The sequence below is a fragment of the Paenibacillus sp. GCM10027628 genome, assembly GCF_042676385.1.
GTDB lineage: Bacteria > Bacillota > Bacilli > Paenibacillales > NBRC-103111 > Paenibacillus_E.
This window is the reverse complement of sequence record NZ_JBHTHA010000014.1, coordinates 1-57,671: the sequence shown is the minus strand read 5'-3', so window position 1 is coordinate 57,671 and position 57,671 is coordinate 1. Positions and strand designations below refer to the sequence as shown.

44 protein-coding genes and 2 pseudogenes (1 of these 46 running past the window's edge) are annotated in these 57,671 nt (G+C 46.2%); 16 read left to right on the top strand and 30 right to left on the bottom strand.

From position 1 onward, the window contains the following. From ACFQZT_RS14200 to ACFQZT_RS14175, 6 genes are all read right to left on the bottom strand, one after another. Window positions 1-80, bottom strand: the beginning of a protein-coding gene (locus tag ACFQZT_RS14200) for a glycoside hydrolase family protein (protein ID WP_379300870.1). It extends 2,194 nt beyond the left edge of the window; only the first 80 of its 2,274 coding nucleotides appear in the window; the start codon lies at window positions 78-80; its stop codon lies off the left edge, out of view. Window positions 81-328: 248 nt separating this feature from the next. Then, window positions 329-5,233 (bottom strand): OmpL47-type beta-barrel domain-containing protein, encoded by a 4,905-nt coding sequence (locus ACFQZT_RS14195; RefSeq protein ID WP_379300868.1) that lies wholly within the window; start codon window positions 5,231-5,233, stop codon window positions 329-331. Between the two features lie 187 nt (window positions 5,234-5,420). After that, window positions 5,421-7,004, bottom strand: a complete 1,584-nt coding sequence (locus ACFQZT_RS14190) for an ABC transporter substrate-binding protein (protein WP_379300866.1) — start codon at window positions 7,002-7,004, stop codon at window positions 5,421-5,423. 59 nt (window positions 7,005-7,063) lie between these two features. Further along, window positions 7,064-7,933 (bottom strand): carbohydrate ABC transporter permease, encoded by an 870-nt coding sequence (locus ACFQZT_RS14185; protein WP_379300864.1) that lies wholly within the window; start codon window positions 7,931-7,933, stop codon window positions 7,064-7,066. Window positions 7,934-7,974: 41 nt separating this feature from the next. Then, window positions 7,975-8,970: an ABC transporter permease gene (locus ACFQZT_RS14180; protein WP_379300862.1), complete on the bottom strand. Its 996-nt coding sequence runs from the start codon at window positions 8,968-8,970 to the stop codon at window positions 7,975-7,977. A gap of 183 nt (window positions 8,971-9,153) precedes the next feature. Then, complete coding sequence (locus tag ACFQZT_RS14175) at window positions 9,154-10,707, bottom strand: ABC transporter substrate-binding protein (protein WP_379300860.1); 1,554 nt, start codon at window positions 10,705-10,707, stop codon at window positions 9,154-9,156. A gap of 227 nt (window positions 10,708-10,934) precedes the next feature. On the opposite strand from ACFQZT_RS14175, the gene ACFQZT_RS14170 reads away from it, so the two are divergent. Next, window positions 10,935-13,289: an AraC family transcriptional regulator gene (locus ACFQZT_RS14170; protein ID WP_379300858.1), complete on the top strand. Its 2,355-nt coding sequence runs from the start codon at window positions 10,935-10,937 to the stop codon at window positions 13,287-13,289. 172 nt (window positions 13,290-13,461) lie between these two features. Further along, entirely contained in the window at window positions 13,462-13,527 is a 66-nt protein-coding gene (locus ACFQZT_RS14165; protein ID WP_379301059.1) for a putative holin-like toxin, read from the top strand. 28 nt (window positions 13,528-13,555) lie between these two features. Here the strand turns inward: ACFQZT_RS14165 and ACFQZT_RS14160 are convergent. The 4 genes and pseudogenes from ACFQZT_RS14160 to ACFQZT_RS14145 form a co-directional block, all read right to left on the bottom strand. Beyond that, window positions 13,556-13,753: pseudogene (locus ACFQZT_RS14160) on the bottom strand (sigma factor); the annotation flags it as partial. Between the two features lie 369 nt (window positions 13,754-14,122). Beyond that, a complete protein-coding gene (gene moaA / locus ACFQZT_RS14155; protein WP_379300856.1) occupies window positions 14,123-15,133 on the bottom strand; it encodes a GTP 3',8-cyclase MoaA in 1,011 nt (336 codons plus the stop codon). Window positions 15,134-15,160: 27 nt separating this feature from the next. After that, complete coding sequence (gene fdhD, locus ACFQZT_RS14150) at window positions 15,161-15,967, bottom strand: formate dehydrogenase accessory sulfurtransferase FdhD (protein ID WP_379300854.1); 807 nt, start codon at window positions 15,965-15,967, stop codon at window positions 15,161-15,163. Window positions 15,968-16,301: 334 nt separating this feature from the next. Beyond that, window positions 16,302-16,646, bottom strand: a complete 345-nt coding sequence (locus tag ACFQZT_RS14145) for a Na-translocating system protein MpsC family protein (protein ID WP_379300852.1) — start codon at window positions 16,644-16,646, stop codon at window positions 16,302-16,304. Window positions 16,647-16,985: 339 nt separating this feature from the next. Here ACFQZT_RS14145 and fdhF (ACFQZT_RS14140) point away from each other — a divergent pair, with 339 nt between their 5' ends. Genes fdhF (ACFQZT_RS14140) through ACFQZT_RS14125 form a run of 4 tightly spaced genes read left to right on the top strand, consistent with a single transcriptional unit; the run spans window position 16,986 to window position 21,593 of the window. Beyond that, the gene (fdhF, locus tag ACFQZT_RS14140) at window positions 16,986-19,928 is read left to right on the top strand and encodes a formate dehydrogenase subunit alpha (protein ID WP_379300850.1); all 2,943 of its coding nucleotides are present in this window, start codon (window positions 16,986-16,988) and stop codon (window positions 19,926-19,928) included. Window positions 19,929-19,941: 13 nt separating this feature from the next. Next, window positions 19,942-20,421 carry a helical membrane plugin domain-containing protein gene (locus ACFQZT_RS14135; protein WP_379300848.1) on the top strand — a complete coding sequence of 160 codons (480 nt, stop codon included), beginning with the start codon at window positions 19,942-19,944 and terminating at the stop codon, window positions 20,419-20,421. Between the two features lie 20 nt (window positions 20,422-20,441). After that, window positions 20,442-20,837, top strand: coding sequence for a phosphate-starvation-inducible protein PsiE (locus tag ACFQZT_RS14130; protein ID WP_379300846.1), 396 nt, complete (start codon window positions 20,442-20,444; stop codon window positions 20,835-20,837). Window positions 20,838-20,885: 48 nt separating this feature from the next. After that, a complete protein-coding gene (locus tag ACFQZT_RS14125; protein WP_379300844.1) occupies window positions 20,886-21,593 on the top strand; it encodes a response regulator transcription factor in 708 nt (235 codons plus the stop codon). Window positions 21,594-22,044: 451 nt separating this feature from the next. Here the strand turns inward: ACFQZT_RS14125 and ACFQZT_RS14120 are convergent, their stop codons facing one another. Together ACFQZT_RS14120 and fdhF (ACFQZT_RS14115) are read right to left on the bottom strand one after the other, a co-directional pair. After that, window positions 22,045-22,524 (bottom strand): helical membrane plugin domain-containing protein, encoded by a 480-nt coding sequence (locus ACFQZT_RS14120; protein ID WP_379300842.1) that lies wholly within the window; start codon window positions 22,522-22,524, stop codon window positions 22,045-22,047. Then, entirely contained in the window at window positions 22,499-25,489 is a 2,991-nt protein-coding gene (gene fdhF / locus ACFQZT_RS14115) for a formate dehydrogenase subunit alpha (RefSeq protein ID WP_379300840.1), read from the bottom strand. The genes ACFQZT_RS14120 and fdhF (ACFQZT_RS14115) overlap by 26 nt, the downstream gene beginning before the upstream one ends. Before the next feature lie 572 nt (window positions 25,490-26,061). Between fdhF (ACFQZT_RS14115) and ACFQZT_RS14110 the strand changes: the two genes are divergently transcribed. The 5 genes from ACFQZT_RS14110 (at window position 26,062) to cydS (ending at window position 31,038) form a co-directional block, all read left to right on the top strand. Continuing rightward, window positions 26,062-26,271 carry a DUF3311 domain-containing protein gene (locus ACFQZT_RS14110; RefSeq protein WP_379300838.1) on the top strand — a complete coding sequence of 70 codons (210 nt, stop codon included), beginning with the start codon at window positions 26,062-26,064 and terminating at the stop codon, window positions 26,269-26,271. An 18-nt stretch (window positions 26,272-26,289) separates the two neighbouring features. Beyond that, window positions 26,290-27,804 carry a monocarboxylate uptake permease MctP gene (mctP, locus tag ACFQZT_RS14105; protein WP_379300836.1) on the top strand — a complete coding sequence of 505 codons (1,515 nt, stop codon included), beginning with the start codon at window positions 26,290-26,292 and terminating at the stop codon, window positions 27,802-27,804. Between the two features lie 744 nt (window positions 27,805-28,548). After that, complete coding sequence (locus tag ACFQZT_RS14100) at window positions 28,549-29,898, top strand: cytochrome ubiquinol oxidase subunit I (protein WP_379300834.1); 1,350 nt, start codon at window positions 28,549-28,551, stop codon at window positions 29,896-29,898. Beyond that, window positions 29,895-30,920 (top strand): cytochrome d ubiquinol oxidase subunit II, encoded by a 1,026-nt coding sequence (locus tag ACFQZT_RS14095; protein WP_379300832.1) that lies wholly within the window; start codon window positions 29,895-29,897, stop codon window positions 30,918-30,920. The genes ACFQZT_RS14100 and ACFQZT_RS14095 overlap by 4 nt, the downstream gene beginning before the upstream one ends. 7 nt (window positions 30,921-30,927) lie before the next feature. Then, complete coding sequence (gene cydS, locus ACFQZT_RS14090; protein WP_379300830.1) at window positions 30,928-31,038, top strand: cytochrome bd oxidase small subunit CydS family protein; 111 nt, start codon at window positions 30,928-30,930, stop codon at window positions 31,036-31,038. Between the two features lie 79 nt (window positions 31,039-31,117). On the opposite strand, the gene ACFQZT_RS14085 is transcribed toward cydS, so the two are convergent. Then, window positions 31,118-32,200 (bottom strand): Gfo/Idh/MocA family protein, encoded by a 1,083-nt coding sequence (locus ACFQZT_RS14085; protein ID WP_379300828.1) that lies wholly within the window; start codon window positions 32,198-32,200, stop codon window positions 31,118-31,120. Window positions 32,201-32,369: 169 nt separating this feature from the next. On the opposite strand from ACFQZT_RS14085, the gene ACFQZT_RS14080 reads away from it, so the two are divergent. Next, window positions 32,370-33,443: a MerR family transcriptional regulator gene (locus ACFQZT_RS14080; protein WP_379300826.1), complete on the top strand. Its 1,074-nt coding sequence runs from the start codon at window positions 32,370-32,372 to the stop codon at window positions 33,441-33,443. Between the two features lie 37 nt (window positions 33,444-33,480). Here the strand turns inward: ACFQZT_RS14080 and ACFQZT_RS14075 are convergent, their stop codons facing one another. From ACFQZT_RS14075 to ACFQZT_RS14065, 3 genes are all read right to left on the bottom strand, one after another. After that, the gene (locus ACFQZT_RS14075) at window positions 33,481-34,197 is read right to left on the bottom strand and encodes a response regulator transcription factor (protein ID WP_379300824.1); all 717 of its coding nucleotides are present in this window, start codon (window positions 34,195-34,197) and stop codon (window positions 33,481-33,483) included. Between the two features lie 96 nt (window positions 34,198-34,293). Continuing rightward, window positions 34,294-36,087: a two-component system histidine kinase PnpS gene (gene pnpS / locus ACFQZT_RS14070; RefSeq protein ID WP_379300822.1), complete on the bottom strand. Its 1,794-nt coding sequence runs from the start codon at window positions 36,085-36,087 to the stop codon at window positions 34,294-34,296. Between the two features lie 110 nt (window positions 36,088-36,197). Further along, window positions 36,198-37,745 (bottom strand): fumarate hydratase, encoded by a 1,548-nt coding sequence (locus ACFQZT_RS14065; RefSeq protein ID WP_379300820.1) that lies wholly within the window; start codon window positions 37,743-37,745, stop codon window positions 36,198-36,200. 36 nt (window positions 37,746-37,781) lie between these two features. Between ACFQZT_RS14065 and ACFQZT_RS14060 the strand changes: the two genes are divergently transcribed. After that, complete coding sequence (locus ACFQZT_RS14060) at window positions 37,782-39,059, top strand: polysaccharide deacetylase family protein (RefSeq protein WP_379300818.1); 1,278 nt, start codon at window positions 37,782-37,784, stop codon at window positions 39,057-39,059. Window positions 39,060-39,109: 50 nt separating this feature from the next. After that, the gene (gene yfbR / locus ACFQZT_RS14055; RefSeq protein WP_379300816.1) at window positions 39,110-39,691 is read left to right on the top strand and encodes a 5'-deoxynucleotidase; all 582 of its coding nucleotides are present in this window, start codon (window positions 39,110-39,112) and stop codon (window positions 39,689-39,691) included. A gap of 76 nt (window positions 39,692-39,767) precedes the next feature. On the opposite strand, the gene ACFQZT_RS14050 is transcribed toward yfbR, so the two are convergent. The 5 genes from ACFQZT_RS14050 to citZ all read right to left on the bottom strand — a co-directional run bounded on the left by ACFQZT_RS14050 (window position 39,768) and on the right by citZ (window position 46,239). Then, window positions 39,768-40,196, bottom strand: coding sequence for a hypothetical protein (locus ACFQZT_RS14050; RefSeq protein ID WP_379300814.1), 429 nt, complete (start codon window positions 40,194-40,196; stop codon window positions 39,768-39,770). A gap of 175 nt (window positions 40,197-40,371) precedes the next feature. Next, the gene (locus ACFQZT_RS14045; RefSeq protein WP_379300812.1) at window positions 40,372-41,946 is read right to left on the bottom strand and encodes a DNA-binding protein; all 1,575 of its coding nucleotides are present in this window, start codon (window positions 41,944-41,946) and stop codon (window positions 40,372-40,374) included. A gap of 559 nt (window positions 41,947-42,505) precedes the next feature. Beyond that, a complete protein-coding gene (gene mdh / locus ACFQZT_RS14040) occupies window positions 42,506-43,447 on the bottom strand; it encodes a malate dehydrogenase (protein WP_379300810.1) in 942 nt (313 codons plus the stop codon). A 52-nt stretch (window positions 43,448-43,499) separates the two neighbouring features. Continuing rightward, window positions 43,500-44,798 carry an NADP-dependent isocitrate dehydrogenase gene (gene icd / locus ACFQZT_RS14035; protein WP_379300807.1) on the bottom strand — a complete coding sequence of 433 codons (1,299 nt, stop codon included), beginning with the start codon at window positions 44,796-44,798 and terminating at the stop codon, window positions 43,500-43,502. Window positions 44,799-45,126: 328 nt separating this feature from the next. Further along, a complete protein-coding gene (gene citZ, locus ACFQZT_RS14030) occupies window positions 45,127-46,239 on the bottom strand; it encodes a citrate synthase (protein WP_379300805.1) in 1,113 nt (370 codons plus the stop codon). Window positions 46,240-46,596: 357 nt separating this feature from the next. Between citZ and ACFQZT_RS14025 the strand changes: the two genes are divergently transcribed. Beyond that, window positions 46,597-48,132 carry a Ppx/GppA phosphatase family protein gene (locus tag ACFQZT_RS14025; RefSeq protein WP_379300803.1) on the top strand — a complete coding sequence of 512 codons (1,536 nt, stop codon included), beginning with the start codon at window positions 46,597-46,599 and terminating at the stop codon, window positions 48,130-48,132. Here ACFQZT_RS14025 and ACFQZT_RS14020 read toward each other — a convergent pair. Then, on the bottom strand, window positions 48,098-50,221 hold the full coding sequence (locus tag ACFQZT_RS14020; RefSeq protein WP_379300801.1) for an RNA degradosome polyphosphate kinase: 2,124 nt from the start codon (window positions 50,219-50,221) through the stop codon (window positions 48,098-48,100). The two genes, ACFQZT_RS14025 and ACFQZT_RS14020, sit on opposite strands and share 35 nt — an antisense overlap. Window positions 50,222-50,425: 204 nt before the next feature. On the opposite strand from ACFQZT_RS14020, the gene ytvI reads away from it, so the two are divergent. Continuing rightward, on the top strand, window positions 50,426-51,562 hold the full coding sequence (gene ytvI / locus ACFQZT_RS14015) for a sporulation integral membrane protein YtvI (protein WP_379300799.1): 1,137 nt from the start codon (window positions 50,426-50,428) through the stop codon (window positions 51,560-51,562). Between the two features lie 248 nt (window positions 51,563-51,810). Here ytvI and ACFQZT_RS14010 read toward each other — a convergent pair whose 3' ends face one another. The 8 genes and pseudogenes from ACFQZT_RS14010 to ACFQZT_RS13975 all read right to left on the bottom strand — a co-directional run. Further along, window positions 51,811-52,191: an FxsA family protein gene (locus ACFQZT_RS14010; RefSeq protein ID WP_379300797.1), complete on the bottom strand. Its 381-nt coding sequence runs from the start codon at window positions 52,189-52,191 to the stop codon at window positions 51,811-51,813. Window positions 52,192-52,195: 4 nt separating this feature from the next. Further along, window positions 52,196-52,648, bottom strand: a complete 453-nt coding sequence (locus ACFQZT_RS14005) for an acyl-CoA thioesterase (RefSeq protein ID WP_379300795.1) — start codon at window positions 52,646-52,648, stop codon at window positions 52,196-52,198. Between the two features lie 94 nt (window positions 52,649-52,742). Continuing rightward, window positions 52,743-54,497 carry a pyruvate kinase gene (pyk, locus tag ACFQZT_RS14000; RefSeq protein WP_379300793.1) on the bottom strand — a complete coding sequence of 585 codons (1,755 nt, stop codon included), beginning with the start codon at window positions 54,495-54,497 and terminating at the stop codon, window positions 52,743-52,745. Next, window positions 54,490-55,464, bottom strand: a complete 975-nt coding sequence (gene accA, locus ACFQZT_RS13995) for an acetyl-CoA carboxylase carboxyl transferase subunit alpha (protein ID WP_379300791.1) — start codon at window positions 55,462-55,464, stop codon at window positions 54,490-54,492. The genes pyk and accA overlap by 8 nt, the downstream gene beginning before the upstream one ends. Beyond that, a complete protein-coding gene (gene accD / locus ACFQZT_RS13990; RefSeq protein WP_379300789.1) occupies window positions 55,454-56,320 on the bottom strand; it encodes an acetyl-CoA carboxylase, carboxyltransferase subunit beta in 867 nt (288 codons plus the stop codon). Before accD ends, accA begins: the two co-directional genes overlap by 11 nt. Window positions 56,321-56,387: 67 nt before the next feature. Continuing rightward, on the bottom strand, window positions 56,388-56,576 hold the full coding sequence (locus tag ACFQZT_RS13985) for a glutamate decarboxylase (protein WP_379300787.1): 189 nt from the start codon (window positions 56,574-56,576) through the stop codon (window positions 56,388-56,390). Window positions 56,577-56,728: 152 nt separating this feature from the next. After that, complete coding sequence (locus ACFQZT_RS13980) at window positions 56,729-57,229, bottom strand: phosphatidylglycerophosphatase A family protein (RefSeq protein WP_379300785.1); 501 nt, start codon at window positions 57,227-57,229, stop codon at window positions 56,729-56,731. Window positions 57,230-57,301: 72 nt separating this feature from the next. After that, a pseudogene (locus ACFQZT_RS13975) lies at window positions 57,302-57,671 on the bottom strand (hypothetical protein); the annotation flags it as partial.

The window sequence follows — 57,671 nt, the reverse complement described above, 5'->3', positions numbered from 1 at the left end:
TGTGAACCGTCGTAAGTAGTCAGCTTTAGTTCTAAACTGCAATCATTTAATTCCATAAATTGAGTAATGCTCGTTCTCACCGTTTACACCTCGGCTTTTGTTGGTTTCTATTTAACAATCTCATTCGCTCCTTCACGCAGACCATCTTCACCTTACTAAACCAAAAAAAATATGAAAACAGAAAAAAACATATCTTCCTTCGACAATTTACAAAAGTGGTTCTCTAAAAAATATACATTCCATCAAAATTGTGTGTTTTTCAAAAACTTCAACAGAAAAAAAGCACTATACTGTACTTATTAGATAAATACAGCATAGTGCTTGATCTTTATTTTTGAGACAATAAATATTGAGCATCCCGCAGGATATAGTTTGCGGCTTGGCTTGAAATATGTTTGCCGGTCTGTGCCTTCACTTCGCTCACAAAATCAGCCAAATTGTTTGTCATTAATTTACTCTTCAAGCTATTCGCGATACCCGCGTTATCGATCCACCCGGCATTCGCAAAGCGTATTATTAATGCCTTTAAGGAATCTACGCTTGTCGTAGTCTGAAATACTACCGTTTGGCTGCCTGTGTTCCCCGCCAGATCGATCGCCGTTACGATAAATGTATGAGAACCGAGCGGAAGCGTATACAGCGGAATGCTTGCTCCTTGTTGTACGGGTTGCTGTGACCCACTCGTAATGATCGTCACCTTCGTCTTGCTGATATCAACCCCAGACAAGTTATCGTTATCGCTTAGCGTAAAGATCGGCGTAATTTCCTCGGAATCGCTGTAAGTACCGTATACGATGCCGGAAACCGTAATCGCAGGTGCTGTCGCATCCAGTTGGAAACCGATCGTTTGGGAAGCCTCCACGTTGCCGGCTTTGTCCGTCGAGCGGTATTTGACCGTATGTTTGCCGTCTTGATTCAGGGTTACCGGCCCGGCATAGTTTTGCCATGTGCTGCCGCCATCCACGCTGATCTCCGTCTTGGCCACACCCGAGAGATTGTCGGACGCGCTTAATGTAATCGTAACCGGATGGACATACCAACCGTTTTGACCGTCAGGAGCGGCAGGAGAAGCTGCAACCGCCGTGACCGGAGCGGTCGAATCGAGATTTGGTGCTGGTAGTACGATCACTTTTTGCAAAATATCACCCGCATATTGGTCAACATTTGCAACTGCAATGATTGTTCCTTCCTTTACATACATCGCGGGATCCAAGTCCGCGAAACTTAACGATAAATCTTTAGCCCCGTTTGTGAATTGGGCGCTGATCGTCTTTGCCAGAATCGGCGCCGTACCTGCATTAGTGGAGACACTTTCAAGTCCACCTATAGAAACGAGCCCCTCAACTGTTACAGTCGCACTTACGATTTTATTAAGTCCGGCCAGTTGTCCACTCACCTTAAACGTGCCAATATTTTTATACTTTAATGGATCTATAGAGTCCCAAATAATATCTACTAATTGATTGGTGCCATCCCTAAAAGTAACATTGGTTTGTAATGGCAACACTGGAGCAGTTCCAATCTCAGTCGTAAGAGGAGCGATTGTTCCAATCGAAGAGATTGTATATGGTTTGTCAATGTAAATCGTATAGTTCTTGCTGCCTGCCGACGTGATTTCAGATAAAACCAGCGTGTTTCTGCCATTTTTTAAGTTTAAAAGCTCTGTCGGAGTTGTATAGTCGGCAAAATTAGCAGTAATATCCACTCCATTGAGCAACACCGCAGTGTTCGCGCCAGCCAACACAGGTTTCGGTTTGATAAGCGTAACCGGTTTCGATTTATCGACGATAGATGCTCCGTAAAGGTAATAGGATGGATTGAAAGTTCCGGATAATGCAACATTGCCCAGATTGAAATTAGTTCCATAATCTACGTACGTAGGGTTAGAGGTTATTTTGATGTTGTCTATCAAAACGGTTGAATTGATCCCCCCAAAAGCCACACCTCCAGAGGTGTATGAACCATCGGCAGCAGACATCAATTGAGTTCCGTCTAGGACAAACCCGACTTTACCGCCATACGTTTGAATCTGGAAATCATGCCAGTCGGTTGCAACAAATCCGCTAGGTACCGAAGCCTTTCCAAGTGAGGTGTCACTTGAAGAAGTATGCTTAGAAATTTCAAAATACGCAGTACCTGCTGGAAAGCCGGTGGTTCCATTTTTATTTCTTCTATAGATAACTTGATAGCTGGCCGGATTACCTTGCGTTGTTCCATTGATTGCCGCTGTCATGACAAAGATTGTAAAATTATCATAGGCTTGATTTAGTACATTATTGGAACCCCAACCCACAAATTTCCACTTCATATTGACAATATAGTTGTTCCATGCGGCGCCTGTTTGATAAAAATTCTTTCCATCGGTAACCACGTTTTGCAGTACTTTATTACTCGTATTGGTCGGATCGGTAATAACGCTCATTGCCGATGTGCCACTAAGTGTAAAGTTAGGCACGATGCCGTCTTCAAAATCTTTGTCCAACTGTATTTTATTATCATTGGAGGAATCATAGATCGGTGCAGCAGGTACGGATACCGGACCGGGTTCTGGCGCAGTTGTTCCGCCATAGATGTACAACTGGTCATAATAGCTCACTCCCTTGCCATCATCAGACCCCAATGCGACAGAACTAAAATTGGTAGACGTATTCAAGGTGGAGACCAGAACGCCATCAATGTACAGCTTCACATCGGTACCACTAGTATAATCCCATTTCAATTCATGCCAGCCATAGGTCCGAGGAACTGAGGTTGCCGTTTCTGTTGAGCCATTCAATAAGACGTAATAGCTGCTGTTTACCGCAGTATCCAGCCCCAACCCTACAGCATTATTTCCATCGTCGACTCTTGCCAGCGATTTGACCGTCGATGAAATGTTTGTTCCGGAATCGTAAGGAGCAAGATTACCGCTTTGTCTGTCAAACAATTTCACAGAAACAATTTTGTTGAGATTATTGGAAAAATTCCTGTACAACACAGGCTTAACGCCAATTCCTGCGCTGTCACTATCGACCTTTAAGGATTGCTTTCCGCCCCGTGCACCCTCAGACATCCATTCGCTTGTAACAACGGGAGCCGTTCCTCTGTATGACCATTTCGAAAAATCCAATCCGTTTTCAAAATTGTCCTTGAAATAGATGTTATCGGGTTCCTGTAATACATTTCTGGACGGTAAATAGACACTTGGGAAGTCAGCACTCACACCTATGTGTGCATAATCCATTAAGGAATCGTCGAATGTATTTAGCTGATTGGTATGCGAACCGAAATCAATATTTGTATTGGTATAAGATATGGTGTCGCCATATTGAGTGGTGGTGTTCACCTCCGCATTAAAATGCTGAGGATTGACAATTTTCAGATTACTTATTACAAACCCGGAAGCTCCCATATCAAGATTCATTCCGTTAGGCGCTATATCGGCCATACTCGGGTTTGCCCCTACCCTGTCAATTACCATTTGATTGATATAGTTAGGCTTGTAATTGGTCGAGCCCTTGTAGAGATAGCACGCGAAGAAGGCGCCGTCATCACCGCCATCCTGCTGACTGTCATGCAGGTAGATATATTCGAAAGTATTGTGATGTGAATACATATCGGTCATAACATTGAAGTTCGCATCGCCGTTTGGAAAGGCACCATTAGGGTTACGGCTATATCCGGCCGTTATGAACAAGCCCCTTCTTGGGGAATTGTAAATCTCAAGATGCGAAAACGTATTATAACCGGAATTGTTGATTTGAATACCCGATGTTTGACCCACCAGCTGACCGATATCGTGGACCAATGTATTGGTAACCGTATTATGGTTGCTGTAGCCGTTACCATTCGAGTCACCGCCAACACCCGGATAACCGCCCTCGATATTGATACCTCCGTGCCCGGTATACTCGATAAGGCTGTTGCTTATTGTAGTATGATCATTGGCAAGATAGACCTCTATGCCGAGCATCCCTGCATTTTTTATATGCGATTTGGTGATCGTAATGTTATTCGTATTGGTTAAAGTGATTACGCCAACTTGAAACTCTACTCTTTCAGTTTGTTCGCAGTACGAAGGCTGTGTACTTCCCGCTGCTTCTGGCGGATAGTAGCCTAGCCCAGCGCCGGCATCCCCCCAGTTCCAACCGTAACTATAGTAGTCGGGGAAATTGGTGTCTTTAAACTCCAAACCGCTGAATGTGATATGCGATACCATGCTGGACCGGGATGCGCCCTTAATGTCAATGATTTTTTCTACTGCAGGTATCACTATTTCCTGGTCACTGATGTTTCCAGAACCTTCTAATGGATAGTAATATAGATATCCCGTAGTTTTGTTGAAGTAAAATTCACCTGGCTGATCCAGAAAACCCAGATTTCCCTGTAAAAAGTAGCGTGCATTAGTTCCGGTTTTGTATTTAGGGCGATAGGCAGCCGGATTGTTGGGATCGGTTTTGTACTGTATTGTACGACTGGATGTATCTATGCTTGCAATCGGAATGATGTCCGTCATCCAATCCCAGTAACCGCCGTCCCACATATACACTTGAGCATCAAGATCGCCACGTGTCTGCGCGTTGATCAAACCAGTCAATGATCCTGAATCAATATCACCCGAGTTATAGATCAGAGTACTGATTCCGCCACCGGCTGATCTCATATAGGCAGTGGATGACGCAGGAAATCTAGGATCGACTGTCAGGTTCTTCGTTCGTGCCATTATCGCTCTGGTATCGTTGACGTATAAGGTATTGAAGTTAATTCCTGTACCAATATACGTCTTAAACACTTTTCCAGTTGCCCCGGCAGGCAGGTCTGCATCATCTCCTGCACGTATTACCGGACTCCATGGCGAAGTTACTTTATTTCCACCGATGAATTTCGCGGTGCTCAAGTCATTCAAATTCCGATAGATCACATTAAATCCATTGGTACCCGAATCACTTTCATTGAAAGAAATCGTATTATTAACGTAATAATTACCTGAAGCAATAAAGACATAGATATCTCCTGTCATATTGCTATTGATCAAACGCACTGCATCCCGAGCCGCCTGCAAAGTAGCAAAAGGATGGTCGTAGGACCCGTCATTTGTGTCGCTGCCAGACGGTGATACAAAGAACTCTGCTTGTATCTTGTTCGAAGTGGCGTTGGAACCGCTTTCTGCAGCCTGGACAATAATTCCCGGACTTAACAATGTGGTTAATAGCATACACAGTGCCAGAAAAATGTTTAATTTCTTCTTAGCCATAATTATAATACCGCCTCCTAAGCAACACTATTTGTGATTCACCTTCAGTTAAATCCTTAACATTTTTCCGCTTAAACACCCCCTCTCCTTTTCGAACCCATTTGTAAGTGCTTTCATAATTCACAATCATAAGTATAATAACCTGCAGAACTCCTCCGGATATCAGAGGAATTCTGCTTGATTGAAATTATTTATTTGCTGCCTTCCATGCATCCAATTGTTTTTGCTTCTCGGCAATAATTTTGTCCGCACCCGCTTTTTTCAACTTATCGAGCATTTGCGGTAAGAATTTGTCAGGGTCAACGGTACCGGTTGAAATCGCATAATACAGCTCATCGATAATGGCGTCGCAATTCGCTTTTTCCGCCTTGACCGGGGTAAAATCAAACACAAAGCCCAATGCATTAGAAGGGGCGGCGTTTTTATTGAGGTCGCTCCACATTTTAATAAACTTGCCGTCGACTTCTCCGCCTTTCGGATCTCCCTCAGACAAGAAGGAGTTCGTCATATTGCCGAATTCCCATGGAGAGATAATTTGGTACCCGCCGTCTTTATTCGTCTCAATTCTATTGTCGCCAACTTTTTTATAATGCTTATCTGCAACTCCCCAAGAAAGCAAGTTGTAGACATCCTTATCCGTGTTGAGCAGATTAAGGAACATCATCGCTCTTTCCTTGTTCGGCGAAGTTGCGGAAATGGCCGTAATGGTGGCAGCCGCTTTATCTGTCGTCAATAATGGTTTTACAAACTGTAAATCGTAAGATGGCACATCTTTGTTCAAGTTCGCCATTCTGCCTGTGGCTTCCATTCCTGCTTTTTCGGTTGCAACGGTGTCGTTATCAATCTGCCCCCACGTCATGGCATTCTTGCCTGCCTTTTTATCGGCTTCCATGTCCTTCAAAGATGCTACATCTTTTCTTAAATATCCTTTTGTATACCAATCTCTCATCATGGTCACAAAGTTTTTGAATTCAGGAGTCTCGAATTGATTCACAACCTTGAGACTTCCATCATTTACATAGATCGCTCCTGGGGTTTTCGCGTCTCCGAGCGCTTCTAATCCGAACATAGCAGGAGCATTTGTGAAAATATCTTCCTTCTTGCTAATTCCGAACGGAATGAGATCCGGCTCATTCTTTTTAACGATTTCCAGAAATGGTGTAAGATCTGACAGCTTCGTGACGGATTTCCAGTCGATCTTGTACTTGTCGGCTACAGCTTTTTGGATGAGATAACCATAACCTGCCGTTGCTTGCTGGAAGTTAGGCACCCCATAGGTCTGTCCCTTCAATTTCACGGCCTTCCAGAAAGTATCAGGTACCGTGCTTTTCAGGCCCGGAGCGTATTTGGCAAGCAAATCGTCGATCGGCGCGAATGCACCTTTGGCTGCATTCTGGTAGAAGTTGTTCGCCCAAGTTGACGTGAACGCGAGGTCGTAAGGCTCCCCTGAAGCTATAATGACGTTCATTTTCTCGTCATACGTACCCCAATCAACGAGTTTCAAGTGAACCGTCGCGTTAATTTTAGCTTTTAAAATTTTATTCAATGCTTCTTCTACACTGGCAAGATCCTTTTGAGGCGTATTTGGAAAATAGTACGTAAGCTCCACCGGTTTCAAATCTTTAGTTGAATCCGGCGTCGCCGATGGCGCCGCTTCCTTCGTTGGCGCAGGTGTTGTCGTTGCAGTTTTGTCTCCGCAGCCTGCCAGCGCAATTGAGAGAACGAGACACGGTACGCCGATTGTACTAGCTATTTTCTTCATTTTTTTCATGATGCATGACCTCCATAATTTTATATGCTGAACGGGTGAATACCCGATAAAGCCAACCATTATGATTTCACAGCGCCGAGTGTAAGCCCTTTAACGAAATATTTTTGCAGAAACGGGTAAGCGAGCACAATCGGCCCCACAGCCAGAATACAGGTAGCCATTCTTGCCGTCTCATCCGGAAGGTTAGCCGCAGATTTCTCGACCAATGGATTCCCTGAAAGGTAGGCAATATTGTTCATAATGGATTGAAGCAAGAATTGAAGGGTGAATAGCTTGTTGTTATCGATAAATAGAGCGGACGTAAACCAATCGTTCCAATGAAAAACGGCTACGAAAAGCCCGATTGTAGCTAAAACAGGCGTAGATAACGGAATAACCAACTTCAGAAAAGTATTGAACTCACCGGAACCGTCGATTCTTGCAGATTCAATGATGGACTCTGGAATCGACCGAAAAAAATTTCTCATAATAAGGATGTTTACAGATGAAACCAAATAAGGAATAAACAAGACGAAAATAGTATCCTTGAGATGCAGGTACTTGGATAGCAGAATGTACCAGGGCACCAGGCCTCCATTGAAAAGCAGGCAAAAGACGACCAGGAAGGCGACGATATTTCTGTACTTGACTTCCCCTCTTGAAAGGCTATAAGCGAACATCGACGAAATCACAAGATGCAGCAGCGTCCCGACGACCGTGACGACAATCGTCACGCCATACGCTCGTAAGATGGGAGAGTTGCCGAGCAAAATAAACTCATACGCTTTTAAACTGAAATCCCGTGGAAGGATGTGATATCCGTACTTAAAAATCGATTGCTCGCTGGATAATGATATGGACAACACAACAATCATGGGGATGATACATAAAAGCGAGTACACGATAAAACTAAAGTGAATTGTCAGATTGGATAATCTCATGCGGTTCATTTCAACTTCCTCCTGATCGTTTCCGTAAGTAATGACTAGGACTAAAACAATGCACTATCTCGATCGTATTTTCTTATCAAATAGTTGGAAGCCACGACAAGGACGAACCCAACGCAGGATTGGTATAAACCGATGGCGGAAGACATCCCGAAATCGTTCATCTTTTGCAGCGATCTGAATACATAGGTGTCGATGACATTGGTTGCACTGAACAAAACGCCCGATTCTCGAGGCAAGTTATAGAATAAGCCCCAGTCTCCAAATGCAGCATAAAAGATTTTCCCAGCTTGCAGCAGCAGCAATGTAATTGTGATCGGAGCGAGCATGGGTATGGTGATCTTGATCGCTTGCTGGAATTTATTTGCGCCATCGATCTTGGCGGCTTCGTAATAATCGCTGGATATTCCGGTGATACCTGCTGCGAATATAACCGCAAAGTAACCGACGTTCTTCCAGACATAAGCTGCGGGAAGAATAAACCGCCAATATATAGGCTCTGCATACCATTGCACAGGTTCGATTCCAAAATATTGGAGCATTTGATTGATGATTCCCTTATCCATACTCAGAAAGGAAAACAGCAAGTATTCAGCTACTACCCATGACAACAAATATGGAAGCAGGATAATGCTTTTGTAGGCGCCGGCCAGAAAGCGATTGCCTATTTCATTAATCAGTATGGCCGCTAACAATGCGAGACCCAGGCCAAGAATAATAAAGAGCAAGTTATAAAATATCGTATTGAACGTAATTTGATACACAGCATCCGATTGGAAGAGGAATTTAAAATTCGTGAAGCCGATCCATTTACTCCCAAGAACGCCTTTAATAGGGTTATATTCTTGAAAAGCGATGACGACCCCGAACATAGGAAGATAGTATATGACGATAATAAACAAGAGACCGGGTAACATCATGGCGTACAGGATTTTGTTTTTAATCAGTTCACTTATTACCGGTATAGATCGACGAGTTGTTACTGATCGACCTGATGCTGTTTTAGTCCTCTGCTTGGAATGTAAGTTTAGTTCATTCATGGATATTCTCCCTCGCTTGTTGATGTAAACCGATCATAAATCTGCATCCTGGCCAAAGAAACAACAAAAAAGAAAGATACCTTCAATTTTTTAATAATCCGCTTCAACAAAAAATGTGCGATCTCTAGAAAAATGAAAAAAGTCTCCAAATCCCATGCGGGTTTGAAGACTTTTTCACTTAACTCACTTTCCGTTAGCTTTACGCCATTCATCCAACTGCTTCTGCTTCTCGGCGATCACCTTGTCGACACCGGACTTCTTCAGCTTGTCGATAAACTCCGGCTGAATTTTGTCAGGGTCGGCCGTTCCTGTCGTCAGTGCAGATAAATATTGATCGATCACGATCTGACATTGTGCGATTTCCGATTTGACAGCTTCCATATTAAAAGTAAAACCAAGGATCGGAGACAAGTCGGATGATTTATTCAATTGATCCCACTTTGCAGTCGCATCGGGGGTATCGTTCTCCGTGTTCCATAAGATCAAATTATTCCCGAACACCCATGGAAAGTTCGGAGCATATCCGCTATCCTTGATCCGCTCTATGCGGGTATCGGATATCTTCTTATAATGTTTGCCCTCGATCCCGTAGTTTAATAAATTGGCAACTTGCGGATCGCTGTTCATCAGTTCAATAAACATCATAGCCCGCTCCGGATTTTTGGACGTTCTGGAGATCGCGGTGATTGTCGCCGCTGCACGGTCCGTCGTGATGATCGGCTTGGTAAACCGTTTTCTGTACCATTCCACTCCGGTAATCGCCTTAAGTCCTCCGTCATTCAAAGGATCTTCCAGTGAATCAGTCGTTTGATAGGCCGGCATCGCCATCGCATATCTGGCGACTTTTCTGTCAGCAGCTATCTCTTTGGTTGTAGCCGCATCTTTACGAAAGTACCCCTTTTCGTACCATTTCCTGGTTTGCGCAATGAGATTCTTGAATTCCGGGCTATCGTATTGATCGACTACCTTCAACTCTTTGTCATTTAAGCGAACCCAACCGGGCATTTTCTGGTCACCGATAATATCGAAGCCATACAAGGGTGCGGCACCTACAAATAGGTCTGCAGTCGTCGAGTATTCCAACGGTATTTTGTCGGGCTCCCCATTTTTCACAGCATTCAGATACGGCTCCAGATCTTCAATGGTTTTTGCATGCTTCCAATCAAAATGATACTTATCAGCGAGTTCTTGCTGAACATCGAATCCATAGCTGGTAGCCATAACCTGATAATTGATCACACCGTACAGCTTGCCGTTCACTTTGGCTGCGTTCCATATATAAGCCGGAACACCCGCTTTCGTTTTGGGACCATACTTATCAAGCAATTCGTCAATCGCAACATAGGCTCCTTTGGAAGCATTTTGAAAGTAGTTGTTGATCCATGTTGATGTGAACGCCAAATCGAATGATTCACCCGAAGCGATCATGAAGTTCATCTTCTGATCATAATTGCTAAGATCAATCATGTTCAGCTTCACAGTGGCATGAATTTTGGGGCCAATGATTCGGTTCAACTCATCATTAACTGCTTTCAAATCACGCTGGAAAGGGGATGGGAAGTAATAAACCAATTCAACCTGAGTCAGATCACTCGGGCTTGGACGACCGGTTGCCTGGACCTGTTCAGCCGGCTTTTCCTTGGCGGAGTCTTTGGCAACACATCCTGAAATCAATGATGCAACAGCAAACAGGATAGCTACTAATAATTGAGAACGCTTTGACTCTCTCATTATCATGAAGATGAATCCTCCATTAAAACATAATAAGGATCTATGTGCCCGTATTCTACATTTTTTAGCGCAAGTAAGCAATACATGAAACCGGACCTTATTTCACTAAAAAATGCATCTTTCTTCAAAATGTATAGGTATTCATGCTTCAGGAAAACTCTTTGAAGGATAAAACAGATGCCTTGGAGAAGTGAGAAGTGCAGTAAACTATCTTTAAGGGGGACAACTCAGAGATGGCATTCTTTCTTAAATCTCCTCGCAAGACCTTATTTGCGAAAATGCTGTTAACACTCACGATAACAGTTACATTATTGATCATTGGACTATCCTCGCTTCTATACCGCAACTTCTTTACGACATCTTTGGACAATATCAATCGAATGAATACTTCCATCCTATCTCAAACCAGTTACAGTATGAAATACATGGATACTATGGTTAGTAAATTTACGAATACCGTCATTATGAGTCCTTATACTTCCGTTTTACTGCATAATCAGGAAAACGATATGTATACGCTTGGTGAAGCATTGCGCAACTTGGATAACCTTTCGCTTCCGCACGATTATATATACTCGGTATATACGATCAATCTTGCTTTGAACCGTATCACATCGACAGAGACAGGCAATTTCTACACAAAAGATAATTTCTACGATCAAGACGTTCTCTCTATATTGCAATCCACGGGCAAAGACACTCTGACTGAAATGCCCATTTCCAGAAAAATCCCAAAACCGCAAGCCGCTACAGCTTCAGAAGCTGCTAATGTGTATACCTATATCATGCCTGACAATCCCGAAACGAATCCATCCTCGCGCATTGCGACTGTCATCAATGTCAAAGCAAGCGTGCTCCGTGATCTGATCGCTTCTTTGAATGCCAAAATGGCGGGTACCAATAACGAAATTATCGTCATTGATTCCAAAGGGACCATTGTGAACCATACGTCGGAAAGCTTGTTTCTGCATAACGCCAGCCAAGAACCGTATATCCAAACTTTACTTGCAGCCGATCAAGATTCGGGAAGCTTTAAAACAAAACTAGGCGGTCTTGATTATCAGGTTACCTATGTTTCTTCCGATAAACCAAAATGGAAATTTATCAGCTTAACTTCCTATGCAACATTTATCGGCACAGTGGATTCAATCAAAACCTCTACGCTTTGGATATGCTCAACAATCCTGGGGCTCGGTTTATTTTTCTCGTTCTTTATGTCAAGATCGCTTTATATTCCTGTCGGCAGGCTCGTAGAAACCGTCAAAGAACATCTTACAAGCGCACATCAGAAGGATCATCAGACGAATGATATCTATTTTCTGCAAGATGTTTTCAAAGAAATGATTACAAAAAACAATGAATGGGAACATAAACAAAGGGAACAACTTGCTCCTCTAAAAAATAAATGGCTTCAGGATATATTGCACGGTATCCGTTATGTCAATCAAAAAGAGATGAATGATCATCAAAAAGAGCTTGGTATCCATTTGAATATGAATGGCCCGCTTAGATTGTTGCTGCTTCGCCTGGACAACTACCGCTTTTTCATCAATCAGTATGATGAAAGAGACCGTTGGCTCTTAAAATTCGGCCTTGCTAACATTGTGAATGAAATCGTGTCAGAGGAATATAAAGTGGAAACCATTCATCTGGAGAACGATCAGCTCATACTGTTACTGGAAATTAGCCCTTCAGAGCATATTGAAACTACTGAATCTACCCTGAAGCGGCTCATTGAAATCTCGCAAAACGCTGTAAAACAGTACATGAAGCTCTCATATTCCGCAACGCTAAGCATCCCGGTTGATTCCTACTTACAGCTTAACGAGGCTTATTCCGATACTTTGGCCCTCTCTTCGTATCGAATTATCGCAGGTCATGGCAGTTTTCTGACCCCGGCTTTTCGAAGTTCCATCAACGAAACACTTATTTCCTTTCCCGAGAGTAAAGCTAAATTATTGCTTGATTCTTTGAAATTGGGGCATTTGGATAAAGCCAAGGAAGCTTACAGCGACTTTATTGACCAGCTTTCCGGAACGACCTACGAAAACTTGCTATCTTCCATTATGCAGCTCAGCTTCATGCTGAGAACGACGTTTAATATTATTTTGGAAAGTCCTGATTTTCAAAAATCCGATCTGTTTCAGCTTATTTCCAGAAATATAGAGCAATTTGAAACGATTGAGGAAATTCATGAAAACTTCTCATCGATATTCACTGAAATCATCCGAGTCATGGAACAAAATAAACAAAATAAACACAGTTCGATCATTACAAGAATCATGAAAATCGTTGAGGAACAATACCGTGATAAGAACTTAAGTCTGCGTCTCATCTCCGACGAGTTTCAAATGTCCAACGTTTACTTAGGGAAATTATTCAAGGAAGCAACGGGCAAATCCGTTTCGGAGTATATTACTGACGTTCGAATGAATCATGTTAAAGAACTGCTAGACAATAGTAATCTATCAACCAAGCAGATTTTAGATCAATGCGGTTTGGAAGAGACCAACTATTTTTATACCATTTTCAAGAAACGCTTCGGGGTATCGTTGTCTCAATACAAGATAGAGAAAAACAAGACGTGAAGCGGCTTTTTCCAAAGAAAAAACAATGAGGTAAATTCCCACGTAGGATGAGGGAATTTACCTTATTTGCTTTATTCAAACTTTAGCTATTATTAACTCCTAATAAAAAATGGTTTATCTAAATCACATGGAATAGTATGCCAGAATAATATATCTTGGTATATAGACTTGTATAACCAGCTTCGCGTTCGGGACTTTCCTTCTGGCGCTATTGACATATATCGAAAAACGAAAGTAACCCACCCTAGTTGACAGCCAGGCAGTGGGCGCGTTTTCTTCAGCGAGCGCAGATGCATAAGGATCTCGTTCTCAATGCAGCGTGCTGCGAAAGTCGCCAGCTTCGTCCCTTTATTCGGCGAGAATGACTCTATCGCTTTGATCAGCCCGATCGTCCCGATCGAGATCAAATCCTCCAGATCTTCACCTGTGTTGTCGAATTTTTTGAGGTTGTGAACAACAAACATTGTAATTTTTCCGATTTAACTTTTCTTTGTGTGGGTGATTCTAGTAACATAATTACGATTTAGTGAAGAAAAATCATACCCGGATGAGAAAGATACCATTATTTGAAATCCCGTTTTATTCAATCACTCCCTTCTTTCTTTTATTCCAAGCACCTCTCAATTCCTCAATCTTCCATTCTAAGGTCTGTGTGTGTGTGTGGTGTCAGAATTATTGAGCAAACAGAGCGAAAAAACATTGATTTATCAAGAGGCATTTTCATAATTGGTGAGAAGGATCTTTGCCAAAATATTTGTTTGAAGTGCTGATTTCCATATTTAATGAGAATATCCGCAAAGCGAAAATGTATAATTATACATTCTTGAATGAGGTTATCCGCCGATATGCGACATCTCTATTTTGGGCAAAGATGGCGAATTTGTTATTCTATCTTCCGAATAGCGGTCTGACCTTGCTTTCCAAACATCCTCAATGAACTTGCCGATTTCGCTATCCGTTTGATCCGACCGAAGAAGCGCACGCAGATCGTGGCCCCGGGAAGCAAATAAACAAGTGTATAGCTTTCCTTCGGCGGAAATCCTTGCGCGTGTGCATGTAGAACAAAAAGCGTCACTGACGGATGAGATGATTCCGATTTCTTCATTACTCCCCTTGTAATGATAACGTGAAGCTACTTCGCCGCTATTAAGGGGTTCCACGTGCTCCAGCGGCATCTTTTCCTGAATAATTTCCAGGATTTGCTTTTTAGTCACCACATTATCCAATTTCCAACCATTCGTATTGCCGACATCCATAAATTCGATAAACCGCAGAGTATGCCTTTTTTCCCGAAAATAAGCAGCCATCGGTAAAATATCCTGATCGTTGATCCCCTTTTGAACAACCATATTAATTTTCACTTTCATTCCTGCTTGCGCCGCTGCTTCAATTCCGTCCAAAACAGGCTGAACTCCGCTTTTTCCGCCGTTCATCAAACGGAATCTTTGATCATCAAGGGAATCGAGACTAACGGTTACCCGCTTCAAGCCTGCATCACGAAGTTCTTTTGCGTATTTGGGAAGCAGAACGCCATTTGTGGTCATCGCCATGTCTTCAACTCCTTCGAGACGATTCAACGCACGGATGAACGAAGGAAGCTCCTTCCTCAGCAAGGGTTCTCCACCGGTAATACGCAATTTTCTGACGCCCAAAGAGACAAAAACCCGGGCCAAACGGGTCATCTCTTTGTAGGTCAGTATGCTGTCTCTAGGCAAAAATTCATAGTCCGGTCCGAAAATTTCAGACGGCATGCAATAACGGCAGCGAAAATTGCACCGATCCGTAACAGATATTCTCAAGTCCCTTAAAGGACGATGCCGTAGGTCTTTAATTTGATGCTCCACCGTGTTCACCCCGATTTATAATTGTTTTCATCCATTCAATTTAATTCCCTCAATTCTTGCGGGATGAGTATAGACATTTAATGAGTGATTGCGAATAAATCCGACCGTTGTGATTCCCAGTTCATCCGCCAATTGAAGAGCAAGCTCCGTCGGGGCAGACTTCGAAAGAACGACCTCGCATCCGATCTTTGCGACTTTCAATAAGATTTCGGATGAGATGCGCCCACTAAATACGATAATCTTTCCTTTTAATGAAATATTATGCTTTAAGCAATATCCGTAAATCTTATCCAGCGCATTATGTCGGCCGATATCCATTCTAGATAAAAGGATCCCGTGTTTATCGCAAAGCGCGGCGTTATGGACTCCCCCCGTATCCTGGAAAATCTCTGCCGAACTTTGCATGAGTCCCATTAAACGAAAGCAATCCTCGAATGACAGAGTCACCTGTATTTCTGACATGACTTTTGCCATTTTGGCATCGTTAATAAAATAGAAGCCTTGCCTGCTTTTCCCGCAGCAGGAGGTAATATACCTTTTAGAATGGAATCTTTGATAAAACTCATTCATTTTTTTGGTCTTGATATGAACGAAGCCTGCTTTTGCTTCAAACCAGATATCGTCAATGTCATCATAACGTTGAATGACACCTTCTGAAGCCAGAAAACCGACTGCCATATCCTCGATGTATTCCGGCGAACTGACCATGGTTGCAAACTCTTCACCGTTGATTTTAATTGTAACAGGATATTCGGTCACGATCTTATCCTGCAAACGCTCGATATTGCCATGATAAAAACGGATGATCTCGCGAGTAATCTCGACCGGATTCATATTCTCTACATCCCTTACTCCTGAATTTTATTTTAGTTATGCCCGATAAAAAGCCGAAAATAAAGCTTATGCGACAGTTTTCTGAAAGAAAAAACCAGCATCAAACAAACTCATCATTTGGAAAGAGTCTGTTAATGCTGGTTAACCTCCCTACACTATCGTATAGGGAAATCAATCTAACACACAGTATTAAGTATAAAGCGTTCCCAGACAACTAGGAACACTCCATTCAGCAGTATGAACCAATCTTGGTAAGTCCTCGCTCGATTTATTATATTAATGATCATGCAAAATAACAAATGCGAATTTTTCGGAAATTCTATTGTTTTTCTTATTATTCCTGAATTTTACGTTCAAACACAAAAACGGACACAGCGACGTCTTCTTCCACTTTCATATCCGAAAAGAGATGGACCAGCTTCGTTTCCATCAATTGCTCTAACTGGGCCTTGAAATTCGTCGTGTACATTTTTTGAATCATTTTCGTTCGGGCTGCGTGCACCATATCTTTGCCGTCAGGCTCGCTTGCGATAAATTTTTCTGTTGGGGTCATATTCCCATGCAGCATGGTAATAGCCATATTGTCAACAAATGTAGTATGGATACGTTCGGGTCCCTTGCCGAACAAATCCTTTCGAACTTTCCTAATGAGTTCGTTGAAAGCCGCTTCCTTTTTCAATTGCTATCCCTTCTCTCAAAACCTGGTAGAATCTGAATACCCATTAATCATACTAAAAACACGTCAAATACAAAAGTCACAGAATCGACATGCCTAAAACTGTTGAATTCTTTTTCGATTCGGAGTTATAATTGTGTCATTAATCATAGACATTATCATATTGATGTGCAGGCAGTGAATTCTGTTTGCCGTTAATTACATTTTTCAAATGGCGGATTGGCATTTAAGTATGAAGATGCTTGAAATACTACTCCACCATAAGAACATGCGTCTGAATTTCAGATACATGTTCTTGTGGTGGAGTTTTTTATTTCTTACATGTTGAAAGGGGTCTTTCCCATGAGTGAAGACATAGTCAGAATTGCATTGAATGGAAAGGAGTACGATGTTCAATCAGGTTCAACCATACTTGAGGCCATAAACTCAAATGGTCTTCAGCATCCTCAAATATGTTATGTACCTGAAGTGGATCCTATTCAGACGTGCGATACCTGTATCGTGGAAGTGGATGGAAAACTAATGCGTTCCTGTTCTACGATAGCTTTAAACGGCATGAACATTCAATTGTCTTCCGAGCGAGCAAAAGCAGCACAAACTGAAGCCATGGATAGGCTTTTGGAAAACCATTTGCTTTACTGTACGGTGTGCGATAACAACAACGGCAATTGTGCGCTTCATAACACAGCGGAATTAATGGAAATCGAGCATCAAAAATACCCGTATAAACCGAAGGCCGATCCAAGCGAAGTCGATATGTCTCATCCCTTCTATCGCTACGATCCCAACCAGTGTATCGCGTGCGGCCAATGCGTAGAGGTATGCCAAAATCTTCAGGTCAATGAGACCTTATCGATTGATTGGGAAGCCGACCGCCCTCGAGTCATTTGGGACGATGGAGTTGCTATCAACGATTCCTCCTGCGTCAGCTGTGGTCAATGCGTGACCGTCTGCCCTTGCAACGCTTTGATGGAAAAATCGATGCTTGGTGAAGCCGGGTTTATGAGCGGAATCGAAAAGGACCTGCTCAATCCGATGATTCATTTGATTAAAGAAGTGGAACCGGGTTACAGCGGCATCTTTGCCATCTCTGAGGCGGAAGCTTCCATGCGTGAAACACGCACGAAAAAAACGAAAACCGTTTGTACGTTTTGCGGTGTAGGCTGCTCCTTCGAAGTTTGGACCAAAGGACGAAAAATTTTGAAGGTTCAACCCGTTTCCGATGCGCCCGTGAATGGTATTTCGACTTGCGTAAAAGGGAAATTCGGTTGGGATTTCGTGGGCAGCGATGAACGTCTGACGAAACCCTTGATTCGTCAAGGCGATGAATTTGTAGAAGCTACTTGGGAAGAAGCACTCAGCCTGATGGCCAGCAAAATGGGTTTCATTAAAGAAACATATGGCGGCAATTCACTTGGATTCATTTCTTCTTCCAAATTCACCAATGAAGAAAACTATTTGATGCAGAAATTAGCCCGTCAAGTGTTCCAAACCAACAATGTCGATAACTGTTCCCGCTACTGTCAATCCCCGGCATCTTGGGGTCTGCAGCAGACAGGCGGTATCGGCGGCGACTCCGGTACGATCAAGGACCTCGCCTCTGCAGGTCTTGTCATCCTGGTTGGATGCGCTCCCGCCGAAGGACATCCTGTGCTCGCCACACGCATCAAACGCGCGCACAAATTGCATGGTCAAAAGCTCATCGCCGTTGACCTTCGCAGGCATGAAATGGCGGACCGCGCCGATTTGTTCATTCGTCCGAAACAAGGAACGGATTATGTCTGGTTATCAGCCGTCGCCAAATACATGATCGATCAAAACTGGCATAACCCGAAATTCATAGAAGAACATGTGAACTTTTACCCGGAATACCTGAAACTCCTGCAGCGATTCACTTTGGATTTCGCTGAAAAAGAAACAGGTATTCCTAAAGAAACCTTGATCGAAATAGCCAAAATGATCCGCGACGCAGACGGAACCGCGATTTGCTGGGGAATGGGAGTCACGCAAAATGTGGCGGGATCCCATACATCTGCCGCGATTGCCAACCTGCTGCTTATTACAGGGAACTTCATGCGTCCGGGTGCCGGTGCGTTCCCGCTTCGCGGCCATAACAACGTACAAGGCGCTTCCGACATGGGAACCATGCCGAATATTTTCCCCGGGTACCAACCGGTCACGGACGACGCGATTCGCGCTAAATTCGAAGCTGCTTACGGCGTAGAGCTTCCGGGCGAACCTGGTCTGGATAACATTCAAATGCTGGAAGCAATCAACCGCGGCGAACTCAAGGCCATGTACATTGCAGGAGAAGAGATGGCATGGGTGGACGCTGACTCCAGGCATACCCAGGAAATGCTCTCGAAACTCGATTTCCTTGTGGTGCAAGACGTGTTCCTGAGCAAGACAGCAGAATTTGCCGATATTATTTTGCCTGCTTCGCCTTCGCTTGAAAAAGAAGGAACTTTTACGAATACCGAACGCCGTGTGCAGCGGCTTTATCAAGTGCTTGAGCCAAAGGGCGATAGCAAACCCGACTGGTTAATCTTCACCCAGGTTGCGAAACATATGGGATTTGAATGGGAATATAGCCATCCGAGTGAAATCTTTGCGGAAATGGCTTCGCTCACACCGTTCTTCTCGCAATGTAATTACGATGTATTGGAAGGCTGGAACAGTTTCCACTGGGGATCCCCTGACGGAAGCAATACACCGCTTCTCCATACCAAAGGTTTCAATTTCCCGGATAAAAAAGCGCGTCTGGCTCTCTTTGAATATATTCCGCCAGTAGAGTTCCCTGAAGAATTCGACTTGACGTTAAACAACGGCCGTTTGTTGGAACAGTTCCACGAAGGCAACCTTACAAACAAATCAAAAGGGATCCAGCACAAGCTCCCTGAAGTGTTTGTGGAACTATCGCCGGAGCTCGCAAATGTTCGCGGGATCAAGGACGGAACCCTGGTTCGTCTCGAGTCGCCTTATGGCGCAATTAAGCTTCGTGTTGTTATTTCCGACCGCACTCAAGGAAAAACTGTCTACGTTCCGATGCATTCAACCAGCCATGAAAATGCGATTAACTTGTTAACCGGCGGGGCAGTCGATGTCCAAACGCATACGCCTGTCTATAAGCAAATCAAGGTACGGATGCAGATTCTGGAATTGGAAGGTAACAATCCACTGCCAAGAACCAGTCCACGATATAAAATGCGCCATCCGCAAAACGGAGTCGAAGTACAGCGGAAATGGAATCGTCCCGGATATGTATCCCTGGTAGATCAAGAATAAGGGGGGCCAAGACATGGCAAAGCCTATTACGGCAATCAAGAAAAAGGTTTTCTCAGAAGAAGAAAAGAAAAAGCAATCGCTGGATCAGCTCACCGCTGATCTGGTGGATCACGATGCCGCACTGAAAAGGACGTTAGAGCTGGTCCGTGAACTGCATGACAGCGGAATTCTCGAAGCGGCCCACTCGATGCTGAAAGCCAAAGCGGAAATCGCGAAAATCGTTGTCGGGCAGGCAACTCGAAAACCGGTAACCAACATGATCAATAATCTCATGGGTGCAGCCGGAGTCTTGACGGAAATGGAGCCTGAGCTTACCAAAAAGCTGATAGGCAGCGTGGCCTCCGGCATGGAAGAAGCAAAGGAACACTTGGAATCGCCTAAAAAAGTCGGGATCCTTGATTTGATGAAAGTCATGAACGATCCGGACATCAATCGCGCTATCGGTTTTGGGATTCGTTTTCTGAAAGGAATGGGCAAAGGGTTAAAAGAGTAATATTACGAGGAGTTGATGTTATGAAATTAAACACCTTTATCATCAAAGGATTCCAGATTATTTTGAACGTTTCCTTAACTCTTCTTGGATTGATATTAACCTTTTTTATGATCCGTGAACTGGCTAACATCTTTCAATATACGTTCGATCCCAGTTCAAACGTTCACGAAATTTTGCAAGATATCCTTGTATTTTTCCTTTACTTTGCTTTTATTTCGATGGTCGTCAAATATTTCAAGGAAAATTATCATTTTCCCATTCGATATCTGCTTTATATCGGTATAACGGCAACCATTCGATTCATTATTGTAAACCAGGGAAAACCCCAGGAAAATTTATTTTTGTCCGCTGTTATTTTTGTTCTCCTGGTCAGTTTTCTGCTGGAAATCAAATATCATAAGTATTCGAATGAATGAACATTCAAACAATTTTCATTACCATTATAAATAGAGGGTGACCTTCCGATGCACAAAGTGCTTCTAATCGAAGACGATGCCATGATCGGCGAGATGTTGTCGATGTACTTATCGGTGGAAGGGTACTTGGTGAGGCGGACGGAAACCGGTGCTCAAGGACTAGCCGAGCTGGAAGCCTTTGAACCGAATATCGTCTTACTTGATCTCGTGCTCCCCGACATCGACGGCACGAAGCTATGCAGCGACATTCGCAGCGCTTCGAACGTGCCGATCCTTGTCGTATCGATGAAGACGGACGTGTCCGAGCGGATTCAAGCATTAATGGCGGGCGCGGATGACTATATATGCAAGCCGTTCAGCATGCGGGAATTGACCGCCCGGATCACGGCGAAGCTACGCCGAACCCAGCTCGTTTTTCAAACGGCCGCCGAGCAGCAGGAGCAGCCGGAAGACAGCAATCCAATTGCAGGTACGGCAATTTCGCTTGATCCTAAAAGGAGATCCGTTTACGTAAATAAGCAGCTAGTGGAGACCACCTTCTCCGAATTCGAGATTCTGCGGCTGTTTTGTGCAAGCCCCGGTAAAGTATTCAACCGCGAATCACTGATCAACGCGCTGCGGGGCTTCGATTCCTTCATGAACGACCGGGCGATCGACGTTCACATCGCCAATCTGCGCAAGAGGATCGAAGAAGACCCCAAGGAACCGAGGCATATCAAAACGATCCGGGGCGTCGGCTACAAGTTTCAACCTTGATTACGAGAACACTTTCGAAGGCTATTGACGATATTCAGTTCTTTAAAAATGGTTCAATTTCTTTTTGCAGGAATAGTTCGGAATGCTGCCTATCCATTATGCATGTCGAACAAACATGGAGGTGTTCATGTTCATTTAAAAGAGCGGCTTCTCCGGCTTCTTGGACGCATCCGCAAATTTCACAAATCATTGGCATTATGTTGCACCGTCCTCTTTCTTCACTTCAAATCCGAGATCGAGAATAGCTTGGTGAAAATCGCGGAAAGAAGCTGCAGTTTCGTCATACGTAAACACCGCTTCTTTTCGGGCCAAACTGACCTCCGCCTCTTATTTATGCCCCAAACCTCATGCAAGGCGTGACTTACTTTATCGGCATCTTCCTGATCATCCATTCCCCGAATGGCAATAGTTTTGGTAACCATGTAACTACCCCTTTTCACGAAAGTCAATGTTAGTTGTTCAACCCTCTGCCCATGCCCTGCAAAAATTTCGTCATCATGTTTAAAGATGACATCACTTCAGGCTCGCGCAAGGTCTTGACCATCGTCCATAATCCCGGTTGTTTTTTATCCGCCTCTTGGTCCACGCCATGCTCTACTCCGGTGGCAACGCCGTTCAATATTTTTTGAAGCTTGGAAGGATCTACGCTGCTCAAAAATTGCACGGCTGCCATCCCATTCTTAATGATTCGATGAGCGCCGGGTTTATTCAACTGATCGATCCCGATTAGCGCGATTTGTTTGCTGTTTTTCAGCATTCCCTGAAGAGCGTCCAATATCCCCATTTTTTGCAGCTCCCCCAGAATGTCCAGGAATCCAAGCAGCGCTTCGCGATGATTCACAGCAGCTTTTAGTATTTGCTCAATCGCTTGGGCCTCTTCTTCCGCTTGATCGGGTATATGCTTTTCAATGTAGGTAATCGCCTTGGCCACTGATATTCCCTCCTTCGATGATCTCCGGAATCGGTACATAATCGGAACGTTTCCACTTCTCTTCCACCTTTATGCCTATTTGCGGAACTCGATTGCCAAATCGGTAGTTTACGCGAGGCAACGGCGGCTTGCCCGTCCGCTCTAAAATCTCCATTTTCACACCCATTTCTTTATACGCCGGAGTATGCGTGATCCGATCGTGATAACTGCTTGTCAACCGGTTCACCGCCGATTGATCTTCAGATGTATTCATAGACAAATATAACTCGTTCCCTTTGACCCGATCGGTCACCTCTACCCGTACCTTCACGGTTCCATAAGGTGAAGTGAGACGAACTAAGGCGCCGCTTTCGATGCCGCGTTCTTTCGCAAGCTCTGGCGATACCTCCAGCCACTCGCTTGGAACCTTGTGCGATATACCTTTGGATTTGTAGGTCATGTTTCCTTCATGGAAATGCTCGAGCAGCCGGCCGTTGTTCAAATGCAAGTCGAAATCCTTGCCGGCTTCGAATGGCGGCGTCCAATCCACCGGGAACAATTTGGCCTTTCCGTCTGGAAATCCGAACCGCTCTGTAAATAAAAGAGGTGTATCCGTTCCGTTCGGCGCAACGGGCCAAATCAAGCTGCTCCATCCTTCCAGCCGTTCATAACTGACCCCGGCAAAAATGGGTGCAAGGCTTGCTGCTTCTGCCATAAGCTCACTAGGATGTTCATAGCTCCAATTTGCCCCCAGACGATTGGCAATTTCCTGAAAAATTTCCCAGTCTGGCTTGGAATTGCCTAAAGGTTCGAAAACTTTATGAAACCGCTGGATCCGCCTCTCCGTGTTGGTAAATGTCCCGTCTTTTTCCAAACTTGGAGCGGCAGGAAGTATCACATCGGCAAACTGGGCGGTTTTCGAAAAGAAGATATCTTGTACGACGAAAAATTCAAGCTTGTCGAAGGCGGAGTCCACGTGATTCGAGTTGGAATCGACAATCGCCATATCTTCACCGAATAAATACATGGCTTTCAGTTTGCCTTGATGAACGGCTTCAATCATTTGGTGGTTATTCAGCCCCGGTTTATCGGGAAGCTTGACTCCCCACGCTTGCTCATAGCGGGCTCGAGCCTTTTCATCTTGAATCGCTTCATAACCTGGAAGCCAAGCGGGCATGGTACCGAAATCGCAAGCTCCCTGAACATTGTTATGGCCTCTTAACGGATAGGCGCCTGCCCCGGGCCGCCCATAGTTCCCGGTGGTCAACAATAAATTGGATATTGCCGTACTTGTGTCCGTCGCCCCGAGATGCTGGGTAACCCCCATCGCCCATAGAGCGCAAACCGATTTGGCTTCATGAATCATAGTGGAGAGATGAATGAGCTCCGCTTTCTTTAGACCCGTCATTTCTTCCGCATATTCCAGTGTAAATTTCTCGAGGGATTGAACAAACGGCTCGTAGCCATTAACCCGATTGCTTAGAAACTCCTTGTCCTCCCATCCCTGATCGATGATATACTTGGCCACTGCATTCAGCCAGATTAAATCGGTGCCCGGTTTGGGACGAAGAAAAACGTCTGCTCTTTCCGCCAGTTCATGCTTTCTTAGATCGATCACCACCAGTTTTTGACCATGAAGCTTATGGGCGCGTTTGACCCGCGTAGCCAAAACGGGGTGGGATTCCGCCGGGTTTGCCCCAATCACAAGCACCAAATCGCTGCTTGCAATATCACGAATGGTTCCTGAATCAGCGCCAATTCCAACGGTACGCATAATCCCCGCCGTTGCAGGAGATTGACAATAACGGGAGCAATTGTCCACATTGTTGGTTCCCATGACGGCACGGGCAAACTTTTGGAAGAGGTAGTTTTCTTCGTTACTGCATTTCGAGGAAGCAATGTAACCGATCGAATCGGGACCATGGATATCCTTGATCTCTTTCAGCCTTCCGGCAATCAAAGAAAGCGCTTCTTCCCATGTCGCTTCGACAAATTTGTCGCCTTTTCGGATCAACGGTTGGGTTAAACGTTCTTCACTATTCACGAAATCCCATCCGAACTTACCTTTGACGCATGTCGAAATTCCATTGACCGGCGCTTCCAGTTGGGGTTCGATCTTCAAAATTTTACGGTCTTTCGTCCATACTTCAAAACTGCAGCCGACGCCGCAATAAGTGCAAACGGTTTTAGTCCGATTAATTCTGGACTTCCTCATCGCCGCTTCAACTTCCGAGACGGCGAAAATTTCCTGGTAACCAGGTTCGATTTCTTTGGTCATATCAATCATTGGCAACAAGAGATCATTCGGGATGCGGGTCAAATAACCGGCCTCTCCGAGCATCGTTTTTTCCATCAGCGCATTGCAGGGACATACGGTTACACAGTGTCCGCAGGATACACAGGAGGATTCATCGATCGGTACCCCGTTATCCCATAGAACTCTCGGTCTTTCCAGACTCCAGTCAATTGTTAAGGTTTCATTCACTTGAAGATCTTGACAGGCTTCTACACATCGGCCGCAGAGAATGCATTGGTCCGGTTCGTAACGGTAAAACGGATGCGAGTTATCCTGTGGATAAGGTTTTGGCGTAAATTCATATTTCTGGTGCTCGACTTGCAAATACTCTGCCGTATTGTGAACCATACAGTTGCCGTTATTATTGTCGCAAACCGTACAGTATAGCTCATGATTTTTCAAAATCCGCTGCATAGCCTCCAATTGGGCTTCCTTGGCCTTCGGAGAAATACTATCGACTTTCATTCCGGGCATAGCCGCAGTGGCACAAGCTCTTTTCAATTCGCCGTCCACTTCCACCAAACAAGTATCGCAGGACTGGATCGAGCCCAAATTGCCATGGAAGCAAATATGAGGGATGTAATAATCGTTAGCTTCAGCTGCTTCCAAGATACTCTGGTTCGGGGAACAAAGGTATTCCCGATCATTAATTTTTATGGTAAAGCTTTCCGTTGTTACTTCATTTATCATTTCCTTACAGCCTCCCTCTGGTGTGATATTCTTTCCCAAAACAAAAAATGCATTCTCTGCTAAATACTTGCATGGACCTGAAAATTCACTTTCAATTGAGGAAAATATTGTTCTCTCCAGTTTTTCAAATCATGATAAGGAATCTGATGACGGAAATGTTGGCCCTTTGCATTATGGATTTGAAACAAAGTACTTAATTGATTTTCATTCGGGCTGATTCTTTCAGTTATTTTTCCGTTTTTCAAAACAGTAGATCCCTCATAATGATATGAGTGAGTCGTTGCGTTGTTGTGATGTGTTGTAGTTGTTGTTGTTGTGAGTGAGTGAAGGTTATTTGACGTGCCCTGCTACAATGTCATTACATTAATCTGCCCGTTCAACGAGCAAGTCCAGATAACAATTGCCCCCAACTACTCCTTGCCATTCGGGAATGAGATAAAGTTCTTGTCATCCTACACATGTAGAACAATCCAAAGAAGTAATGCAAAATATATTGACGAAAACGCTTTCATGTCGCAAAATTTTTCTAGGAACTTTTTCACAAAATATGTGAAAGGAGAGTGACATTGATCATGCAGAATAAACAAAATGATAAAAATGCCAGCCAATGGTGGTACATCCTTCTGATCATTCCTTTTATAGCTATGCTTTGGCCTTCATCTTATTCTACTGCCGAGCCAAAACTGGCAGGAATGCCATTTTTTTACTGGTATCAATTGTTGTGGGTTATTATCAGTGCAGTGTTAACGGCAGTCGTATATTTCGCTACTAAGCGAAAATAAGAGAGAGAAGGAGTCATTATGAATATTAATTGGACGGCATTCATCGTTTTCATATTGTTCTTTCTACTAGTTACGGTAATCGGATTTTATTCGGCAAGATGGCGTCAAGGAAACCTTAAGCTTCTCGATGAGTGGGGATTAGGAGGAAGAAGATTCGGAACGCTGATCACCTGGTTTCTCCTAGGCGGAGATCTTTATACGGCCTATACTTTTATTGCCGTACCTGCTTCGATGTATGGGAAAGGCGCGATCGGATTTTTCGCTGTGCCGTATACCATTATCATTTATCCGTTCATATTTGTCGTTATGCCGCGCCTGTGGTCAGTTGCCAAAAAGCATAGCTACATTACGGCAGCGGATTTCGTTAAAGGACGTTTTGGAAGCAGTTCCCTTGCATTGGCTGTTGCAGTTACCGGTATTTTGGCTACCATGCCGTACATAGCGCTTCAATTGGTTGGTATGCAGGCAGTACTCGATGCCATGGGATTTACGGGGACAGGTTTTATGCACGATTTACCGCTTATCATAGCCTTCCTGGTACTGGCGATTTATACATTTAATAGCGGTCTTCGCGCTCCGGCCGCCATTGCCATTGTCAAAGATTTGATGATCTATATCACTGTTATTGCAGCCGTAATTTATATTCCGTACAAGCTTGGAGGATTTGGTCCGATCTTTGATGCCGCAGCAGTCAAGCATAAGGAAGCTGTCATCCTCGGTCCTAAGGCTTATGCGCCTTATGCGACGTTGGCTCTTGGCTCCGCACTTGCCTTGTTCCTGTATCCGCACTCCTTGATCGGGATCTTCAGTTCGAGCAGTCGAAATGTGATTAAACGCAACTCTGCGCTGCTGCCGGCCTACTCGCTCGTGCTGGGTATCATTGCATTGCTTGGGTTTATGGCGATTGCCGCTGGTATCACAACGAAGGATGGCAACGCTGCTATTCCGGAATTGTTCCTTAAAATGTTTCCTAGCTGGTTTGCAGGATTTGGGTTCGCCGCAATTGGTGTAGGTGCCCTTGTCCCAGCTGCGATCATGTCGATTGCGGCGGCCAACCTGTTTTCGCGCAATATTTATAAAGCGTATATCAACAAAAACGCCACTGACACGCAGGAATCCAAGGTTGCAAAATGGTTCTCGCTTGTTGTGAAAGTCGGCGCTTTGCTGTTCATTTTCTTAATGAACAAACAGGAAGCAATCAACCTGCAGCTACTGGGCGGGATCTGGATTCTTCAAACCTTGCCTGCAGTCGTAGTCGGCTTATACACAAGATGGTTAAATCGTTGGGCTATGGTAATTGGCTGGCTGATTGGGATGGTATACGGTACATTCATGGCCGTTTCAACCAGCTATGGAAATCAGTACAAGTTGCCATTCGGACTATCCGGCGCTTCGACGGTATATTCTGGGCTGTACGCCCTAGTATTGAATTTCATTGTGGCCATCGTCCTAACTTTCATCTTCCGTGCGATTGGTATCGGAAATGGCAAAGACGAAACGCAACCACAAGATTATCATTTTGACGTAGCATAAGATCAAAGCAACACTCACTCCATTGGAAACTCCCGCCACGTATAAAATGAAGAAAACGGAGCCTTCAAGCTTGCAAGGCTCCGTTTCTGTTTTCGATTTGCGGAACAGGCTGCCGAGCGAATCACCTGCAGCCTGGATAGTACAATATTACGGAACTATCGTACTCCGTTAGCGCAATCATGGTTTGAACGAAGGATATGTTCGAAAAATCATACATAAATACCTTTTAAACAGCAAATTCCATAATTCTGTGTGAAAATTCATACAGATTAGTGCTTTTTTAAGAAAAAAGTATAATTCTGTTCGATAATTCATACAGATTCGTTCTTGTTTCGATAACTTTACCTTACTTATTCCGTTCAACTATACTGCCAGTTAGTTCAACGAATAAGAATAGTTCACTTTTGCAAACATCATGTTATTTTCCCCGATCAGTTTTTTTAAAAATCAGCCTTATTTTTGTGTGTGAATCATTTCACAAATTCGTCAATCACTTGTCAACACTCGCTCACAATTATGTGAAAACAATCACATACTTTCGTATATGATATAAGTATCAAGAAAGAACGATGGAGCAGGTGAATATACATGGACAAATACCGCAAACAAGAAAAGGCCCTCATCATCTTATGCGCAGTGGTTGCCGCAGTCATGCTTCTATCTTGGAGCCGTCATTTATTTGCATAAAAATAGCCAATGCTTACGATGCAAGTTTTCTTACGAAAACTCTTAGGAGATGATACTATGCACTACGATCCGGTACTTTACAGCCGCATGCTCACGGAGCTCACGCTTGCGTTTCACATTATTTTCGCTACGATCGGGGTTGGCGTTCCCATGATGATCGCGCTTGCCGAATGGACGGCGATTAAACGGGGCGACCCGTACTATTCGCTCATGGCGCGTCGCTGGGCTCGCGGCTTCGTCATCACCGTCGCAGTCGGAGTCGTCACTGGAACTGCGATCGGCCTTCAACTGAGCTTGCTTTGGCCAAGCTTCATGCGGATCGCCGGACAGGCGATTGCCCTGCCGCTGTTCTTGGAGACTTTCGCTTTCTTCTTTGAAGCCATCTTCCTTGGCATCTACTTATATACGTGGGACCGATTCAAAAAACCGATCCTGCACTTCATGCTTTTGATCCCGGTCGTCATCGGCTCCTCTGCTTCCGCGTTCTTCATCACGACCGTGAATGCTTTTATGAATACTCCGCAAGGATTTAAGCTGCAATATGGAGCCATCACTGACATCCAGCCGCTGGTCGCGATGTTCAATCCGGCTACGCCGACGAAAGTTGCCCATGTGCTCGCTTCGTCGTATATGACAAGCGCCTTTATTCTTGCCGCTATAGCCGCTTTCTCTTTATTGAAAAAGAAAGACACTCGCTACCATCGCAAGGCGTTGAAGCTCACGATGACCGCGGCGCTTGTGTTTTCGCTTTGCACGGCTTTGGTCGGCGATCTCTCCGGCAAGTTCCTAGCGAAGTATCAGCCGGAAAAGCTCGCTGCCGCCGAGTGGCATTTTGAAACTGCGGACAAAGCACCTCTTGTACTGGGCGGTTATTTGACCAAAGATAACGAAATTAAGTACGGTCTCAAAATCCCCTATGCCCTAAGTATTCTGGCTCACGGCACACCGACAGCGGAAGTTCAAGGCCTAAATGAAACGCCAGTAAAAGAACGGCCGCCGCTTTATGTGCACTATATTTTCGATCTCATGGTCTCGATCGGGATGTTCCTCACTCTACTAGGCCTCATCTATATATGGGCGCAGCGCAGAGCTCGGAGCAGCAATGGCCGTTACCCGCGGTGGCTGCTGCGATTGATCACATGGTCAGGTCCGCTTGCCATGCTTGGTATCGAATGCGGCTGGGTCTATGCCGAAGTCGGAAGGCAGCCCTGGATACTTCGCGGCTTTATGAAAACGGCCGAAGGTGCAACGACATCCACGCATGTGGACACGATGCTTGTCCTGTTCTGCTTCCTATACTTGCTGCTCGGGCTAACCGTCATCAAAGTACTAAGCAAGCTTTTCAAAAATAATGATGTGCAAGATGAACTCATCGCCAGCGGCATTGAAGGAGGGGGACCGCGATGAACTATGAACTACTTGGCATTTCTGTACTTTGGCTATTTTTATATGGCTACCTGATCGTAGCTTCCATTGATTTCGGTGCTGGATTTTTCAGCTATTACTCCTTCATCACGGGGCGGAAGCATCTCGTTCACAACATTATCGAACGCTACTTGTCCCCGGTTTGGGAAGTGACCAATGTGTTCCTTATCTTTTTCATTGTGGGGATCATCGGCTTTTTCCCGGACACGGCTTATTACTATGGCACGGCATTGCTCATCCCGGGCAGTGTAGCCATTATTCTGCTCGCTCTGCGTGGCTCCTATTATGCTTTTAGCAATTACGGCTCTAAAGACAACAAGCTCTATATGTTCCTATACGGAGCTACGGGCTTGCTTATTCCGGCGTCGCTCTCGACCGTTCTAACTATCTCTGAAGGCGGTTTTGTAATGGAAAAGAACGGAAATGTGCTCTTCCTTTACGGCGACCTATTCCGCAGCCCTTACTCTTGGGCCGTTGTGCTGCTGGCGCTTGTTAGCGTCCTCTATATATCGTCCATGTTTCTGACTTATTACGCAGCTAAAGCAAGGGATCACAAAGCTCTTGAAGTCGTCCGCGGTTACGCGCTTGGCTGGAGCATGCCGACGATTTTATGCAGCCTGCTCGTATTCTTTGCTATCAATGGTCATAATCCGCAGCATTTTCAAAAAATGGTCGACCTTGCATGGATGTTCGCTGCTTCGTTTCTATGTTTTCTAATCGCGGTCTTTCTCGTCTGGAAGCGTCGCGGCTTCGGCTGGTCTTTTATATTCGTCATGCTGCAGTTTGCCTTTGCCTTTTTTGGCTACGGAGCTTCGCATCTTCCCTATATTTTGTATCCTTACATCACGCTTTATCACAATTTTACTAGCGATACGATGGCGCTGTCCCTGATTATAGCTTTCATAGCAGGATTGCTGCTCCTCGTACCTTCTCTCGCTTTGCTCATGAAGCTTTTTTTATTCGATGCTTCGTATGTTCAAGGCAATTCTTCTAAGAAAGGATGACGTTCAAATGGATTTTGAATTCTTTTTGATTATGGTCGCACCGATGCTGGTCGTGCTGACCTCTATCTTCTTCCTATTCGCCTGGTTTTCAAAAGGTAATGACGCATCCATAGAATAGAACGCGAAAAATCCCCTTCCTCCGCTGAGATTGCAGCGAACAGAAGGGGATTTGCTAATTTCCCGGGAAATAGTCGTATTTAGTCGAAATAAACAGCTTTTCCAGTTTTAGCCGACTCATAAATCGCCTCGAGAATTTCCGAAACGACACAAGCTTGCTCTGGAGTAACAACCGGTTCGGTGTCATTCTCAATAGCTTGAATCCACAGGCGCATTTCTAAATCTGGCGCACTTTCCGTTTCGCCATCGTAGAAGGCAACTCCGCCGGCATTTAGCTCTACTTCGGTTGTGAACAAACGGCTGTTTTTCTCGCCATTGATGCGCAGTCCGCCCTTCATGTCGGCTCCGCCCTCAGTACCGCAAAGCGTACATTTGGCCTCGTCCACTTCAAGCGTATTGAGTGCCCAGCTCGATTCGAGAATAATAGTGGCGCCATTTTTCATCGTAATCATACCAAATGCGGAATCCTCAACGGTGAACTTGGATGGATCCCAAGGTCCCCATGCATTTGCAGCATTTTCACGTTGCGACAGCTTGTGGTAAGACGTACCGAGCACGACTTTCGGCTCGTAGTTGTTCATCATCCACATGGTCAAATCGAGCGCATGCGTACCGATATCGATCAGCGGTCCTCCGCCTTGCTTTTCTTCATCCAGGAATACGCCCCAAGTGGGAACAGCGCGACGGCGAATCGCATGCGCCTTGGCGAAGTAAATGTCGCCGAGCTCACCGTCCGCACAGAGCTGGTGCAGATGCTGGCTGTCGCCGCGGAAACGGTTGTTGTACCCAACCGTAAGCTTCTTACCGGTCCGTTTAGCAGCCTCTACCATTCGACGCGCATCAGCAGCTGTTTTAGCCATTGGCTTTTCGCACATCACATGCTTGCCTGCTTCGAGTGCAGCAATTGTAATCTCTGCATGGGAATCGTTTGGTGTACAGACATGCACGATATCGATGGATTCGTCTAACAAAACTTCACGGTAGTCATTATATACGCGAGTTTCGTTTTTCCCGTACTTGCTTGCCGCTTCATGCGCTTTTTCTGGAATAATGTCGCAGAAAGCAACCATTTCTACATTGTCTAGCTTGTTCAAACTCGGCATATGCTTGCCGTTCGCGATTCCGCCGCAGCCGATGATCGCGATGCGATACGTTTTGGACATAACGAGCCTCCTTAGCATTTTCCCTCGGGAATAAAACTATCTGTGTTTATTCTTATACTTTTCACAAGTGCATTCTACCCTTACAATTAGAGTATATCAAAATACCAAAAAAAGAAAATTTCTGATCTGGCGAAAGTTATATACGATTTTGCCATGATGGAGGTACTTCGTGCTGATTCATGAAATTTCCCGCAAACTTGGCATCACCGCAAGAGCGATTCGTTTTTATGAACAAAAGGGATTGCTGTCCCCTGCCAAAATGAAAGAAAACGGCTATCGCACCTACACCGAGCAGGATGCCTTGCGCCTGCAAACGATCATTTCACTGCGGGAAGTTGGCATGACACTTGAAGATATTAGACAAACACTGGATCAAACGGATTCAACTAGCCAGGAGGAATTCATCTACGCCCTGCAGTTGCAGCGCTCTATGCTGTTCCAGCAATGGACCGGGATGAAGCAAATGATAGAAACGATGGATCGCATGATTCAGGCTGCCAAAATCAATCAAACACTGCCAACCGATCAGCTCTATGAGCTGGCCGGGCAAAACAAAGCGATGCGTGACCTCCGCGAAAGCTGGCGCGACCATTGGGATTTCGATGCCAAGGCTTCTCAATTCGACATGCAGCTGATTGAAGATAATCAATCCACTGGTGAAGCCCGGTTGTTATTATCCCCGAATGCAGCCTACGAAGCTGCGCTAAACCTCATCGTCGAACTCATCGCCCCTGCGGCAGGGGAAAAAGGACTCGATGTAGGAACAGCGACCGGCAATTTGGCCGGCAAGCTTCAGCAGTTAGGCGCTGTCATGTCTGCCATCGATCAATCCAAACAGATGCTGAAGCTTTGTGAAAGCAAGCATCCCGACATCGAGCTTAAATTAGGCAATGTTTTAGCCATTCCATTCATGGATGGACAGTTTGATATGGTCGTCAGCTCGTTCGCGCTTCACCATCTAACCGAGCCGCAGAGAGAATTGGCTTGGGCGGAGATGCTTCGAGTATTAAAGCCCGGAGGCCGAATTGGTTTGGCCGATTATATGTTACGGGATGCAAATGAACATCATACGTTCATGGACAAGCTCATCTCCTCTGGAGCTAATAAGCTGCCCATGATGCATGAACAAGTCGAGCTGTACACCGTTCACGCTCATCTTATAGAATGGCTAATGCGGCATTCTAAGGATGTCCGCTCCCAGCCAATCAATGACTTCATTTACATCGTTTATGCGCAAAAATGAGCCTGGGCCGCTGTCCATTCAGCAAACCCAAGGCTCATTATTTTTTTATCGTATTCGCAACCAGCTTGTATCCGACTCCACGAATGGAATCGATTTGTACCGATTGTTGATTCATCTCGAGCTTCTTGCGGAGTGAGCTTACATGCACATCGACGGTTCTCTGCCCCCCGATATAATCAAACCCCCAGACAATATTCATCAGATCGTCTCTCGTCACGACTACGCCGGGACGCTGCACCAAATACAGCAGCACCTCGAACTCTTTCGGCCTAAGAGGGATCGACTCCCCGTTCAGGGCGACTTCATATTTTTCCGGGTAAATCAATAACTCACCGGCTTGAATGACTTTCTCATTCGGTTTATTTTTATCTGTCACCGCATCCTCGGATTGCGTTCTGCGAAGTACAGCTGAGACGCGTGCCAGAAGTTCGGCAACGCCGAATGGTTTTGTAATATAATCATCGGCGCCGTGCTTAAGTCCTTGTACGACTTCGTCCTCAGCATTGCGGGCTGTCAAAATAATGACAGGCGTACCGTTCCCTTTTTGTCTAAGTTTCGCTAATATTTCAAAGCCGTTCAGACCCGGAAGCATAATATCCAAAACAATTAAATCATAGGACTGCTGCAAAGCCTCTTGAAGCCCATCTCCACCATGGTCAACGACTTTCGTATCATAACCTTCCTGGGATAGGTTGTATGATAATAATCGCGCTAGTGTGGGTTCGTCTTCAATAACCAGTATTTTTTGTGCCATGGGATCCCCCGAATTTACAGTTTATTAACTTTGCACAACCTTATTTTAACACCGAATTGTAAAGACAATGTAAACATTTCGTAAATGCGATGTAAATTAGTGAATGACAGGCAGCTCAATCGTAAATTTCGTCCCCATGCCGACTTCACTATCCACCCGGATCGTTCCCCTGTGCAGCTCTACTAAATGTTTCACGATCGACAAACCGAGTCCGGTTCCGCCTGAGCTTCGGGAACGAGCCTTGTCAACGCGGTAAAACCGCTCAAAGATACGCGGCAGATCTTTCTTCGGAATGCCAATCCCCGTATCGGAAACGATAATTCGCAAACGCTCATAGTCGCCATCGGCATTCATGTCAAGCGGCTCGACGCGCACCTTCACTTTGCCGCCATCCTGTGTGTAGTTTATGCCGTTAGATAGCAAATTGATAAATATTTGCCGTAAACGGTCCTCATCCGCCTCAATGTAAATATCATCGTCCACCTGCATACTTAGTTCAATATGCTTCTTCTCCGCTTCCTTCCGTAGTACATTGAGCGATTTCTCAAGGAATTCCGGCAAATAGACCGGAGAGAACTGCATCGGTATGCGCTTGGATTCAATTTTGGACAACTCAAGGATATCTCCGATCAAACGATTTAGCCGCTCGCTCTCATCGAAAATGATTTGCAAAAAGGAGACGGCCGTCTCTTTATCGTTCAGTGCTCCGGCAAGCAAAGTTTCGGCAAAGCCTTTGACAGCCGCAATCGGCGTCTTAAGTTCATGTGAAACATTGGCCACAAACTCGCTGCGCATCCGCTCCAATCTACGCACCGCCGTAATATCATGGAGGACGATCAGAACGCCCGACCATTCTTCATCTTCATGAGAGATCGGATTTAAATTGATTTCAAGAATGCGTTCCGCCGGGTAGTAGAAAATCATCTCGTCGCGAATCGGCTCCCGGGTCTCGATGCATTCCTGAATGAGCTTCGTAAATTCATATTGCTGCTTCGCTTCATTATATTTTTTACCGAGCAGCTCTTGCGCGGAAAAGCCAAGGATGTCTTCGGCAGCCGGATTCAGCAGCATAATCCGCTCTTCGCGGTCAATCATCATGATGCCGCTGACCATATTTTCCATAACGCCTTGAAGCCTGCGCTCGTTCTCTTGAATGCGTTCCATCTGCTGCTGCAAGCTTTCCGACATGCGATTAATCGCCTGCCCGAGCTGTCCAACCTCATCATTGGTGTAAGAGGGCACTCTCGATTTATAATTCATATTCGTAATCTGCTGGGCAACACGAGTCATCTTCTCGATCGGACGTGTGATTCCTTTGGCAATTCGATAGCTCACAATCCCCGCAATAATAAACAAGATCACAAGCCCTGTAATCAGAAAATACCAAAGACTGCGGATCGATTGAGCCACCTGCTCCAAACTCATCGCAATACGCAAAAATCCGGTGATCTGCTCACCGTTCTTAACAGGAATGGCCGCGTAGAGCATTTTTTCTTTTAAAGTATCACTATATCTCGTTGTATAACCAACACCGCTTGCAGCTGCCGCCACAATCTCGGGTCGGGTGAGATGATTGTCCATTTGCTGAGGATCTTGATCGGAATCTCCCAGTACGCGACCGTCAGCCCGAACAAAAGTCAATCTGGCTTCAGTCGATGCCTTAATGCGTTTAGCCTGGTCGGTGTAAAAAGAAATTAGCTCGCTCTCTGTACCGCTGCGATTCCATTCCCCAGTGGCCAGAATCACCTTGAGCTCGCGTTCCATGTTATCCTGAAGCGCCTCAATATGCGAATCCTCCAACACCTTAGCCATAAACACGCCCGCAATCAACATCGAGCACCCAATCAGCAAAATCAGTATAAATGTCAATTTGGCACGGAATTTCGTCATCCGCTATCTTCCTCCGATGAGTAAGTTTATGTCGATATATAAAGAAAAAGGGCTACTCTACATAGTAACCCTTTCCTCCGTGCCTGATCCAGTATTTTTTTTGTAAACGATTATTTAAAAACCGGCTCTTTGAGTGCAGCAAGCTTCTCAAGCGAGTTTTTCTCGACGTCGGCATGCAAGCTGTTGCCATGGGAATCCATTGTCACGATTGCCGCGAAGCCTTCCGTCTCCAAGTGCCACATCGCTTCCGGAATACCGAATTCCATGTAGTCGACACCCTCTACTTTTTTGAAGCATTGTGCGTAGTATTGAGCAGCACCACCGATGGCATTCAAATACACGCCGCCGTGCTCTTTGAGGGCAGCTAGCGTTTTGGGGCCCATTCCGCCTTTACCGATGACGGCGCGAATACCGAACTTCTTAATGATATCGCCTTGATAAGGCTCCTCGCGAATACTCGTCGTCGGCCCAGCCGCTTTCACATGCCATTCGCCGGATTCATCCTTGCTCATCACCGGTCCGCAGTGATAAATCGCTGCGCCATTCAGATCCACCGGTGCATCGTGATCCATCAAATATTTGTGCAGCGCATCGCGTCCGGTATGCATCGTACCATTAATGACGACCACATCGCCCACTTTCAGCGAACGGATTTGTTCTTCGGAGATTGGCGTCGTCAACACGATCTCACGACGTTCTTCCGTCGCGCTTGCCGCTGCCTTTTGACCAGCTTCGAAAGCTTCCTGGAACGATACTTCCGTTCCTCTCGGATACGACCAGCCGTTAATTTCTCCAGTCTCCGCATTCAGAATCACGCCCTGGCGACGGAACGCCCAGCAGTTGTATGCTACGGACACGAAGAAGCTCGCCGGCAGACGGTTCATCACGCCGACTTTACAACCGAGCAGCGTCACTTGACCGCCGAAACCCATCGTTCCGATACCGAGCGTATTCGCATGCTCCATCACGTACTCTTCCACTTTGCGAAGCTCCGGATGCGGATTCACATCGTCGACGTGACGGAATAATTGATGCTTCGCGAGCTCGTAGCCGCTTGTGCGGTCGCCGCCGATCCCTACGCCGATGAAACCGGCGCTGCAGCCTTGGCCTTGCGCTTGATAAACCGCGTGCATGATGCACTTGCGGATACCGTCAAGGTCGCGTCCGGCTTTGCCTAAGCCTTCGAGTTCCGTAGGAAGGCTGTACTGGATGTTTTTATTTTCACAGCCGCCGCCTTTCAAAATCAGCTTCACTTCAATATCGTCGCGTTCCCACTGCTCGAAATGAATAACCGGCGTACCAGGTCCCAAATTATCTCCGCTGTTAGCTCCTGTCAAAGAGTCAACGGAATTGGTGCGCAGCTTGCTGGCTTTCGTTGCATTCGCAACAGCATCAAGAATCTGCTTCTTCATGATAATTTGGTTTGCCCCAACCGGACAGTGTATAATAAACGTTGGCATGCCCGTATCTTGGCAAATTGGAGATACATTGCACTCTGCCATATGAATGTTATCGGCAATCCTTGATAAAGAAAGCGCAGAACGAGTGCCTTGGTCCTCGCGTTCTCCAGCCGCTTGAACCGCGCGGCGAACGTCACCTGGAAGGTTCGTTGAAGTTTCGACAATCAAATCGTATACGCTTTGATAAAAATGCTGCATGACTAAGTCTGGCTCCTCTCTCATTTGAAAGAAATTATGATGATAAAAGAAATAGTCCGCTTTCAGAACAGAGGAAGTGGACTTTATAAACAACTCTATCTATTATATCATACCTACCACGATGTGTTCGATGTAGATGTGAGAAAAACAAGGAGATTCACTGACATGTACAAAAGAATCGCCATTACCATGCTGCTGAGTCTGGTTGGCATCAGTTTGCTGCTCACTCCGCTGCAAGCCAATCGTTCCCAGGAAATTTACTATCAAGATCAAGTTGCCGTCCTCATGTACCACCATGTGCATGATAAAGACACCAGTTCCAGCACGATTACGTCCTCGCTTTTTCAGGGGCAGCTGGAATCCTTGCTAAGCAAAGGCTATCATTTTATTACTTTAAATGAATTCAAGCAGTTTATGGAAGGCGCAACGGTGCCCGTTAACGCGGTGCTGGTTACTTTTGACGACGGCTACCAGAGCTTCTACACAACGGCTTATCCGATCCTTAAAAGCTTGCGTATTCCCGCTGTGAATTTCGTCATTACGAATGATTTGACCAATCCGCTCGGCTCCTATATTCCTTCCATGTCGAAGGAACAAATTAGCGAGATGACCCACGCGACAAATTTCATTGATATTGGCTGCCATACGGACAACTTGCATCATAAGCTCCCAAGCGGCAAAGCCGCTCTCGTAGGAAAATTAGACCAGAATGGCCAACAAGAAACCGACGAGGCTTACAAGCAGCGCGTCCTCAAAGATACGAACGCTTGCGTCGGCAAGCTTGCCAAACTGACCGACGCGCCGCTTGACACGATGGCCTATCCGTTCGGCATCACGTCGCCGGAAGCGACGGCACTTATCCAGCAGGCGGGCATTCGCTACGCCTTCACGATCTCGCCGGAGATGGCGACGCGAAGCGCCGATCGCCTGCTCATCCCGCGGATCAACGCGGGCAGCCCCGGCATCACGCCGGAGCTGCTGCACCGCTCGATCCAGCGCCGCATCGCGGCGCAGCCGGGCAGCGCCCCGCTGCGCGTGGACGTGGCGACAGCAGCCGAGCAGCTTGGCGGCAGCGCCCTTGCCGAAGGCGGAGCCATCCAGCTCCGCCTTGGCGGGCAGGCATTCACCCTGCAGGTGAATGCGAAGACCGCGACGCGCGGCGAGGCGCGCGTCACGCTGCGCGAGCCCGTGCTGCGCGAGCACGGGCGGGTCACGATCGCGCTTGACGATCTGCAAGCGCTGACCGGGCTTCCGCTCGTCTACACCCCCGCCACCGGGAAGGTGGCTGAGCGGGTGACGCCGAGCGTCAAATAGACTGGCCGTCTCGCGTTACTATAGGAATACTACGACCATGGGAGGACTTTATGAACCATCACTTTTTTGCCTATTTGTACCGGTTAAAATATATCGACCGCTGGAGCTTGATGTGGAACATGCGACGGGATACGGTCGCCGAACACTCTTATTACGTCTCTGCTATCGCTCACATGCTTTGCACGATTGCCAATGAAGTATACGGCCGCAACGTACCCACGGATCGAGTCGTTTCCATCGCTTTGTTCCACGATGCATCTGAAGTTTTAACCGGCGATATTCCTCAGCCCGTCAAACATAATAACGAAAAAATCTTGCGCAATTTCCGGGAAATTGAAGACGTCGCCGTGGAAAAACTGATCGAGACCATACCTGCGGAAATTAGCCATGTTTATCGTTCCTTAATTCAAGATCATGACCCTGAGCTCTATCGTTGGGTGAAAGCCGCCGACCTTCTGGAAGCCTACATCAAATGTTTGACCGAACTTTCAACCGGCAATCGTGAGTTTATCGTAGCCAAGCAGCAAATCTTAGAAAGCTTGCAAAAGATGAACATGCCGGAAGTGGACTACTTCCTTACTCATATGAGCGCGTCCTTCGAAAAAACACTGGATGAGATAACGTTGAACTGATCGTTCCTAATCGAAAAAAAGCATGTCATCTTGAAGATGAACATGCTTTTTTTTATTCTCTAATAGAGCTTAAACCTTAACCCAAGATCTGAGGATTTGTCATAATCAGAACTGCTACAACGACCACGATGGCAGCGATCCAGCTGAAAGATTGAATTTTGCCAACATCAGCCGCCGTATTCGCCCCTGCTTTGGCAGATGCGATCAGCTTCTTCGTTCTGGCTCCAATCATTCCGGAGAGAGCACCTACGATAAGCAATAAAACAACAGCCGTGATCATCCAAGCGACGGATGGCTTAACATTACTAATCAAAGCCCCGCCTGTAATGAAAGCAACGATTAATGCAAATTGACCAACGCGATTAAAAGATCTGAGCAAGCCTACGAAGCTTTCTTGTGCGGCACCGGACAATGATGCGGCACGACCCACCAGAAAAGGAAATACGACATATGCACCTAACAATAAGGCACTCACTACGTGCAAGAAAATCATAACGTTATACATTTGACGCCTCCAACTTGGTTTGAAATGGTTTTCTTTAGTATACCGAATTCAACTAGAGTGGACAAGAAAGCGATCCCACAATTTCCCTAGAATCCCCCTTTCTTCAAACGATTTGTGAACAAAAAAAGAAAAACTAGCGCCTGCAACTTGCCAGGCGCTAGTTCTTCCGAAGCACTTAAGGCAGCGGTTCTGCAGGTACGTTCGCAATCGTTACCGCTTCAGTGAATTTAGCTGTCGTATTCTGTCTTAATCTCATATTAGCGGCACCCGATATACTCGGATTTATTTGGACACTCACTATTTTCTCTGCATGCCCGCTAGCATCGGCTGTCAGCGAGAAGCTGGTGCTATACCCATAAGAGGAAGGCCACGAGCCGTCACTATTTTGCACTTTTGCCACTTGGGTCCCAGAACCGTTATAGATACCGAGATTATAGCCACTTACCGTGGAATTTGCCGTTAGTCCATTCAGAATGATTTTCACTTGAAAAACAGCCTGGTTGGGCAATGTAGATTGATGGATAAAAGCGTATGGATCTGACGTATTAGTGCTAGAGCCATAACCGTAAGACCCTGCTTTAAACGTTGTTCGATCCCACCACTTGTAGCCTGCAGCCGGCGCTGCCCAAGGTTCCGCTTGCGGCTCTGTACTATTGGCCGGTTGCTCCCAGGAATAAAGGGATGTAGCGGTATCAAGCGTTAAACCCGACACCTGCGATAAATCCGTGTAGCTTTCTTTCGTAGCCAGCCAATTCACCATATTCACCAGCAGCTTTGCATCATTTTGCTCTTGATAGCCTGCATAGGTGGTTTTGGCTCCGCCTGTTTCTTCCTTTAGATACTTGGGTGTCGCGTCCTCAACCGGTGAAGAGTCACCAATGAAGCCTGCTTTACCCGCACTGACTTTGGAGACGGCGACAAACGGACCTTCTGCAACTCCGCCTCCATTGTAAACGCCTTGATCCACCGCACTAGCCCACTTCGTTGTTGTGGCTGGAAGATATACGATACCTTTGGCCTTATTAGGATCCATAATCGCTAGCGTTGACCCTGCGTGCATAGCCACCGTTGATACACCATTTGTAATGTTAAAAGCTTGAGATGGACTCACTATATTATTCGCAGTTATATCACCTAACGCATTGTAGCGGAAACGTACGCCAAAATTGGTCGCGAGCCAGTCGGAGCTTGCCACTCCCTGCATGGCTGCAGACGCAGCCTCTTCCGTACCCATGCCGCTCGCCGGATTCGTCCATGCCCCGCGACGGTAGCCGTTAAATACTTCGGAAGCATCCCAACGATTCTTGTTGCGATCCGCATTATAGTGATCGGCAATGAAGAAAATACTACCGCCACCTTGCACATACTGCAGCATTGCGCTTTGCTCGGAAGTTTTATAAGGAATATTTGCTTCGCCGATTACAAATACGTCGTATGCTGATAAATCTGCAAGCGTAATCGGAGTCGTCTTCCGCAGTTCTTTCACATAATAGCCTGCATTACCTAAAGCATTGGCAAAATCTGAGAATCCGCCATCGATGACCCAGTCAGCCGCACCCGCCGTTTGACCATGCGTGTTATCAAACAGTACCTTTTTCCCGTTCGCTGTTACAGGTGTAATCGTTGGAGCCGGATCATTAGGCCCTTCAGCAAATGCTTGCGGTATAGCGCTCAATATGGACACCGATAACGTAACACTAAGTGCGAGACTTTTCCAGCTTCTTGACCCAAGCAAGCCTTTCTTCAACATCAAATCCCTCCACCCATTGGATAAATTAGCCATTTCCGGCCTACTTGTATCGTAGCATAAGTGAATGAGATAGGAATAGCCTAGCTGAACGGATTTACAAAAGTAACAAAATTTCAGGAATGTGCACTAAGAAATTCTGAGATTGCAAAATGGTACAGCATAGAGCGTCACAGCCGCCTCCATGCAGAACCAACCGATTGCTCAATATTCGCCTCGCGTGTGTGTCTCTATTGGATTTTGTGCAGTGGATCTTAGTAACTCATGACTAGAATCCGTAAGACATTGGATTCTATCCAGCGCTTTTCTGGATATGGGGATCAGATTGAGTAGATAGATCCATTTGACTGGAATATTTCCAATCAAAGCTCTACTTTCTCTGGATCTGACTCCTTTGATTGGACAATATCCAATGGCAGTATGAAAACACATTAGTATCAAATCAAATATCCGATGCCCGAGCGCGCGCATTCATAGACCGCAAAATTCTACGTTCCTATTCAGCAAAAAAAAGAACCAGCGTTCCCCTATAAGGAACCTGGTTCTTTTCGCATTATGTCGATTAGCCCGTTACCACTTTAATTACGTTGCGTACGGAGTTAGCTGTTTTATCCAATGCCGCTTTCTCGTCTGCAGTCAGCTCGATATCCATGACTTTCTCGATACCGTTAGCGCCAAGTACAGTCAAAACGCCCATGAACAGGTTGTCGTAGCCATATTCGCCTTGAAGAAGAGCGATTGTAGGGATGATGCGTTTTTTGTCTTTCAAGATCGCTTCTGTCATTTGCACGAGAGAAGCTGCCGGAGCGTAGTAGGCACTACCGTTACCCAGAAGGTTAACGATCTCGCCGCCGCCTGTGCGCGTACGTTGAACGATCGCTTCGATGCGGTCAGCCGGGATCAGTTTCTCGATAGGAACGCCGCCGGCGTAAGTGTAGCGAACGAGTGGAACCATGTCATCGCCGTGTCCGCCGATAACAACGCCCTTCACGTCTTCTACGGAAACGTTCAACTCTTGGGAGATGAATGTCAGGTAACGAGCCGTATCGAGTACACCGGATTGACCGATTACGCGGTTTTTAGGAAATCCTAGCGCTTGGTAAGCCACATAAGTCATCGCGTCAACCGGGTTACTCAAGATAATAACGATGGAGTTAGGAGCGACTTCTTTTACGTTCTCACAAACAGATTTCACGATTCCTGCGTTTGTATTAACCAGATCGTCGCGGCTCATACCAGGCTTGCGTGCGATACCTGCAGTGATAATGACGATGTCGGAATCAGCAGCATCGGCGTAGCTGGAAGTACCTGTGATTTGGCTATCGTAGCCTTGAACCGGGCCTGCTTCGAGCATGTCGAGAGCTTTACCTTTTGTTGGGTTTTCCAGTTGCGGGATGTCAAGAAGAACGACGTCACCGAGTTCTTTTTGAGCCAGCATAAGCGCAGTAGTAGCACCAGTGAAGCCTGCGCCGACAACAGTGATTTTATTTCGACGGATTGTCATTTAAGTTGCCTCCTAAGAGTTTTTTATAAGGAAATTCATTTTAAAAATGGGATTAGCCCATGTTTTTGATGATTTCGTTTGCGAACTCGGAGCATTTGATTTCTTTCGCGCCTTCCATCAGACGAGCAAAGTCATAAGTGACGGTTTTGTTGTTGATGGATGTTTCCATACCTTTGTAGATCAGCTCAGCCGCTTCCAACCAGCCCAGGTGCTCAAGAAGCATAACGCCGGACAAGATAACGGAACCTGGGTTAACCACGTCAAGACCCGCATATTTAGGAGCTGTACCGTGAGTAGCTTCGAAGATCGCGTGACCAGTCAGGTAGTTGATGTTTGCACCTGGAGCGATACCGATACCGCCAACTTGCGCAGCTAGTGCATCGGACAGGTAGTCACCGTTCAGGTTCAATGTCGCGATAACATCAAAGTCTGTTGGACGAGTCAATACTTGTTGCAGGGCGATGTCAGCAATCGCATCTTTCACGATGATTTTGCCAGCAGCTTCAGCGTCTTTTTGAGCTTTGTTCGCTGCTTCAGCACCTTGCTCTTCTTTAATGCGGTCGTATTGAGCCCATGTAAATGTTTTGTCGCCGAATTCACGCTCAGCCAGTTCGTAACCCCAGTTTTTGAACGCGCCTTCTGTGAACTTCATGATGTTGCCTTTGTGTACCAAAGTAACGCTCTTACGGCCGTGTTTAATCGCGTACTCGATTGCTGCGCGGATCAGACGCTCGGAACCTTCGGAGGATACTGGCTTCACGCCGATACCGGAAGTTTCAGGGAAACGGATTTTCTTAACGCCCATTTCGTCTTGAAGGAATTTGATCACTTTTTTAACCGCTTCGGAACCGGACTCCCACTCGATACCCGCGTAGATATCCTCTGTATTTTCACGGAAAATAACCATGTCTACAAGCTCAGGACGTTTAACCGGTGAAGGTACGCCTGTGAAGTAACGAACCGGACGGGAACATACATACAGGTCAAGCTCTTGACGAAGCGCTACGTTCAGGGAACGGATACCGCCGCCGATAGGCGTAGTCAGAGGTCCTTTGATCGACACGATGTACTCGCGCATAGCTGTCAATGTATCGTTAGGCAGCCAGTTGTTGAATTTGTTGAATGCTTTTTCGCCGGCAAATACTTCGTACCAAGCGATTTTTTTCTCGCCTTTGTAGGCTTTTTCTACAGCTGCATCCAGAACGCGTTGGGAAGCCGCCCAGATGTCAGGACCCGTGCCGTCACCTTCGATGAAAGGGATGATAGGGTTGTTAGGAACTTGCAGAACACCGTTGTCGATGGTGATTTTTTGACCTTCTTTTGGTAGTTCGTAGGATTCGAATTGTGGCATGATATTTCCTCCTTAAAATTTATATAAATGGTGGTAGTTCGCAAAAGTTACGTTTGTGTTCTCCGTTGCAGGCACTGGCAGTTCCTTCCGACCGCGTGTTGTAATCATAGATTACAAAGGCGGGCACTACGTTTCTCCAGGAACTACCATGCCCTCCACTTTGCTACGTTGTGCGACGAGAAACATTTAAATAAATGTTAACTCGTCACGTAGTAGGGGGCAAGGTAGACACACAAAAAGTGACGGGAGTTGCGGCACTCCCCCGGCTGAACCGGGGACGGGTACCGAACTGCCCGCACCTTGAGCATAAAGCTTCATATACTAACAATTAGCGTTCGCTAATTGGGATATATTTTTGATTCACCGGACCTGTGTACTCGGCACGAGGGCGGATCAAACGATTGTTTTCATACTGTTCCAGCATGTGGGCTGTCCATCCGGATGTTCTGGAAATCGCGAAGATCGGAGTAAACAGGTCACGAGGAATTTCCAAGGACGTATACACGGATGCGGAGTAGAAATCTACGTTTGGTTTCAAACCTTTGAGACTGGTTACCAAATCGTCGGCTTTAATGGACATGTCGTACCATTTCATGTTGCCGGTGATTTTACCCAGCTCGTAGGACATTTTTTGCAGGTGCTTCGCGCGAGGGTCCCCGTTTTTGTAAACACGGTGGCCGAAGCCCATGATTTTGTCCTTGCGCTCTAATTTATCGTTGATGTAAGGAACAACGTTCTCTACAGTTCCGATCTCTTCAAGCATCGCCATAACCGCTTCGTTGGCACCACCGTGAAGAGGTCCTTTAAGCGTGCCGATCGCGGAAGTGATTCCCGAGTAAATGTCAGTGAGCGTTGCAACTGTTACGCGAGCAGCAAATGTGGAAGCATTCAGCTCATGGTCAGCGTGAAGAACCAGTGCTTTGTCTAAAGCTTCAATTGCAACTTTGTCCGGTTCTTTACCTGTCATTTGGTACAAGAAGTTAGCTGCAACGGAAGGATATCCTTTGGATTCCAAAGGCTCTTTGCCTTCACGAATGCGTGAGAAAGCCGCGATGATGGCAGGCACTTGTGCTTGTAATTTAATCGCTTTACGTACGTTAGCTTCAGGGCTCATGTCGTTCGCTTCTTCATCGTACAAAGCAAGTGCGGACACAGCCGTACGAAGTGCTGCCATGGAATTAACGTCTTTCGGATAAGATTTAATTTGGTCGATTACTGCAGCTGGCACCTTGCTGTTCGCGTTCAGGTCGTTCTGCAATTTCTCGAGCTCAGCTTGGCTTGGCAATTTACCAAACCAAAGTAAGTAGATTACTTCTTCAAAAGTCGCATTTACTGCGAGGTCATCAATATCAATCCCACGATACGTGAGCACACCATCTACAATGGAGCTGATCGACGAGGTCGTGGCTACAATTCCTTCCAAACCTTTGGTTGCAGTCATGGGAATCTCTCCTTAGCTACTTTATTAGCAAAAAATTGCTTTTTTCCTATCCTTAATAATAAAGTATTTCGTACGGTAAGTGAACAAAAGGGGACATAAAACTTCATTATCACTACCATAAAGAATCTTTTTGACGGAATTCGCGCATCCGCAAGCGTTTCAGAAATTCGCTTTCCACTTACGATCTTAAACAACCTTTAACAAGTTTCTGTTAATTTTGTCGAAATATACTCACCACTTAGGAAAAGTTTGTCGGAAGCGATGTAGATTGATACAATGAAGCCATGCAAACATGCTTTTCACTTTGAAGTTTATGACGACGCCCATTTATGGCGAAAAATGCTAAGGAGCACAGATATGAGCAGCAACTTCAGTATCGGCATTATTGATATCGGATCCAACTCCATCCGGCTTGTTATCTACGAAATCAATGCGCTTGGGGCTTATCGCGTCGTGAGTGAGCACAAAGATTCGGCAAGATTAAGTGAGCGTATCGGTTCCGATGGCCTTTTACATAACCAGGATATCCTCTCGGTTGTTCCCATTCTCGCCCACTACTCGCAGCTGTGTAAAGCACATCATGTGCAAACGGTTCGAACAGTAGCGACGGCCGCGATCCGCAATGCTGCGAATTCCGCTGAAATCGTACGTATACTCGAAGACCACACGGATCTCCGTATTGATGTGCTCAGCGGCGCAGAAGAAGCCCGCTATGGCTTTCTCGGCGTGATCAATACGATCGATATCCGGGACGGCCTGATTATCGACATTGGAGGCGGGAGTACGGAAGTAACGCTATTTCGCAATCGCGAGCTGCTGCAAAGTATCTCCTTTCCATTCGGCGCCGTCAATACAACCCGTCAATTTATGAAAAATGGTACGGTATCCGAGCAGGAAATCGCAGGGATTCGCCAGATGGTGGAGGATGCCATTACTACTCAGCCGTGGATTACAAATTCTCCGAATCTGCCGATGATCGGACTGGGTGGCACGATACGTACATTAGGCAAAATGAGCCAAAAGCGAAATAAATACTCCCTCCAGCTCGCACATAACTATGAGTTGAAGCCAGGAGAGCTTGATTATTTTCTCAAGCTTTTGTCCTCGCTTCCACTGGAAAAACGCAAGAAAATCGAAGGTCTTGCAAAAGAGCGGGCCGACATTATGATTCCGGGACTTGTCATTTTGGACACGATTTTTGAAGCTGCCCGTGGTTCTGAGTATATCATAAGCGGCGCAGGACTTCGCGACGGGCTTTTTTATGAAACTTTATGCCCCGATCAGCCTAAAAAACCGGATGTTCTTGAAGCAAGTATTGAGAACATGCTTCTTCTCCATCCCAATTCAGCAGTTAAACATGTACGGCATATCGACAGGCTTGCGATGAAACTTTATGACGAACTCATTGTCGATCCAGTCTCTGGAGAACAGAACAAACGATTCCTTCACGCGGCGGCTCTCTTATACCGGATTGGGGCGAGTGTTCACTATTATCAATTTACGAAACATACCCAGTACATGATTGCTCAAGCCCGCATCGACGGGTTCAGTCACCGGGAAATCGTTATTTGCTCCCTCATTGCCTCGTATAAAACAAAAAGCCGGACTCACCAGCAAGTCCTTGGTTATAAGGACATTCTGATGGAGTCCGACGAAGCGCTGATCGTCAAGCTTGGACTTATGCTGCAGTTGGCTATAGCGCTAGATAGGAGCGAAACTCAGCCCGTACAAGATGTGGAGCTTTCAATAAAGGGTAAAACGCTCACTATCCGACTGTTATGCATCCACGATCCGATTTACGAGCTAAAAGAATTGGATGCGATTAGCAAAGATTTTGAAAAAGGCTGGGGGCTTAAAATTAAGGCTCAAGCTGAAGCTTTTTCCAAGAAGTAATTTTCATCGCCTCGAACTGGCTCCGATAAGGGGTCAGTTCATTTTTTACCCGCGCATACATGCCGTTTGGCATTAACTCTCTCGCTTTGACGTTATCATTTAACGAAAGGCGAAGGATTTGGATCATCATTTTTTTGAGCGGCTCATCCAGCACAGGGCACATCAATTCAATACGCCGCGTCAAATTCCTCGTCATCCAGTCGGCCGAAGACAGATACACATCCACCATCCCGCCATTTTCGAAATAATACATGCGGGAATGCTCCAAGAACCGATCGACGATGCTCCGCACCGTAATATTTTCGCTCAATCCAGGTACCCCTGGCCGCAAGCAGCATACGCCGCGAATAATTAAATCAATCTTAACGCCGGCCTGTGACGCCGCGTATAGCGCATCCACCATTTCCTGATTGGATAACGAATTCATTTTCGCAATAATATGTGCCGGCCGGCCGGCTCTTGCATGCTCAGCTTCACGCTCGATGAGCTCAAATAACTTATCTTTCAAATCAGTCGGTGCCACGGCAAAAGCCTGCCAGTCATGCGGCGCCGAATAACCTGTAATTTCATTAAAAAGCGCCGACGCATCTTCGCCAATGACACTGTTCGATGTAAATAGACCGACATCGGTGTACAGACGAGCGGTGCTGTCATTGTAATTACCCGTGCCTACATGCACGTATCTGCGCAGCGTGTTTTCCTCTTGGCGCACGACGAGGGTTATTTTCGCATGTGTTTTTAGGCCTACAAGTCCATAAACGACGTGACAGCCCGACTTTTCCAGTTTACGCGCCCATGCGATGTTCCGTTCCTCGTCGAAGCGAGCTTTCAATTCAACAACGACCGTTACTTGCTTCCCAGACTCCGCGGCTCTAGCAAGCGCTTGGATAATCGGCGAATTTCCGCTAACTCTGTACAGAGTCATCTTAATGGCCAGCACTTGCGGATCATCAGCGGCATGTACAATAAAATCCGTCACAGCATCGAAGGACTCATAAGGATGATGGACAAGCACATCCTTATACTTTAATAAAGAGAAGTAATCGTCAACGTCTTCGAATTCGACAGGGTAATTGGGAACCACTCGCGGATAGCGAAGATGCTCAAAGCCCGTCAGACTGCCGGCCAGCTTCATGAAATACGTAATATCGAGAGGTCCGTCGATTTCGAAAATATGCTCCGTAATTTCAAACTCATCCTGAAGCATGGCAAGCGCATAGGGATGCATGCCCTCTTGAATTTCCAAGCGCACGGGAGATCCCCACCGCCTGCGTCGAAGCTCTTTTTCTATTTCTTCAAGAAGGTCTTCCGCGCCTTCTTCATTCAGCGTCAAGTCGGCATTTCTCGTCAGACGAAACCCATGAACGGCAATTGGCGTATAGGCACTAAAGAGAGACTGAATGTGATGTTCGATTAGTTCTTCAAGCAAAATGAATTCCTGCTTCTTGCTATTAGTCCGAGTCGGTACCGGGATGTAACGCGACAAGTTGCTTGGCACTTGCACAATGGCGAAGTAAGGCTCCTCATCAGGGTCGTCGCCATCTCGAACCAGGACCACAGCCAAATATACGGATTGATTATGTACAAGCGGAAACGGCCGGCTCTGGTCTACAGCCATGGGGGTGAGAACTGGAAAAATAATATCATGGTAATACGCATCCATCGCTTTCTTCTGACTGGCATTCAGATCTTCATATTCAGTGAAAACGATGCCTTCTTTCGTGAGCTGTCTGCCCACTTCCCGGTATGTTTTGTATTGTTCGGACACCATTTTGGCAGTACGCTTCATAATGCGTTTGATTAATCCGGCAGGGGTGTAGCCCGTAAAGTCCTTCTTGTTATAGCCAGCTTTCATTTGATCCAGTAGTCCTGCTACACGGACGCTCATGAATTCATCCAGATTGCTGGAGACGATAGACAAAAACTTCACACGCTCAAGTAACGGAGTGCTCGGATCTTGAGCCTCCTGCAATACACGGCGATTAAATTCGATCCAGCTCAGATCCCGGTTCAAATACATCGACGATACTTCATTGATTTCCTTGAGCTCTTTGACTTCCTTCGCTGCGGGTTCTCTTGCAATACTCATAAAGCCTCCATTATGATGTTCTATTTTTCGACATTCGTACCCTCATTGTACTATGCTCCCTGTGGACCGACAATGCAGGAAGACCTCAATTGAAATATTAAGATTTTGTAAATATAACTTTTTAGCGAAATCCCGCAATCATTTTCTCAATCATTCTCGAACGTGTTACAATACAACTATGTTGAAGCAAGGAGAGAAAATACCATGAATATCCTCAATCCGCGCTTAGTTCATCAAATTTTCAGAGGCATTTGGGTCGCTATAATCATCCTGCTGATCGGCCTCGTCCTTTATTATGTTACCCCATTGATTTATCCGTTTATTTTCGGCTGGCTCATTGCGCTAATGCTGAATCCTCTCGTTAACTTTTTCCAGTTTAAAATGAAGCTGCCGCGCTGGCTCTCCGTAACGCTATCCATGTTGTTATTTTTAGGTGCTATGATTACGGCTATCACCGTGCTCGTGGCTAATATCATCGTGGAATTAGGCTCTCTTGCCGATACGATTCAGGGGCAGATTAACCGTTGGGTGGAGCAATTTAATGTGTTCATTAATTCCACTGCTTTCCAAGAGTGGATTGGCCGGATTAATGAGTTCTTTGAGAATAACCCCAAATACCAGGAAACCGTCAACAGTAATTTATCAACAACAGCAGGCTCTATTGCGGATGTAAGTAAATTCATTATCGGCTATGTATTCGATCCGTTAAGAAGATTTCTGACTTCCCTGCCTAACGTCGCGACCCTTACCATAATCGTCTTGCTAGCCACTTTCTTTATAAGTAAAGACTGGTACCAGCTTATTGGCAGGTATAATGGCATTTTCTCTGAACCGATCGTGAAAACATCGAAATTGATCAGAAACGATTTGCAAAAAGCGTTGTTCGGCTACTTGCGTGCCCAGCTCATCCTCGTGTCTCTCACAGCGTTAGTCGTCATTATCGGCCTGCTTGTGCTCCGGGTTAATTATGCAATAACCATCGGCTTGTTAACCGGTCTAGCGGACTTGATGCCTTATCTGGGAACGGGAGCTGTCATGGTGCCTTGGATTCTCTATGTATTTTTCGCGCAAGGTGATATTTATCTCGGTATCGGGTTAAGTGTCCTATACGGTGTCATTGTGATTGCCAGGCAGATCATGGAGCCCAAAGTATTAGCCTCTTCCGTCGGATTAGACCCTTTGGCAACGCTCATAGCGATGTTTGTCGGCCTGAAATTGTTCGGACTGATAGGTTTGATCGTCGGTCCAGTATCGCTTGTGATTTTGTCCGCCTTTTACCGAGCGCGAATTTTTCACGATATCGCTGTATACATACAAAAAGGCCCAACCACTTCGGAATAGAGAATGGTTGAGCTTTTATTAGGATTCTTTGGAATTTTGGGCAGACCGGCGGGCATAATTGTGACCGGTAGATTGTTAATTATGATTTGATGCATGGTTTTGTTTATGGTATTGGATGGTCTATTCCCCTCTAAGTCATAGGGCAATAAAAACCCACCTTCGGCTGACAACCTTGGGGTGGGTTTTTACTTTCTCTTGTTGTTGCTAATGTATGTTAAAACCAAGCGTTCTTATTTCCACAGTACTCTTCACCTAAATTTTCCTTTACTGATTAATTTTTGAATCAAACCAAGCAGCAGAACCTTGAAGATCGGACGTGTGAACGGAAAAACAAGGAGAAACCCGAAGATGTCAGTAACAAAACCCGGTGTTATCAATAATACACCGCCTATGAAAATACAAATCCCGTCAAGCAGGGATTGTGCCGGAAGTTTACCTTGTGACCACTCGTACCGGGCATACTCCCAGACCTTCCGCCCCTCGCGCTTCGCAAAATAAGCGCCCAGAAAGCCGCTTAACAGAATTAGCGCAAATGTGGTCCAACCACCGATGAAATGACCAAGCATGATCATGAAGGTGATCTCGATCGCAGGTACAATAATAAAGATAGCAAGAAGCAATCGGAACATAGGCTTATCTCCTTTCGGTGAGCAATTGCCATAGATCAGGCGCTTCCTTCTCTATACGTACGGGCTTCCAAGAAGGATTCACCCAGACGTGGCGAGTCGTACCGGTTACGAGCAGTTCTCCTTCCGGTGCTTGATCGCCAGTCGGATGATCATCAGAATTTTTGCGGATTTCGTAGGCAAAATCAATGCGTATGCTGCTAGCCTCAGCTACACGTGTGTAAATACTTACCAAATCATCATAACGAGCCGGTTTCCTGAATTTGGAATTCGCTTCCACTACCGGGAGCAAGAGCCCTTTTTCTTCTATTTTTCTATAAGGATAGCCCAATTCCCTGATGAGTTCGGTTCGTCCGATCTCAAACCAAGTCAAATAGTTGGCATGATACACAACCCCCATTTGATCGGTTTCTTCATAACGTACACGAAGTTGATGCGTGTACCATCCCTGTTCGGTCATGCTGCTCTCCTCCTTACTGAAATACATACGCTAGTACAAAAAAGAGTGAAGTCGAGATCATCTCGCTTCACTCTTGCTGTTTATTGTCATGCGTTTACAGAACTTTAGCTTGTCCAGAGTAGATCACGCCGACTTCCGGATAGATGGACACTTCCGTACCGTCTTGAATGAGTTCGACTGCACGTTCCACGCCTACTATTACCGGAATGCCGAGGCTCAACGCAACAACTGCTGCGTGAGAAGTAATGCCGCCCACTTCTGTGATTAATGCAGAAGCTCGTTGCACTGCAGGCATGTATTCTTTATCCGTAGAGATAGTAACAAGAACAGCGCCGTCCACCATTTTGGCATTTGCTTCTTCAGGTGTCCGCGCCGTCACAACTTTACCCGTTGCCGTTTGCGTTCCGATCCCCGTACCTTTGGCAATCATCTCGCCAACATGATGAACCTTGATCAGGTTCGTGGTTCCGGAGCGGCCAACAGGTACGCCAGCTGTGATGACAACGATATCGCCAAGGCTCACGATGCCTGTTTGGATACTGCTGTCTACAGCCAGGTTGAACAGCTCGTCCGTTGTTTTGGCTTCATTGCCTTTCACCGGAATAACACCCCATACGAGAGATAAACGACGGATGACTTGGTCGTTAGGCGTTACAGCGATAATAGGCGATTTCGGACGGTATTTGGATACCATTCTCGCTGTATATCCACTTTCTGTTGCGGTAAGAATCGCTTTTGCGCCAAGCTCCAGGGCGGAATTCGCAACAGCTTGGGAGATGGCCTCCGTCACTGTAACTTGCTGAGCTTGCGCTTGACGAAGGAAAATCTCTTTATATTCCAGAGAAGCTTCTGCGCGTTCAGCGATGCGAGCCATTGTTTGCACGGATTCAACCGGGTATTTACCGGCAGCTGTTTCACCGGACAACATCACGGCATCCGTACCGTCAAATACGGCATTCGCCACGTCACTCGCTTCTGCACGAGTCGGACGAGGGTTACGCTGCATGGAATCCAACATCATCGTTGCCGTAATGACCGGTTTACCGACGATGTTACATTTTTTTATCATTTGCTTTTGAACGACAGGCACATCTTCTGCTGGAATCTCCACCCCAAGGTCTCCGCGGGCAACCATCAAACCATCGGAAACTTCAAGGATTTCGTCCAAATTCTCGACGCCCTCTTGGTTTTCGATTTTACTAATGATTTGAATGTGTGTCGCATTGTGTCTCTCGAGCAGCTCGCGAATTTCCATAACGTCGCTTGCTTTACGCACAAAAGATGCTGCGATAAAGTCAACGCCTTGCTCGATACCGAAAACGATATCGTTCGCGTCTTTTTCCGTGATGCCCGGAAGACTGATTTTGACGCCTGGGACGTTAACGCCTTTTTTGCTTTTAATCGTTCCGCCGTTCACGATGCGGCATTCAATCTCTGTTCCGCGAATGTCAACAACGGTTAATCCGATCAAACCGTCATCGATCAGAATCGTGGAACCAACTTGCACATCGCGCGGCAGATTAGCGTAAGTAACGGAGATACGGTCAGCATCGCCAAGAATCTCTTCTGTCGTGAGGATGATGTGCTTGTCCTGAACAAGCTCAATCGGCTCTTCTTTCAATTTGCCGGTACGAATTTCCGGACCCTTAGTGTCTAACAAAATCGCTGCTGTTTTGCCTGTTTCCTGGCATGCTGCGCGAAGGTTGCGGATACGTGCGCCGTGCTCCTCAAAATCTCCGTGGGAGAAATTGAGGCGGGCAACGTTCATTCCCGCTTCAAGAAGCTTTTTCAAATTTTCTTGTGATTCGCTTGCAGGTCCAATGGTACAGACAATTTTCGTTTTACGCATGGTTTCCCTCCTGAATAAATGTGAACCTACCGATGTCTCTAAATTTACGGTATCGGTCCTCAAGCAGCTCCTGTTCGGTCATGCTCAGCAATGGTTGAAGCTGTCCCCAGATTGCTTCCTTAATGAAATCCGCTTGCGCCGACGGATCCCGATGTGCTCCGCCTTTTGGCTCCGGAATGATACCATCGATCACACCAAGCTCCATAATATGGTCCGCCGTAATTTTCATCGCTTCTGCAGCATGCAACGCTTTGGAAGCATCTTTATATAAAATGGAAGCTGCACCTTCGGGACTGATAACCGAGTAGATAGCATTTTCCAACATTAACACCTTGTTGCCTACGCCGAGCGCAAGTGCGCCGCCGCTCCCGCCTTCGCCAATGACGATACAAATGATCGGCACGCGAAAAGAGGCCATTTCCAGCAAATTTCTGGCAATCGCTTCTCCCTGCCCGCGCTCTTCCGCCGCATTCCCCGGGAATGCCCCTTTGGTATCGATGAACGTAACGATCGGACGCTTGAACTTGTTCGCTTGACGCATCAGACGCAGCGCTTTACGAAAGCCTTCCGGATGCGGACATCCGAAATTGCGAGCGATATTATCTTTGGTATCTTTCCCTTTTTGATGGCCTACAACCGTAACCGGCACACCATTCAACTTGGCGAGTCCACCGACGATCGCAAGGTCGTCCCCATACAGCCTGTCTCCGTGAAACTCGATAAAATCCGTAAAAATGGACTGAATATAATCAATCGTTGTCGGCCTTTGCGGATGACGAGCGAGCTGCATCTTTTCCGCAGAAGACATATTCGCATACAGCTCGTCTTCAAGCTCGTTGTATCTTTCTTCCAAACGGCGTATTTCTTCTGAAAAATCGATTTGCTTCTCAGCGCCAAATTTACGAAGCTCCGCAATCTTGCTTTTCAGCTCTGCCAATGGCTTTTCAAATGGCATCTCACCCGCCATAAGTCGTATCCCCCTTCACACCGTGCATGTCTAACAGCTTGATTAACGTAGGCCTCATCTCTTTGCGGCTTACGACTTTGTCGAGCTGACCATGCTCCAGGTTGAATTCAGACGTTTGGAAATTGTCCGGGAGCTTCTGTTTGATCGTCTGCTCAATAACGCGGCGGCCAGTGAACCCGAACGGCGCCGCAGGCTCTGCGATAATAATATCTCCGAGCATAGCAAAGCTGGCGGAAACGCCGCCGAAAGTCGGATCCGTAATAATGGAAATAAATAATCCGCCTTCCTCGCTAAGCTTGGACAAGGCAGCGCTTGTCTTCGCCATTTGCATCAGACTTAAGATGCTTTCCTGCATGCGAGCTCCACCCGAAGTGGAATAAATAATGATTGGGTACTTCTTCTGAATAGCAGCTTCAACAGCTCTAGTTATTCGTTCACCAACAACGGAGCCTAGCGATCCGCCCATGAAGTCAAAGCTCATCGCCGCAATAACAACCGGGTATCCGCCGATCGTCCCCTCGCCTGTGATGATAGCATCCTCCAGGTTGGTCGAGCTCTTCGCTTTATCCAATTTCTCTATATAATCCGGAAACTGTAAAGGATCCTCTGAGATCATGTTGTTGTCGTATTCGAAAATCCGACCTTCGTCGAGTGTCATCTGGATGCGTTCCATCGCGTTTAATCGATAATGATAGCCGCAGGCTGTACAAACTTTCAAGTTCTTCTCTAGCTCTTTGCTTGTCTGAATCGTACCGCATTTCGGACATTTATTCATTAAACCTTCGGGAATTTCCCTTTTTGTTCGCTCGGAAGGAATGGTCGCATATTTTCGTTTTTGAAATAGATCCTTTAGCACTTTTCCACCTCTACTTGGCTTTTATCGTGAAAATCTGACAAGCCACGTTACTTACTTCTACAATCCACTATCTATGTAAAATAGAATTCAGCACTTCCTGCACTTCTTCCAGCTCCCCTTCGGGAACGAGAATTTCGAACTGGTTTTTGGACAGGTTGGTGCCTCGAACCTGCACGAGAAATCCTTCCTCCGACAGCCTCTGTTTAATTCGCTCTGCGATTCTGGCGGTAGGAGCAATATAAATCACCGTCCACATGAAAAAAAACCTCCTATGAAGTGCAACGACCTCTATAAGTGCTAGTTGGTAACGATGACTTGATAAACATACACTATAGGCATAGGCACACACAATGGAATAATGATATCATAACTACTCTTTTTCCCGCAACAGAGCACAACTTGTATATGCTAGTCCAGACGAAGTTTGGCGCTGTAATCCGGCGCATTCTCGTTCTGATGCGCAATTCTCGCCGAAGCTGCTGCAGCCAGCCCGCAGACGAGATCGTCTAGAAAGACGTGCACGGCAGACCGATTATCATTCAAAGCCCGGATAATGCCGATCTTCTCTTTGTCCAAATAACCAAAGCTGGTCAGTCCGATCATGCCATAGACATGAACAATGCCTAGAGCCAGCGTCTCATCGACGCCATACAAGGGCTCATCCGCCTCAAGAATCGACTGTAACGGCTCGGGGAGCTGCTTTTTCTCTGCCAATTCGTCGAGCGCTATGCCCGTATAGAGTGTATACTGTACTTCACGCTTAGCGAGTACGGCCAGCACGCTGTCTATGCATTCTTCTACCGTAAGTTGATCATTATAGGGCTTTTGCAGCTTGAACACAATCTCGGCGATCTGTTCGATGGTGACGCCGCGCTTTTGCAGCAGTTGGATCATATGTTGTTCGGTCATAACTTTGCCTCCTCACATAAACCCGAAATCGTATACTTGCGGGTTCCTATTTATATGCAGAGGAGGCGTGCTTTATTTCACCCGGACGGAATCTTTGCCCATGATCGTCTCGATCATGCGCAGCAGCTCTTTCGAGGGATCGACCAGGTATTGGTCGCTGAGGGCCAGAAGCTTGCCGCTGCTTTCGTAGAAAAGCGCAACAGCGAGCGGCCCCTTGTGCAGCTTCAGCAGCGCCTTCAGCTGAAGCAGCTTGTCCGGCTGCTCGCAGTCAGCCGTGATCTTGACGAACACCCGCTGAGCCTTCGGCTCCGCGGCGGGTGTGGGGCTGGCGCTGCCCGCGGCCTGCGGCCGGGCAGCGCTCGTCCGCGCAGGCTGCGCCGCTGCGCGCGGATCCGGGCGGCCCGGCCCAGCCGGGGCCGCCGCCTTGGCGCCGGCGCTGCGC

Excerpts from the sequence above, each read along its gene's own strand:
- ACFQZT_RS14195 (WP_379300868.1), bottom strand. The coding sequence starts at position 5,233 with ATGGCTAAGAAGAAATTAAACATTTTTCTGGCACTGTGTATGCTATTA.
- ACFQZT_RS14190 (WP_379300866.1), bottom strand. The coding sequence starts at position 7,004 with ATGAAAAAAATGAAGAAAATAGCTAGTACAATCGGCGTACCGTGTCTC.
- ACFQZT_RS14185 (WP_379300864.1), bottom strand. The coding sequence starts at position 7,933 with ATGAACCGCATGAGATTATCCAATCTGACAATTCACTTTAGTTTTATC.
- ACFQZT_RS14180 (WP_379300862.1), bottom strand. The coding sequence starts at position 8,970 with ATGAATGAACTAAACTTACATTCCAAGCAGAGGACTAAAACAGCATCA.
- ACFQZT_RS14175 (WP_379300860.1), bottom strand. The coding sequence starts at position 10,707 with ATGATAATGAGAGAGTCAAAGCGTTCTCAATTATTAGTAGCTATCCTG.
- ACFQZT_RS14170 (WP_379300858.1), top strand. The coding sequence starts at position 10,935 with ATGGCATTCTTTCTTAAATCTCCTCGCAAGACCTTATTTGCGAAAATG.
- fdhD (WP_379300854.1), bottom strand. The coding sequence starts at position 15,967 with ATGAATCCGGTCGAGATTACTCGCGAGATCATCCGTTTTTATCATGGC.
- fdhF (WP_379300850.1), top strand. The coding sequence starts at position 16,986 with ATGAGTGAAGACATAGTCAGAATTGCATTGAATGGAAAGGAGTACGAT.
- ACFQZT_RS14135 (WP_379300848.1), top strand. The coding sequence starts at position 19,942 with ATGGCAAAGCCTATTACGGCAATCAAGAAAAAGGTTTTCTCAGAAGAA.
- ACFQZT_RS14130 (WP_379300846.1), top strand. The coding sequence starts at position 20,442 with ATGAAATTAAACACCTTTATCATCAAAGGATTCCAGATTATTTTGAAC.
- ACFQZT_RS14125 (WP_379300844.1), top strand. The coding sequence starts at position 20,886 with ATGCACAAAGTGCTTCTAATCGAAGACGATGCCATGATCGGCGAGATG.
- fdhF (WP_379300840.1), bottom strand. The coding sequence starts at position 25,489 with ATGATAAATGAAGTAACAACGGAAAGCTTTACCATAAAAATTAATGAT.
- ACFQZT_RS14110 (WP_379300838.1), top strand. The coding sequence starts at position 26,062 with ATGCAGAATAAACAAAATGATAAAAATGCCAGCCAATGGTGGTACATC.
- mctP (WP_379300836.1), top strand. The coding sequence starts at position 26,290 with ATGAATATTAATTGGACGGCATTCATCGTTTTCATATTGTTCTTTCTA.
- ACFQZT_RS14100 (WP_379300834.1), top strand. The coding sequence starts at position 28,549 with ATGCACTACGATCCGGTACTTTACAGCCGCATGCTCACGGAGCTCACG.
- ACFQZT_RS14095 (WP_379300832.1), top strand. The coding sequence starts at position 29,895 with ATGAACTATGAACTACTTGGCATTTCTGTACTTTGGCTATTTTTATAT.
- cydS (WP_379300830.1), top strand. The coding sequence starts at position 30,928 with ATGGATTTTGAATTCTTTTTGATTATGGTCGCACCGATGCTGGTCGTG.
- ACFQZT_RS14085 (WP_379300828.1), bottom strand. The coding sequence starts at position 32,200 with ATGTCCAAAACGTATCGCATCGCGATCATCGGCTGCGGCGGAATCGCG.
- ACFQZT_RS14075 (WP_379300824.1), bottom strand. The coding sequence starts at position 34,197 with ATGGCACAAAAAATACTGGTTATTGAAGACGAACCCACACTAGCGCGA.
- pnpS (WP_379300822.1), bottom strand. The coding sequence starts at position 36,087 with ATGACGAAATTCCGTGCCAAATTGACATTTATACTGATTTTGCTGATT.
- ACFQZT_RS14065 (WP_379300820.1), bottom strand. The coding sequence starts at position 37,745 with ATGCAGCATTTTTATCAAAGCGTATACGATTTGATTGTCGAAACTTCA.
- ACFQZT_RS14060 (WP_379300818.1), top strand. The coding sequence starts at position 37,782 with ATGATGATAAAAGAAATAGTCCGCTTTCAGAACAGAGGAAGTGGACTT.
- yfbR (WP_379300816.1), top strand. The coding sequence starts at position 39,110 with ATGAACCATCACTTTTTTGCCTATTTGTACCGGTTAAAATATATCGAC.
- ACFQZT_RS14050 (WP_379300814.1), bottom strand. The coding sequence starts at position 40,196 with ATGTATAACGTTATGATTTTCTTGCACGTAGTGAGTGCCTTATTGTTA.
- ACFQZT_RS14045 (WP_379300812.1), bottom strand. The coding sequence starts at position 41,946 with ATGTTGAAGAAAGGCTTGCTTGGGTCAAGAAGCTGGAAAAGTCTCGCA.
- mdh (WP_379300810.1), bottom strand. The coding sequence starts at position 43,447 with ATGACAATCCGTCGAAATAAAATCACTGTTGTCGGCGCAGGCTTCACT.
- icd (WP_379300807.1), bottom strand. The coding sequence starts at position 44,798 with ATGCCACAATTCGAATCCTACGAACTACCAAAAGAAGGTCAAAAAATC.
- citZ (WP_379300805.1), bottom strand. The coding sequence starts at position 46,239 with ATGACTGCAACCAAAGGTTTGGAAGGAATTGTAGCCACGACCTCGTCG.
- ACFQZT_RS14025 (WP_379300803.1), top strand. The coding sequence starts at position 46,597 with ATGAGCAGCAACTTCAGTATCGGCATTATTGATATCGGATCCAACTCC.
- ACFQZT_RS14020 (WP_379300801.1), bottom strand. The coding sequence starts at position 50,221 with ATGAGTATTGCAAGAGAACCCGCAGCGAAGGAAGTCAAAGAGCTCAAG.
- ytvI (WP_379300799.1), top strand. The coding sequence starts at position 50,426 with ATGAATATCCTCAATCCGCGCTTAGTTCATCAAATTTTCAGAGGCATT.
- ACFQZT_RS14010 (WP_379300797.1), bottom strand. The coding sequence starts at position 52,191 with ATGTTCCGATTGCTTCTTGCTATCTTTATTATTGTACCTGCGATCGAG.
- ACFQZT_RS14005 (WP_379300795.1), bottom strand. The coding sequence starts at position 52,648 with ATGACCGAACAGGGATGGTACACGCATCAACTTCGTGTACGTTATGAA.
- pyk (WP_379300793.1), bottom strand. The coding sequence starts at position 54,497 with ATGCGTAAAACGAAAATTGTCTGTACCATTGGACCTGCAAGCGAATCA.
- accA (WP_379300791.1), bottom strand. The coding sequence starts at position 55,464 with ATGGCGGGTGAGATGCCATTTGAAAAGCCATTGGCAGAGCTGAAAAGC.
- ACFQZT_RS13985 (WP_379300787.1), bottom strand. The coding sequence starts at position 56,576 with ATGTGGACGGTGATTTATATTGCTCCTACCGCCAGAATCGCAGAGCGA.
- ACFQZT_RS13980 (WP_379300785.1), bottom strand. The coding sequence starts at position 57,229 with ATGACCGAACAACATATGATCCAACTGCTGCAAAAGCGCGGCGTCACC.